At 66.3% G+C, this 57,135-nt stretch carries 56 protein-coding genes; 38 read left to right on the forward strand and 18 right to left on the reverse strand.

The window, feature by feature from the left end:
- Positions 1-372: 372 nt before the first annotated feature.
- The 3 genes from AM590_RS20550 to htpX all read right to left on the reverse strand — a co-directional run bounded on the left by AM590_RS20550 (position 373) and on the right by htpX (position 2,735).
- Positions 373-750 (reverse strand): hypothetical protein, encoded by a 378-nt coding sequence (locus AM590_RS20550; protein ID WP_157575470.1) that lies wholly within the window; start codon positions 748-750, stop codon positions 373-375.
- Positions 751-1,241: 491 nt separating this feature from the next.
- Entirely contained in the window at positions 1,242-1,847 is a 606-nt protein-coding gene (locus AM590_RS13515; RefSeq protein ID WP_058827930.1) for a hypothetical protein, read from the reverse strand.
- 6 nt (positions 1,848-1,853) lie between these two features.
- Positions 1,854-2,735: a zinc metalloprotease HtpX gene (htpX, locus tag AM590_RS13520; RefSeq protein ID WP_058827931.1), complete on the reverse strand. Its 882-nt coding sequence runs from the start codon at positions 2,733-2,735 to the stop codon at positions 1,854-1,856.
- A 124-nt stretch (positions 2,736-2,859) separates the two neighbouring features.
- Between htpX and AM590_RS13525 the strand changes: the two genes are divergently transcribed.
- Entirely contained in the window at positions 2,860-3,498 is a 639-nt protein-coding gene (locus tag AM590_RS13525; protein WP_058827932.1) for a phosphoribosyltransferase, read from the forward strand.
- 98 nt (positions 3,499-3,596) lie between these two features.
- Positions 3,597-4,727 (forward strand): 60S ribosomal export protein NMD3, encoded by a 1,131-nt coding sequence (locus tag AM590_RS13530; protein WP_058827933.1) that lies wholly within the window; start codon positions 3,597-3,599, stop codon positions 4,725-4,727.
- A gap of 132 nt (positions 4,728-4,859) precedes the next feature.
- On the opposite strand, the gene AM590_RS13535 is transcribed toward AM590_RS13530, so the two are convergent.
- The 3 genes from AM590_RS13535 to AM590_RS13545 form a co-directional block, all read right to left on the reverse strand.
- Positions 4,860-5,054: a UPF0175 family protein gene (locus AM590_RS13535; RefSeq protein WP_008091125.1), complete on the reverse strand. Its 195-nt coding sequence runs from the start codon at positions 5,052-5,054 to the stop codon at positions 4,860-4,862.
- Positions 5,055-5,459: 405 nt separating this feature from the next.
- Positions 5,460-7,379: a helicase C-terminal domain-containing protein gene (locus tag AM590_RS13540; RefSeq protein ID WP_058827934.1), complete on the reverse strand. Its 1,920-nt coding sequence runs from the start codon at positions 7,377-7,379 to the stop codon at positions 5,460-5,462.
- Between the two features lie 81 nt (positions 7,380-7,460).
- Positions 7,461-7,664: a hypothetical protein gene (locus AM590_RS13545; RefSeq protein WP_004045177.1), complete on the reverse strand. Its 204-nt coding sequence runs from the start codon at positions 7,662-7,664 to the stop codon at positions 7,461-7,463.
- Positions 7,665-7,781: 117 nt separating this feature from the next.
- On the opposite strand from AM590_RS13545, the gene AM590_RS13550 reads away from it, so the two are divergent.
- The 3 genes from AM590_RS13550 to AM590_RS13560 all read left to right on the forward strand — a co-directional run bounded on the left by AM590_RS13550 (position 7,782) and on the right by AM590_RS13560 (position 10,474).
- Entirely contained in the window at positions 7,782-8,666 is an 885-nt protein-coding gene (locus tag AM590_RS13550) for a YkgJ family cysteine cluster protein (RefSeq protein WP_058827935.1), read from the forward strand.
- 94 nt (positions 8,667-8,760) lie between these two features.
- Positions 8,761-9,693, forward strand: a complete 933-nt coding sequence (locus tag AM590_RS13555; protein WP_058827936.1) for an NAD(P)H-binding protein — start codon at positions 8,761-8,763, stop codon at positions 9,691-9,693.
- An 85-nt stretch (positions 9,694-9,778) separates the two neighbouring features.
- A complete protein-coding gene (locus tag AM590_RS13560) occupies positions 9,779-10,474 on the forward strand; it encodes a hypothetical protein (RefSeq protein WP_058827937.1) in 696 nt (231 codons plus the stop codon).
- Between the two features lie 28 nt (positions 10,475-10,502).
- Here AM590_RS13560 and AM590_RS20905 read toward each other — a convergent pair whose 3' ends face one another.
- Entirely contained in the window at positions 10,503-10,679 is a 177-nt protein-coding gene (locus AM590_RS20905) for a DUF5786 family protein (RefSeq protein WP_172795808.1), read from the reverse strand.
- Positions 10,680-10,835: 156 nt separating this feature from the next.
- On the opposite strand from AM590_RS20905, the gene AM590_RS13565 reads away from it, so the two are divergent.
- A complete protein-coding gene (locus AM590_RS13565) occupies positions 10,836-11,843 on the forward strand; it encodes a DUF5784 family protein (protein WP_058827938.1) in 1,008 nt (335 codons plus the stop codon).
- Positions 11,844-11,986: 143 nt separating this feature from the next.
- On the opposite strand, the gene AM590_RS13570 is transcribed toward AM590_RS13565, so the two are convergent.
- Positions 11,987-12,271 (reverse strand): hypothetical protein, encoded by a 285-nt coding sequence (locus AM590_RS13570; protein WP_058827939.1) that lies wholly within the window; start codon positions 12,269-12,271, stop codon positions 11,987-11,989.
- A gap of 131 nt (positions 12,272-12,402) precedes the next feature.
- Between AM590_RS13570 and AM590_RS13575 the strand changes: the two genes are divergently transcribed.
- Together AM590_RS13575 and AM590_RS20910 are read left to right on the forward strand one after the other, a co-directional pair.
- Positions 12,403-13,197, forward strand: a complete 795-nt coding sequence (locus AM590_RS13575; RefSeq protein WP_058827940.1) for a PHP domain-containing protein — start codon at positions 12,403-12,405, stop codon at positions 13,195-13,197.
- Positions 13,198-13,272: 75 nt separating this feature from the next.
- Positions 13,273-13,437: a DUF6757 family protein gene (locus tag AM590_RS20910; RefSeq protein ID WP_172795809.1), complete on the forward strand. Its 165-nt coding sequence runs from the start codon at positions 13,273-13,275 to the stop codon at positions 13,435-13,437.
- Between the two features lie 77 nt (positions 13,438-13,514).
- Here AM590_RS20910 and AM590_RS13580 read toward each other — a convergent pair whose 3' ends face one another.
- On the reverse strand, positions 13,515-14,027 hold the full coding sequence (locus AM590_RS13580; RefSeq protein ID WP_058827941.1) for a DedA family protein: 513 nt from the start codon (positions 14,025-14,027) through the stop codon (positions 13,515-13,517).
- 105 nt (positions 14,028-14,132) lie between these two features.
- Here AM590_RS13580 and hemB point away from each other — a divergent pair, with 105 nt between their 5' ends.
- The 7 genes from hemB to AM590_RS13615 all read left to right on the forward strand — a co-directional run bounded on the left by hemB (position 14,133) and on the right by AM590_RS13615 (position 21,723).
- Positions 14,133-15,116 carry a porphobilinogen synthase gene (hemB, locus tag AM590_RS13585; protein ID WP_058827942.1) on the forward strand — a complete coding sequence of 328 codons (984 nt, stop codon included), beginning with the start codon at positions 14,133-14,135 and terminating at the stop codon, positions 15,114-15,116.
- A gap of 364 nt (positions 15,117-15,480) precedes the next feature.
- On the forward strand, positions 15,481-16,899 hold the full coding sequence (locus AM590_RS13590; protein WP_058827943.1) for an ammonium transporter: 1,419 nt from the start codon (positions 15,481-15,483) through the stop codon (positions 16,897-16,899).
- The gene (locus AM590_RS13595; protein ID WP_004973958.1) at positions 16,896-17,255 is read left to right on the forward strand and encodes a P-II family nitrogen regulator; all 360 of its coding nucleotides are present in this window, start codon (positions 16,896-16,898) and stop codon (positions 17,253-17,255) included. The genes AM590_RS13590 and AM590_RS13595 overlap by 4 nt, the downstream gene beginning before the upstream one ends.
- A 379-nt stretch (positions 17,256-17,634) precedes the next feature.
- Positions 17,635-19,005, forward strand: coding sequence for an ammonium transporter (locus AM590_RS13600; RefSeq protein ID WP_058827944.1), 1,371 nt, complete (start codon positions 17,635-17,637; stop codon positions 19,003-19,005).
- Between the two features lie 3 nt (positions 19,006-19,008).
- Positions 19,009-19,380, forward strand: coding sequence for a P-II family nitrogen regulator (locus AM590_RS13605; protein WP_082677743.1), 372 nt, complete (start codon positions 19,009-19,011; stop codon positions 19,378-19,380).
- 180 nt (positions 19,381-19,560) lie between these two features.
- The gene (locus AM590_RS13610) at positions 19,561-20,268 is read left to right on the forward strand and encodes a type II CAAX prenyl endopeptidase Rce1 family protein (protein WP_058827945.1); all 708 of its coding nucleotides are present in this window, start codon (positions 19,561-19,563) and stop codon (positions 20,266-20,268) included.
- Positions 20,269-20,385: 117 nt separating this feature from the next.
- Positions 20,386-21,723 carry a glutamate-1-semialdehyde 2,1-aminomutase gene (locus AM590_RS13615; RefSeq protein WP_058827946.1) on the forward strand — a complete coding sequence of 446 codons (1,338 nt, stop codon included), beginning with the start codon at positions 20,386-20,388 and terminating at the stop codon, positions 21,721-21,723.
- Between the two features lie 34 nt (positions 21,724-21,757).
- Here AM590_RS13615 and AM590_RS13620 read toward each other — a convergent pair whose 3' ends face one another.
- On the reverse strand, positions 21,758-21,937 hold the full coding sequence (locus AM590_RS13620; protein ID WP_253245826.1) for a chitin synthase: 180 nt from the start codon (positions 21,935-21,937) through the stop codon (positions 21,758-21,760).
- Between the two features lie 111 nt (positions 21,938-22,048).
- Complete coding sequence (locus AM590_RS13625; protein WP_058827948.1) at positions 22,049-22,438, reverse strand: hypothetical protein; 390 nt, start codon at positions 22,436-22,438, stop codon at positions 22,049-22,051.
- Positions 22,439-22,562: 124 nt separating this feature from the next.
- On the opposite strand from AM590_RS13625, the gene hemC reads away from it, so the two are divergent.
- The 5 genes from hemC to AM590_RS13650 all read left to right on the forward strand — a co-directional run bounded on the left by hemC (position 22,563) and on the right by AM590_RS13650 (position 28,057).
- Positions 22,563-23,636 (forward strand): hydroxymethylbilane synthase, encoded by a 1,074-nt coding sequence (hemC, locus tag AM590_RS13630; protein ID WP_172795810.1) that lies wholly within the window; start codon positions 22,563-22,565, stop codon positions 23,634-23,636.
- A gap of 1 nt (position 23,637) precedes the next feature.
- Positions 23,638-24,528, forward strand: a complete 891-nt coding sequence (cobA, locus tag AM590_RS13635) for a uroporphyrinogen-III C-methyltransferase (protein ID WP_058827950.1) — start codon at positions 23,638-23,640, stop codon at positions 24,526-24,528.
- Entirely contained in the window at positions 24,525-25,268 is a 744-nt protein-coding gene (locus AM590_RS13640) for a uroporphyrinogen-III synthase (protein ID WP_058827951.1), read from the forward strand. The genes cobA and AM590_RS13640 overlap by 4 nt, the downstream gene beginning before the upstream one ends.
- A 1-nt stretch (position 25,269) precedes the next feature.
- Positions 25,270-26,463: an MFS transporter gene (locus tag AM590_RS13645; RefSeq protein WP_058827952.1), complete on the forward strand. Its 1,194-nt coding sequence runs from the start codon at positions 25,270-25,272 to the stop codon at positions 26,461-26,463.
- A gap of 163 nt (positions 26,464-26,626) precedes the next feature.
- Positions 26,627-28,057, forward strand: a complete 1,431-nt coding sequence (locus AM590_RS13650) for a DHH family phosphoesterase (protein ID WP_058827953.1) — start codon at positions 26,627-26,629, stop codon at positions 28,055-28,057.
- On the opposite strand, the gene ppk2 is transcribed toward AM590_RS13650, so the two are convergent.
- Together ppk2 and AM590_RS13660 are read right to left on the reverse strand one after the other, a co-directional pair.
- The gene (gene ppk2 / locus AM590_RS13655; RefSeq protein WP_058827954.1) at positions 28,054-28,884 is read right to left on the reverse strand and encodes a polyphosphate kinase 2; all 831 of its coding nucleotides are present in this window, start codon (positions 28,882-28,884) and stop codon (positions 28,054-28,056) included. The two genes, AM590_RS13650 and ppk2, sit on opposite strands and share 4 nt — an antisense overlap.
- A 57-nt stretch (positions 28,885-28,941) precedes the next feature.
- A complete protein-coding gene (locus AM590_RS13660) occupies positions 28,942-29,700 on the reverse strand; it encodes a TrkA family potassium uptake protein (protein WP_082677744.1) in 759 nt (252 codons plus the stop codon).
- Positions 29,701-30,105: 405 nt separating this feature from the next.
- Between AM590_RS13660 and AM590_RS13665 the strand changes: the two genes are divergently transcribed.
- The 4 genes from AM590_RS13665 (at position 30,106) to AM590_RS13680 (ending at position 32,845) form a co-directional block, all read left to right on the forward strand.
- Positions 30,106-30,327 (forward strand): hypothetical protein, encoded by a 222-nt coding sequence (locus AM590_RS13665; protein WP_004973972.1) that lies wholly within the window; start codon positions 30,106-30,108, stop codon positions 30,325-30,327.
- 158 nt (positions 30,328-30,485) lie between these two features.
- Positions 30,486-30,803, forward strand: coding sequence for a DUF5783 family protein (locus tag AM590_RS13670; protein ID WP_004973973.1), 318 nt, complete (start codon positions 30,486-30,488; stop codon positions 30,801-30,803).
- Positions 30,804-30,847: 44 nt separating this feature from the next.
- Positions 30,848-31,225, forward strand: a complete 378-nt coding sequence (locus AM590_RS13675; RefSeq protein WP_004973974.1) for a NifU family protein — start codon at positions 30,848-30,850, stop codon at positions 31,223-31,225.
- A gap of 78 nt (positions 31,226-31,303) precedes the next feature.
- On the forward strand, positions 31,304-32,845 hold the full coding sequence (locus AM590_RS13680) for a sulfatase (protein ID WP_058827955.1): 1,542 nt from the start codon (positions 31,304-31,306) through the stop codon (positions 32,843-32,845).
- A 20-nt stretch (positions 32,846-32,865) separates the two neighbouring features.
- Here AM590_RS13680 and AM590_RS13685 read toward each other — a convergent pair whose 3' ends face one another.
- The 5 genes from AM590_RS13685 to AM590_RS20915 all read right to left on the reverse strand — a co-directional run bounded on the left by AM590_RS13685 (position 32,866) and on the right by AM590_RS20915 (position 40,461).
- Complete coding sequence (locus tag AM590_RS13685; protein WP_058827956.1) at positions 32,866-33,762, reverse strand: ketopantoate reductase family protein; 897 nt, start codon at positions 33,760-33,762, stop codon at positions 32,866-32,868.
- Positions 33,763-33,831: 69 nt separating this feature from the next.
- A complete protein-coding gene (locus tag AM590_RS13690) occupies positions 33,832-34,119 on the reverse strand; it encodes a rubredoxin-like domain-containing protein (RefSeq protein WP_058827957.1) in 288 nt (95 codons plus the stop codon).
- A 571-nt stretch (positions 34,120-34,690) separates the two neighbouring features.
- Complete coding sequence (locus AM590_RS13695; protein WP_058827958.1) at positions 34,691-39,787, reverse strand: DNA polymerase II large subunit; 5,097 nt, start codon at positions 39,785-39,787, stop codon at positions 34,691-34,693.
- Between the two features lie 2 nt (positions 39,788-39,789).
- Positions 39,790-40,209 (reverse strand): PPC domain-containing DNA-binding protein, encoded by a 420-nt coding sequence (locus tag AM590_RS13700; RefSeq protein WP_058827959.1) that lies wholly within the window; start codon positions 40,207-40,209, stop codon positions 39,790-39,792.
- Positions 40,210-40,293: 84 nt separating this feature from the next.
- A complete protein-coding gene (locus AM590_RS20915) occupies positions 40,294-40,461 on the reverse strand; it encodes a hypothetical protein (RefSeq protein WP_004973981.1) in 168 nt (55 codons plus the stop codon).
- A gap of 236 nt (positions 40,462-40,697) precedes the next feature.
- On the opposite strand from AM590_RS20915, the gene AM590_RS13705 reads away from it, so the two are divergent.
- From AM590_RS13705 to argH, 14 genes are all read left to right on the forward strand, one after another.
- Positions 40,698-42,536 carry an ABC transporter substrate-binding protein gene (locus AM590_RS13705; protein ID WP_058827960.1) on the forward strand — a complete coding sequence of 613 codons (1,839 nt, stop codon included), beginning with the start codon at positions 40,698-40,700 and terminating at the stop codon, positions 42,534-42,536.
- A gap of 212 nt (positions 42,537-42,748) precedes the next feature.
- A complete protein-coding gene (locus AM590_RS13710; protein ID WP_058827961.1) occupies positions 42,749-43,798 on the forward strand; it encodes an ABC transporter permease in 1,050 nt (349 codons plus the stop codon).
- A 6-nt stretch (positions 43,799-43,804) separates the two neighbouring features.
- Positions 43,805-45,244: an ABC transporter permease gene (locus tag AM590_RS13715; protein ID WP_058827962.1), complete on the forward strand. Its 1,440-nt coding sequence runs from the start codon at positions 43,805-43,807 to the stop codon at positions 45,242-45,244.
- On the forward strand, positions 45,241-46,320 hold the full coding sequence (locus AM590_RS13720) for an ABC transporter ATP-binding protein (protein WP_058827963.1): 1,080 nt from the start codon (positions 45,241-45,243) through the stop codon (positions 46,318-46,320). The genes AM590_RS13715 and AM590_RS13720 overlap by 4 nt, the downstream gene beginning before the upstream one ends.
- On the forward strand, positions 46,317-47,651 hold the full coding sequence (locus AM590_RS13725) for an ABC transporter ATP-binding protein (RefSeq protein ID WP_058827964.1): 1,335 nt from the start codon (positions 46,317-46,319) through the stop codon (positions 47,649-47,651). The genes AM590_RS13720 and AM590_RS13725 overlap by 4 nt, the downstream gene beginning before the upstream one ends.
- Positions 47,651-48,094, forward strand: coding sequence for a hypothetical protein (locus AM590_RS13730; RefSeq protein ID WP_058827965.1), 444 nt, complete (start codon positions 47,651-47,653; stop codon positions 48,092-48,094). Before AM590_RS13725 ends, AM590_RS13730 begins: the two co-directional genes overlap by 1 nt.
- Positions 48,095-48,180: 86 nt before the next feature.
- The gene (locus AM590_RS13735) at positions 48,181-48,768 is read left to right on the forward strand and encodes a hypothetical protein (protein ID WP_058827966.1); all 588 of its coding nucleotides are present in this window, start codon (positions 48,181-48,183) and stop codon (positions 48,766-48,768) included.
- A 123-nt stretch (positions 48,769-48,891) separates the two neighbouring features.
- Positions 48,892-49,746 (forward strand): CBS domain-containing protein, encoded by an 855-nt coding sequence (locus AM590_RS13740; RefSeq protein WP_058827967.1) that lies wholly within the window; start codon positions 48,892-48,894, stop codon positions 49,744-49,746.
- Positions 49,739-51,523: a glycine--tRNA ligase gene (gene glyS / locus AM590_RS13745; protein WP_058827968.1), complete on the forward strand. Its 1,785-nt coding sequence runs from the start codon at positions 49,739-49,741 to the stop codon at positions 51,521-51,523. The genes AM590_RS13740 and glyS overlap by 8 nt, the downstream gene beginning before the upstream one ends.
- Positions 51,524-51,529: 6 nt before the next feature.
- Positions 51,530-52,138 (forward strand): hypothetical protein, encoded by a 609-nt coding sequence (locus AM590_RS13750; protein WP_058827969.1) that lies wholly within the window; start codon positions 51,530-51,532, stop codon positions 52,136-52,138.
- 66 nt (positions 52,139-52,204) lie between these two features.
- Positions 52,205-52,690, forward strand: coding sequence for a cation:proton antiporter regulatory subunit (locus tag AM590_RS13755; RefSeq protein ID WP_058827970.1), 486 nt, complete (start codon positions 52,205-52,207; stop codon positions 52,688-52,690).
- Complete coding sequence (locus tag AM590_RS13760; RefSeq protein ID WP_058827971.1) at positions 52,690-53,904, forward strand: cation:proton antiporter; 1,215 nt, start codon at positions 52,690-52,692, stop codon at positions 53,902-53,904. Before AM590_RS13755 ends, AM590_RS13760 begins: the two co-directional genes overlap by 1 nt.
- 484 nt (positions 53,905-54,388) lie before the next feature.
- Entirely contained in the window at positions 54,389-55,606 is a 1,218-nt protein-coding gene (locus AM590_RS13765; RefSeq protein WP_058827972.1) for an argininosuccinate synthase, read from the forward strand.
- A gap of 1 nt (position 55,607) precedes the next feature.
- Positions 55,608-57,074 carry an argininosuccinate lyase gene (gene argH / locus AM590_RS13770; protein ID WP_058827973.1) on the forward strand — a complete coding sequence of 489 codons (1,467 nt, stop codon included), beginning with the start codon at positions 55,608-55,610 and terminating at the stop codon, positions 57,072-57,074.
- Positions 57,075-57,135 lie beyond the last annotated feature (61 nt).

A 57,135-nucleotide genomic window follows, 5' to 3' on the forward strand; every position in this document is an offset into this window, starting at 1 on the left:
AAGGATCATCTTGCAGGGTCGCTGAGCTCATTCCACCTCAGCATTCACCCTGCTCTTTGGTGTGCTAATCGTTCTATGACACCCTCAGAAGGTGTGTCTACCAGTAGAAGTAGCTCATAGCTTGAAGCAGCCACACTACACCTAGAAACCGATAGAGCAAGCGTTGAGTCCCGTCAGTATGGCTCCACGGCCGAGAGAAGGGAAGAGATGACCAACATTTCTTATCGAAATTTACTGCCCAGATTGGAGTCAGTATCATAATCACTCCGAGGAGCAGGAGAACCGAATTGAGGACAAAGGTGAGTTCTATCATTACTATCGAACGGAGGGTCTATTGAGTAACCCTTCAAGCAGATCCTCATCGGAACGCTACTAATTTCGGCAGTTTTCCCGTGCAGCAGGTCGGAAGCCGATGGAGTCTGTATCAACCACAACGGTAACCTCGTAACAATCAAAGCCTTCAGTCCCACCTGCATACTCAAGAAAATCTCCCGTTGAAAATGATTCTTCGCCGACACCCTCTGCAGAAATCTCTATTTTGTACGATGTTTGTTCGCCTAACCAGTCTTCTTCGATAAGAACCTCTCCATATGAATTAGTGGATTTACCATCAAGTGTGTGAGACTTCTCATAGATACTGTCCCCGTCTCGGCTGACAGTCACCAACGTTTCTGTTTCCTGGGTACGTTGGTTCCGTACGTAGATGCTGTCAAGGCCTGGCGGTTTAGATTCAGTATCCTCACTGGTCATACCTAAGCACCCTCCGAAGGCCGAAATCCCGATTATTGCAAGTATCCGTCGTCGTGAACTGGAAATCGGAGCAGATTCAGTCATCTGAATAGATTCAATATTTTGAAACGAATAATAGTACTGGCAGACCTCCTAGTTGTGGTTATTCACTATATGGTGCAGGCTTATCGAGGCGGTCCCGAATTCGTTCACTACGTGCCTCATCCATCTCAGATTCTGCAACCTCAATGACTTCGGATTTCTTAGTTGATAGTGGGCAATTCGTTGCTATGTTATCAAATGTCACTTCCTCACCACTGCTTTGTGTGGAGATCGCCATAAGTCGGCTTCTTTCACACTCAGAGCAGTTAGCATCACACGCTCCGCGGCGCGGAATACAGCTCAGTCTCTTGCGTCCATGTTTGATTCATGCTCCGCTGGGATAGCAGAATTTCCACCGAGTCAGCACGGCCTCAACAAACCACCAGCAACAGAGCCGTCAGGTCAAACCCTCACTCCCACGGGTGGCCGTTCCGCGTCGACGGCCACAGCGGGTACCAGTAGCTCTCGTCGTCCTCTATCGTCAGTTCCCCGTCGAGGACGGATTCGAGTTTGAACTCCAGACTCTGATTCCGCGAGGAGGTGCCCTGCGGAGCGAAGGGGTAGTACGCCCCGCGGCGGAACGAGTAAATCCAGTAGGCGCGGTCGCCGTCGCGCTCGAAGCCGAACAGGGCGGCGAGCAGGCGCGACCCGTAGCCGCGCTCGATAAACTCGTCGGCGGCGAAGTGGACGCTCGTCACGAGGTCCTCGGGGTCGTCGTCGGCGAGGACGACCCAGTTGTAGCCGTGGCCGTCGGTGTGGCGGCGGAACTCGGTTCCGGTCTCCTCGCCTCCGGCGGTGAGGATGTCCTCCACGGCGTCGACGGTGTCCGCGAAGTCGGTGCTATCGACGGAGGAGAAACACAGCGCCGCCTCGTCGGCCGAGTCGAACCGGAGGTCGGCCTCCATCGTGAGGTACGCCGTGCTCATCCCGAAGAGGTCCTCGGGGTCCGCTTTGGTGGTCGCGTCGGACTCGGCGCTGATGCCGAGCATGGCGCGGAATGAATCGAACAGCCCCATCGGTGCTTAGACGGTCTCCATCTCGCGCTCCATGTCGCGGAGGCGCTCGACGCGGTTTTCGGTCGAGGGGTGAGTGCTGAACAGACGGCCGATGAAGTCCGACTTGATGGGGATGATGAAGAACGCGTTCATCTCCGAGGTGTCGCGCATGTCGCGCTTCGGGACGTTGTCCATCCGGCCCGAAATCTTGAGGAGCGCGGACGCCAGCGCCGAGGGACGACCGGTGATGACGGCGGCCCCGCGGTCGGCGGCGTACTCGCGGTAGCGCGAGAGCGCCCGAATCAGCAGGTACGAGATTATCCAGACGAGGAGCGACGCGATGATGGCCACGATGACCGGCGCGTTCTGGCGGTTGTCGTCGCCGCCGAAGAACCAGCCCCAGCGGACGATGAGGAAGGCGATGCTGGAGAGGAACGACGCGATGGTCATGACCATCACGTCGCGGTTCTTCACGTGCGCGAGCTCGTGGGCGATGACGCCCTCCAGTTCCTCGTCGTCGAGGGTGTCCATCAGGCCGGTCGTGACGCAGACGGCCGAACTCTTCTGGGAGCGACCCGTGGCGAAGGCGTTCGGGACGCGCGTGTCGGCGATGGCGACCTTCGGCTTCGGGAGGTCCGCCTGCTGAGAGAGGCGACCGACCATCGCGTGGAGTTTCCGCGCCTGCGGGCCGTCGTCCTCGTCGACGACGGTCGCACCCATGCTGTACAGCGCGATTTTGTCGCTGAAGAAGAACTGCGCGAAGAGGAAGACGCCCATGAACCCGGCCATGACGGCGAGGCTCTGGAAGTAGGCGAACAACACCCCCGCGAAGACGATGTAGAGGGCGAACAGGAGGAACATCGTGAGCGCCATCCGCCCGCGAAGTCCCCAGTCCGGTTTCCAGTTCATACCACGTGATTAGTAATCCGGCTAATAAACGCTGTTGGAGTGCGAAGGCGTCGCACGCTGGCGCCCGAAGCGTGGAGAATGGGGATACACCGTTTTGCCGCGGGAGCACGTAGTTCCGGGTGACATGTTCGCCGATAGGGAAGACGCGGGCCGCCGGCTGGCGGACCTGCTCGACGAGCGAGAAGAGACGGCGGACCTCGTGTTGGCCATCCCGCGAGGCGGACTCCCCGTCGGCAGGGAGGTCGCGGACCGCCTCAGAGCGCCGCTCGACGTGGTGGTCGCGTCCAAGGTCGGCGCACCCGACAACCCCGAACTCGCCGTGGGGGCAGTCGCGGGCGACGGGAGTGCGTGGTGGAACGACGACCTGCTCTCGTATCTCGACGTTGGCGACGACTACCTCGACCGCGAGCGCGAGCGCGAGGCCGAGGCGGCGAGAGAGAAGGTGTCGCTGTACCGCGGCGGCGACCCGCTTCCCGACGTGGCCGGAAAGCGCGTGGTCGTCGTCGACGACGGCGTCGCCACGGGCGCGACCGCCCGAGCGTGCCTGCGGCAAGTCGTCGCCGGCGACGCGGAGCGCGTCGTTCTCGCGGTCCCGGTCGGCCCGCCGCACACTCTCTCGGACCTCGAAGCCGAGTGCGACGCGGTCGTCGCGGTCGAGTCGCCGGAGGCGTTCGGGGCCGTCGGCGCGTTCTACCGCGACTTCGTGCAGGTGTCAGCCGAGGAGGCCGCGTCGTACCTCCGCGACGGGGCGGACGGAGACTGAGACGGCTCACGGCTGCCGAGGCACATATCGACGACAGCCGGCGTTCACCGGCGAGCCGTGACGCCGAACTTAAGCGGTCGAACGGACTAGAGCCGTCAATGAGCGAATCCCGCGACTTCTGCCCTCGGTGCGGCGACCCGGTTCCGGAGCGACCGGAACCGCTCCCCGGGATGCCGCGCGAGCGCGACGCCGTGCTCTGCGACTCGTGTTACTTCGAGGACTTCGACCTCGTGGACGCACCTGACGAGGTGCAGGTCCGCGTCTGCGCGCAGTGCGGCGCGATTCACCGGGGGAACCGGTGGGTCGACGTCGGCGCGCGCGACTACACCGACATCGCCATCGAGGAGGTATCGAACTCCCTCGGCGTCCACCTCAACGCCGAGGAGGTCCGCTGGGGCGTCGAACCCGAGCAGATAGACGAGAACAACATCCGGATGCACTGCCACTTCTCGGGCGTCGTCCGCGGCACGCCGCTGGAGGAGTCCGTCGTCGTCCCGGTGAGCATCGCCCGCGAGACCTGCCAGCGCTGCGGCCGCATCGCAGGCGGCTACTTCGCCAGCCTCGTGCAGGTCCGCGCCGACGACCGGACGCCGACGACGGACGAGGCCGAGACGGCCATCGAGATCGCCGAGTCCTACATCGCGGAACGCGAGGAGAAAGGCGACCGCGACGCGTTCATCTCGAGTATCAAGCGGACACCCAACGGCCCGAACATCAAGATTTCGACCAACAAGATGGGAAGCGGTGTCGCAAAGCAGATTCGCGAACGCTTCGGCGGTACCATCGAGGAACACCCGACGCTCGTCACGGAGGACGGCGACGGCAACGAGGTCTACCGCGTCACGTTCGTCGCCCGCCTGCCGCGGTTTACCGCCGGCGACGTCATCGACCCCGAAGACGGCGACGGGCCGGTCCTCGTGCGGAGCAACCGCGGTCGGCTCAAGGGGACGCGTCTCACCTCGGGCGACTCCTACGAGTCGGAGTTCGAGGAGGGCGAGCGGCCCGAAGCCGAGGACCTTGGCTCCGTCGAGGACGCGGCGGAGACCACCGTCGTCACCGTCGAGGACGAACACGCCGTGCAGGTGCTCGACCCCGAGACGTACGAGGCGAAGACCATCCCGCGGCCGGACTATTTCGACCCCGACGCCACAATGGTGCCGGTCCTCAAGAGCCAGTCGGGACTACACATCCTCCCGGACGAGGTCGTCGAAGACGAGGACGAGGAGTAAGCAGACCGCAGCGAGGAGAGACGGAACGCGGTGGCGACGGCGTTTGCGCTTTTACGAATCGTGAGTCGACCGACAACTGAACAGGAAAAGCGGCCGCTCAGGAACGAGAGATAATCGAACGACGGAGCAGAATCAGTCGGCGCTGGCCGGCCGGTCCGTCGAGAGGGACGCGGCCGGAGCGTCGTCTTCGTGCACGGGCACACCGTGGCGCTGGAGGGCGAGGAGCAGGTCGTCCTCGGAGTAGCCGGAGCGAGCGGCCGCCTGCGAGAGTGTGAGTGTCCCACTACGATACAGTGTCATCGCCGTGGCGAGTGCGTTGGTGTGCATGGCCGATACTCCACCATTCAGGGGCATTGGTGTTAACTATTTCGTGAGAAAGCGTGTCAAAGACGAAGTTAGGAGAGATATAGCTTTACAAACGATATCCTATTTTCGCATCTAGTTTGCCAAACAGACAAGCGCATTAACAATCATTGAGGAAATGTGTCGGAGGCGGCGACTCTCTTGGACACTATGGCGATTTTTGCCGCTCGAACGGGACGAGATGGCATGACACCGTGATGGCGGGCGCATCCGCCGAGCGTCGGTTATCACTCGTGCGAACCGGTGCAGAAGCGTTAATTACCGGCCGTCCAACGCACGGCCATGGACCGACAGCAGGTTATCGCGCTGACGCTCGTCGCGCTCATGATTGGGTCGGCGCTGCTCTCTGGGGCCAGCCTCTTCCTGTAATCACTCGCCCCACACGTCGGAAAGCGGGTGGTTGCTCCGGCCGCTGTCGTCGGAGCCGCCGGACGAGCCGCCGCTACCGCGACCGCCGGAACTACCGGCTGACGTGCCACCGGAGCCACCAGAACCACCGGCACGGGTCCCCGAAGAACCCGAACCGCGAGTCGAATCGCGCCGCGAGCCAGAACCCGCACCCGACGCTCCGGACGACCGGGTCGTCGAGCCGCCAAGGTTCGCGGTCCCGCCGGTCGGGTTGCCCGCGTTGCCCCCGCGGCCGCCCGCCGCGACGGGGTCGAACTCGGGGAGGTCGGGTTTCGTCATCCGGTCGACCTGTGCCGCGAACCAGTCGGGCATGTCGGTCCGCGTCTTGTCGAACAGTTGGAGCAGACTGCTGTCGGCGACGTAGGTGTCGCCGTAGTCGTCGGGCGCGCGCACGACACGACCACACGCCTGAATCACGGTTCGGAGGGCGGCACGGCGGTACCACGCCCACTGGCCGTCTTCGAGGCGGCGGGCGACTCTGGAGTCGTTCGTGTTGAGATACGGCGCTTTACAGAGCACCTGCCAGCGACAGAGGTCGCCTTTCAGGTCCAGCGCCTCCTCCATCTTCACGGAGAGGAACACCTCCGGGCGGTCGGTCGCCTTCCACGTCTCCAGTTCCACGTTTCGGTCGTCGCGGTCGTGGCCGCGGACGCGGTTGCCGAGGCCCATCTCGGCGAGTCGGCGGCGAAGCTCCGCCTGAATCGCGTAGGAGTGGCAGTGAATCAGCCCCTTCTCGTCGGGGTGTTTCGCCATCAGGCGAACGACGAGGCGGGCGATTTTGGGGAGTGTCTCGTCGCGGTGTTCGTAGGTCATCTTCCCCTGCGTCACGTCGTACAGCGGCCGGTTCTCGACGGGGAACGTATGTTCCACGTCCACGAGCGCGACCTTCGAGGGGTCGAGGCCGACCGACCGGCAGAACGCCGCCTTGTTGAGGATTGTCGCCGACAGGAGCGCGAACTTGTTCCCGCGGTCCCAGACGGTGTGTTTGAGGTACTTCGCGGGGTCGAGCGGCTTGATAGCGATGGGCGACCCCTCGCCGTCGTGCTGGTCGACGACCCACGTCGTCGGGCTCTGGGGGTCGCGGTAGTCCTCGACGAACCACTGCAGCTCGCCGATGAGTTCCTGCAGGCGGTCGCGGCGGGCGGCCTCCTCGGGCGTCAGGTCGGACTTCGTGAGCAACTCGTCTTTCTCGCGCTTGCAGACGCCGGCGAGCGTCTCCGCGAAGCGCGAGGCGCGCTCGACGGGGTCGCCCGCGGCCGTCACGTCGGGGACGCCGATGTCATCCCACACCGGCACGGTCCGGGGCTTCAGGTCGATAGTCGCGTACATCTCGGCCCACTCGGCCAGCCCGTGGGCCTCGTCGACGACGACCACGTCGCGCTTTCGGAACACGTCGGAGCCGGCGGTCTGCATGAAGTACGCGAGCGTCATCGCCGCGATTTGACGGTTCGAGGCGATGGCGCGGTCGGAGAAGTACGGACAGCGGTGCCGGACCGAGCAGTCGAAGCCGCGCTTCCGGGCGCAGGGTGCGCGGTCGACCGGGGTGTCCTCCTCGCCGCGGATGATGCAGTTGTAGTTGGACTTACCGCGGATTATCTTGAGGTCCGAAAGCAGGTCGTCCTCAGCCACGTCGTCGAGTTGCGAGACCTGTGGGGTCGTGTAATAGGCGTCGGTCGCCTGCGCGGGCGAGGTTTCGTCCACGGTCGCCGCTGACCCCGCGATGGCGCGGGCGAGAAGCGACTTACCGCTCCCGGTCGGCGCGCGGACCAAGACCACGTCGTTGCCGTCGGCGAAGGCGTCGCGGATATCGCGCAGGGCCTGCTCCTGCGCGCCGCGGAAACTGGGGGCCGGAAACGAGTCGATGATGCGCGACGGGTCCACGGTCGATGGAGTCCTCGGACGGGCCTAAATCCACCGCTCCGGGGTGCGGTCGCGGCATCATCGAACGCGAGAAAACCGAGTCTAAAGCGCCGCCACGTCCTCAGCGGTCGGTTCGCGGTCGCCCGGCAGTCGCTCCATGCAGTCGAAACAAAGGAAGTGCTCGGAACCGTCGACGAGTTCCAACGTCATCCCGCCGGACGAGGAGGTGGGGAAGTTCCAGAGGTCGCCGATGCCGCCGGCGATGCGGACGCCCTTCCCGCAGGCGTCGCACGGTTCGGAGGTCATATGAGAACTGAGGACCTGAGGCGACAAAAGCGCCCCGCCGCGTTGTCGGAGCCGTAATCGGCCGGCGTCGCCGACCCGCCGGGAGACTCTTGTCGGCTGGCGTATAACTTTCGTGGCATGCGCGTCGATTGCGAAGGCTGTGCGGGCTGCTGTATCGACTGGCGACCGGTCGCGCCGGTCCCGCTCGACCACGAGCGCCGCGGGCCGCGCGCGCCGCTCGACGACACCTACAACCTCGTCCCGCTGACCCGCGACGAGATTCGGGACTTCGTTGAGGCCGGCCTCGGCGACGTCCTCACCCCGCGACTGTGGGAAGCGTCGCCGGGCGAGGGCGTCGAAATCGACGGCGTCGAACTCGCGGCCATCGCCGGGAAGCCGGCGTTCTTCGTCGGCATGCGCAAGCCGCCGAAGCCCGTCGCGCCGTTCGGCCTGGAGCGGACGTGGCTCCGCGCCTGCGCGTTTCTCGACCCCGAGACCCTCCAGTGTCGCATTCACGACACCGAGTTCTATCCCGACGAGTGTGCCGAGTATCCGGGCCACAACCTCGTCCTCGGAAAAGAGACCGAGTGCGAGCGCGTCGAGCGACACCACGGCGGCGAGCGCCTGCTCGACAACACGCCCCCGGACGACCTCCACGGCCTGCTCCTCGGTCCTCATGCCCTCGGCGCGAAGGTGTTCGTCCACCCCGAGCCCGAGCGATTGGCGGGGACCATCGAACACCTCAAAACACGCGATCTGACACCGGAGGACCGCGCGGAGTTCGTCGGTGTCGCGGTCGGGTCGCACCCCGGGTCGACGGAGGTCGACGACGACCGCGCCTCGCGAGCGCGTGCGAAGACGCTCGAAAGCGAGTCGTGGGCGGGCGGTGCAGTCGCCGCGTGGGAGGCCGTCGCCGGTCGCCTCGGGAGCGCGGCCGACGGAGCACCTGACCCCGACGAGGTCGAAGTCGCTCGCGGCGCGCCGGAAACCCCCGGCTGGGACGCGGTTCGCGGCGACGACTGACCCGCGGCCGGACGGCGGGCCGGCGAGTGGGCAACGGACAGTTCCCGGTCGGGCGGGCGATACGTTAACATCGTGCGCGGCGTTATCGAACAGCATGAAAGTGCTCGTGACCGGTGCGACCGGATTCGTCGGCCGGCACCTCGTGCCCCTCCTCCTCGACGCCGGCCACGACGTGGTCGTCTTCGTCCGCGACGCGGCGCGCTACGACGGTCCGCCGGACGTGGACGTAGTCGAAGGCGACATCTTCGAACCGGCGACGCTCGCCCCCGCGATGGCGGGCGTCGACGCGGCGTACTACCTCATCCACTCGATGCACTCCGGCGGCGACTTCGAGGCGCGCGACCGACTCGCCGCCCGCAACTTCGTCGACGCCGCCGAGTCCGCCGGAGTCGGACGAATCGTCTACCTCGGCGGTCTCGGCGAGGACCGCGACCAGCTCTCGCCGCACCTGCGGTCGCGCCGCGAGGTCGAACACATCCTCGCGTCGGGCGCACCCGAACTCACGACGCTCCGGGCGGCCATCATCGTCGGCGCGGGGAGCGCGAGTTTCGAGATGGTCCGGCAACTCGCCAAGCGCCTCCCGGTCATGGTGACGCCGCAGTGGGTCGAGACGCGGTGCCAACCCATCGCCATCGCGGACGTGGTCGCCTACCTCGCCGGCGTCCTCGACCACCCCGAGACGGCGGGCGAGACCTACGAAATCGGCGGCCCGGACGTGCTCACCTATCGGGAGATGCTCCAGCGCGTCGGCGCGCAGTTGGGCCACGCGCCCCGAATCGTCGCCGTGCCCGTGTTGACGCCGCGGCTCTCGTCGTACTGGATCGGGCTCGTCACCGACGTGGACACGGGGGTCGCCCGACCGCTCATCGAGGGGCTGAAAAACCCCGTTATCGTCGGCGACGACCGCATCCGCGACATCGTCGAGGTGGACGAGATGCCGTTCGACGCCGCGGTCGAGCGGGCGCTCCGCGAGGAGCGCGAACTGCGGGAACGAGCCGTCGAGCCGGCGTCGACGACCCCGACGTGAGCGGGACGCGAACCGCCCGCCAGCGTGCCCCGAGCGCCCCGAGTGCGGCGGCGATTGATATACCGCGGGGCCGTAGGAGCGGGATATGAACGACGCCCCGGAGTACGGCGAAACGTGGGTGTACGAGAGCATCGTCGGCGCGCTCCCGGGCGTGAGAATCGGCGAGGCGGGAGCCATCGCCCTCCAAATCGCCGTCTTCGAGGTCGCGGTGCTCTTCTTCGCGTGGGTGTACGACCTGTGGGCCGCGGCGGTCGCGGGCACCGCGGCCATCGTGGTCGCGGCCGCGGGGAGCGTCGTGATGCTCCGCATGGGCGAGTGGACCCGCGCCGCGAGGGTGCCCGCGCCCTATCGACGCCTGCTGTTCGGGTCGAGCATCGAGGTCGTGCTGGGCGTACTCGCGTTCGTCGCGCTCGTGACGCACCTGTTTGTCTTCGACCCGCAGCAACCGGGGACGCCGCTCATGACGACGCTGTTCGGCCCCGAACCGCCGGTCGTGGTCGTCTACCTGACGCTACTCGTCCTCTGGGACCTCTGTTACCGAATCGGCACGTCGTGGTGGGCGGCCGTCGTCGGCCTCTGGGGGGCGGTCCGCTACCGGTTCGACGGCCCGACCGCCGGGACGGTCAGGCGGGTGAACCTGCTGAACGTCGGCTTCGCGGTCGCGCAGTTGCTGTTGCTCCCGTTCATCGCTGACCAGCCGGTACTCCTCTTCGCGGTCGGCGGGCACGTCGTCGCCGTGACCGTCGTGTCGGTGACGGCGGCGGCGCTAACGAGGACGTGAGGTACGCAGGAACAGGAGAGGGACCGGGTCAGTCGTCTGACTTCATCTGCTTGAACTGTTCGAGCAGCGCGTCGGTCGAGTCGCCGGAGTCGTACTCGACGCTCCCACGGTAGGTCTTCCGGTCGTCGTCGGTCCCGGGTTCGACCTGGCTCGTCATCCGCTCGCGGCGTTCGTGTTCGGCTTCGTCGTATGCCCCCATTGACATGGTTCGACTTACCATGTGGGTGTGTGCCACATATAGCTATCGGAGAGATTCACAATCGTGATACTCAGCCGGGCGGGAGTCAGAAGGGGTAGGGGACCGGTGAAAACGGGCCCCGCGGCAGGAAAGGGTAAAAACAATCGCCGAACTACACCGTGTGTGGCACGCCCGCTTCGCTTTCGTTACGCCCCCGGACGCTGGGACGACTCGCGCATCACCCGCGACATCTTCCAGCCGCTCGACGCCAACCTCGGCGCCGAGATGGGTGCACCGTGGTACGCACCGCCCGAGGGGTACGAGGCCCGTCGGTTCGACATGGACAACGGCGACACCGCCCTCTTCGCGTGGACCGACGACCACGCCTACTGGATAGGCAACACCGAGACGCCGAGTTCGCTGTGGCGGACCGACAAGGAGGGCTTCGACGAGGCTCCCTTCGAGGTCTCCCGGTGGGCCCAGCGCGAACTCATCGCCGAGCTGTTCGACCAGTCGCCGTGGCTGAAGCCCTATCCGCACCTCTCGTGGTTCTTCCTCCCGGTGTTCCTCTCGAAGGACGGCCGCGAGACGACCCGCGAGTTCTTCCACGACCACGCGGCGGGCTTCCCGGACGCGACCCGCGAGGAGGCCCTGGAGTTCTACGAGTCGTTCTTCGCCACGGGCGTCCTCGACGAGTACCGCGAGGTCATGGCCGGAAAGCTCGGCACCTCGGAGTACTTCGACCCGATACGGATGGCCGCGGCGATGGGCGAGTTCGACGTGGCGTATCTCCTCGACGAGGCGGGGTACGACATCACGCCCGAAATCGCCGTGACGACCGGCCACTCCATCGACTTCCGCGCGGAGAACACCCCCGCGGGCGGCGCGCTCATCGAGGTGACGCGGCCGCTCCCGCCGAACCGACGCTCCGTGAGCAACCCCATCGCCGCGATTCGGGACACGGCACAGACCAAGACCAACGGCGAGGGCCAGCTCGCCGAACACGGCGGCGGCGTGACCCTGTTCGTCGACTGCTCGTCGTTCCCCGACGACGACTGGTCCGCCATCATGGGCGAGAAGCCCGACGTGCGGCACCGACCCGCGGTGGTCTTCCGGCTCCGCCCGTCGGGGCACGTCGAAGGCTACTCGAAGGGGTCGGTCCCGGTGGACCTGCCGTGGCTCTCTAACTGACGCGTCGTTCTGGTCGGCTGTCGGCCGTCACAACCCCTGAGCGACTGGAATGTGAGAATTAACGGACCAGCGAGCGAGACGCCGAGCCGACGGCTCACGGGTCGCGGTCAGAAAGAAAAATCGAGACGGGACGAGAGCCGGCCTCAGAACGAGACCATCTCGGGCCCGTTCTCACCGAGCGGGGACGGGTCGCGGTCGCTGTAGTATCGACGACCAATCGCCTCGTGGCCGACGCCGGTGAAGAGGGCGTCCCGCACGTCCTGCGGGCACGTGTACGTCTCGTCGCCGAGACGGGCCAGGATCTGTGCGACAGTCTCCTGACCGTTCTGGAGCTCGATTACTTCGTCGCCGTAGCGTTGGGCGAAGTCGGTCGAGCTAATCGGGTATTCGTGGCGATCGATGGCGTCGCCGAGTCCGTTCAGGCGCATTACACCCACAACTGTGCCGGCATCATTCTTAATGATTTTCCATGTATTTGATTAGTGCCCTTGCAGTCTTTAATCGTCCTTAATGATGGATCGGGCGCAACGTTTGTCTGCCCCTCGCCCCGACCAGTTGCATGGACGACAGCCCGCCGGTCGCGGACCTCCATCTCCACACGACCGCCTCGGACGGCCGGCTCACCGTGGATGCGCTCCCGACCGCCGCCCGCGCAGGCGGGGTGGACGTGGTGGCCGTGACGGACCACGACCGCTACCACCCGGACCTCGACGCACCGGTTGTCGAACGCGACGGCGTGACTATCGTCCGGGGCATCGAACTGCGCGTCGACGCGGGCGACCGCCGGGTCGACCTCCTCGGCTACGGCCTCAGAGAGCGGCCCGCCCTCGTCGAGACGGTCGAGCGCCTCCAACGGAACCGCGTGGAGCGCGCCAGCGAAATCGTCGCGGCGGTCGAGGAAGAAACCGGAGTCAGCCTCGACATCGAGATCCACGACGGCGTCGGTCGGCCGCACGTCGCCCGCGCTATCGACGCCAGCGACGCTCCCTACGACTACCAAGGGGCGTTCGACGAGCTCATCGGCGCGGACGGCCCCTGCTACGTCGCGCGCGAACTCCCGACGTTCGACGACGGCGTGGCGGCCCTCCGGGACGCCTGCGACGTGGTCGGCCTCGCGCATCCGTTCCGCTACCGCGACCCCGCCGGCGCGCTCGACCTCTGTGCCGACCTCGACGCCGTCGAACGCTACTACCCCTACGGCTTCGCGGTCGACTGCGGTCTCGTGGACGAGGCCATCGAGCGCTACGACCTGCTCGCCACGGGCGGAAGCGACGCCCACGACGAGACGCTCGGGCGCGCCGGACCGCCGGCGGCCGACTTCACCCGATTCGCCGCCGCGGTAGACGGTCTCTAACCGTGTTAGTCCGTGAATAATGCTGAACGTGCCGTGGGGCGTAGAGTTAAATCCTATCGGAACTGAAGGGGGGATATGCAGTGTCACTACTGCGACCGTGAGGCCGCATACGCCGCGGAGAAGGACCACATTAAGGTCGGTCTCTGCGAGCGACACTTCCGCAAGCGGGTCGAGGAACTCGCCGAATCCGAGGAACTCGCCGCCCTGAAGGAAAAACTCGACATTAATCGAACAACGTAGCGGCCGGTTAGCAGGTGTCCCTCCACTAACGCCTTCCTACCCGCGACGCCGAACGCTCCCCGCGACGGAGCGGTCGGTCACGCGAGAACCTGACCGCCGAACACGTACAGCGCCGCGAGCGCGCTCTCGAACGCGACGGTTCCGACTGCCGAGAGGGCGACGAACCGCTTCGCCGACATACCCGAGAGGCCGGCCGGAACGGTGAGCATCCCGCGCGTGAACAGCATCGCGTTGCTCAGCGGGACGACGACCGGGCCCCAGCGGTCGAACCAGCCGTCGAACCGGTCGAGGGAGTCCTCGCTGACGCGGAACCACGACCGCGACAGGAGGTACTCGCGGCCGCCCCGCTTGGCGACGAAGAACAGCGCGACCTGACCGACCGTCGCGCCGAGTACGGCGACGCCGAGAATCGGGAGTAACAGTCGTTCGCCGACCAGCGCCAGCGCCCCGGGCACGAGGAGTTCGCTCGGCGCGACGTAGAGGAGCATCGCGCCCTCAAGCACGAACACGAAAAAGAGGGCGACGAGAGCGAGGTCGGAAGCGAGGAGCTCCCGAATGACGTCGGGGAGTTGGGCGGTGAAGGCGCTCATGTCGTGTGCGCGGTTCGAACGACACCGTGTTCATTATGGGTTTGCTAACCCGGCGCGAAGCGACGGGAGCGACGGCATTTTGCCGCCGCCAACCGAACCCCGCGTATGGAGTTCACCGACCGTCCCCGCAGGCTTCGAACCGACGGGGTTCGCCCGCTCGTCTCGGAGACGACCCTTGACGCGACCGACCTCGTCGCGCCCGTCTTCGTGGACGCGACGACCGACGAGCGCGTCCCCATCGAGTCCATGCCGGGCCACGAGCGCGTGCCGGTCGACGAGGCCGCCGACCGCGTCGCCGAGGTGCGCGAGGCGGGCGTCGAGGCCGTCATCGTCTTCGGCATCCCCGAGTCGAAAGACCCCGAGGGGACTCGCGCGTACGCGCGAGACGGTGTCGTGCAGGAGGCCGTCCGAGCCATCACCGCCGAGACGGACGCCTACGTCATCACGGACGTGTGTCTGTGCGAGTACACCGACCATGGCCACTGCGGAGTGCTGGAGGACCACGCCGAGGACGACCCGACGCTGACGGTGGAAAACGGGCCGACCCTCGACCTGCTCGCGAAGACGGCCGTTTCCCACGCCGAGGCGGGCGCGGACATGGTCGCCCCCTCGGCCTCGATGGACGGGATGGTCGGCGCGATTCGCGCCGCCCTCGACGACGCCGGCCGCGACGAGGTGCCCATCATGTCCTACGCCGCGAAGTACGAGAGCGCCTTCTACGGCCCCTTCCGCGACGCGGCCGACGGCGCGCCGGCCTTCGGCGACCGACGACACTACCAGATGGATCCCGCGAACGCCCGCGAGGCGCTGCGCGAGGTCGCGCTCGACGTGGAACAGGGCGCGGACGTACTGATGGTCAAACCGGGCCTGCCGTACCTCGACATCGTCCGCGCCATCCGCGAGGGCTACGACCACCCGGTCGCCGCCTACAACGTCTCCGGCGAGTACGCGATGCTCCACGCCGCCGCCGAGAAGGGCTGGCTCGACCTCGACGAGGTCGCCCGCGAGTCGCTCCTGTCGATGAAACGGGCGGGCGCGGACCTCATCATCACGTACTTCGCGGAGCGCGTGGCGCGGCAGCTCGACTGAGGCGCTGAGCGGGCGAGTCAGCCGACTCTCGGACGGTCGCTCGACATGGAACGACGCGGTTCGAACACCGAACCACGAGACACGATACCGCGGTGCGCACGGCCAAAACACACTTGTTAGGCAACATTTTCCTGAACGTTCGTCCACAGAATCTCCGAGAATCTCAAAATCCTTGGACGATATACAACCTTATATGCGTAATATTCTAGCCTATTTTGTGCAGTTGTGGTATTACGCCCCACTAAATTTGACAAAATCAACCCCACACTTTATGTACTAACTCACCATGAAGCCGAACCGTGATGAAGCACCAGAATCCACACGGATACGGAGCAAAAGTAGCTGAACGGTCACTCGTGGCCGCATGGGGTGGGCAGTCGTGATTCCACTGCAGGTCGACCCGAGCGTTATCGCGCAGGGGGTCAACTACGTCTGGATCCTCGTCGTCTCGTTCCTCATCTTCTTCATGCAGCCGGGCTTCGCGCTCTTAGAGGCAGGGCAGGTACGCGCGAAGAACGTGGGCAACGTACTGATGAAGAACATGACGGACTGGGCGCTCGGCGTGCTCGTCTACTTCCTCGTCGGCGCGGGGGTCGCGACAATCGTCGGCGGCCTCACGTCGCCCGGCGGCTTCGACGTCGCCGCCGCGTTCTCGTACATCGGCGACTCCGGCGCGTGGATTGACTGGCTCTTCGGGGCCGTCTTCGCCATGACCGCCGCCACCATCGTCTCCGGCGCGGTCGCAGAACGCATGGACTTCCGCGCGTACATCGTCTTCGCGGCCACCATCACCGGATTCATCTACCCCGTCGTGCAGGGCATGACGTGGTCCGGCGGCCTCCTCTCGGGGAGCGGTTACATCGGTGCCGCCCTCGGTGTCGGCTACCTCGACTTCGCCGGCGCGACCGTCGTCCACATGTGCGGCGGCATCGCCGGCCTCGTCGGCGCGAAGATGGTCGGCCCGCGTAAGGGCCGCTTCGACGCCAACGGCGACAGCCAACCCATCCCGGGCCACTCGATGCTGCTCGCCGTCCTCGGCACGCTCATCCTCGCGTTCGGCTGGTACGGCTTCAACGTCGGCACGCAGGCGACGGTCCTCGCGACCACCGAAAGCGGCGGTCTGGAGTTCATGGGTGCCGCGCTCGGTCGCGTCGCCCTCGTGACGACCCTCGGCATGGGCGCCGGCGCGGTCGCCGCGATGATCGTCTCGACGAGCTACCAGGGCAAGCCCGACCCCCTCTGGATGGCCAACGGCCTGCTCGCCGGTCTCGTCGCAGTCACCGGCGCCGTCCCCCACGTCACGTGGTGGGGCGGCCTCATCCTCGGCGCGCTCGGCGGCGCAATCGTCCTGCCGGCGTACCGCTGGACCGTCGACTCGCTCAAAATCGACGACGTGTGTGGCGTCTTCGCCGTCCACGGCGTCGCGGGCGCGGTCGGCACGGCACTCATTCCCGTCTTCGCAGTTAGCGGCTTCTCCGGCACGCAACTCGTGATGCAGGTCATCGGCGTGGTCGTCATCGCCGCGTGGACCATCCTCGCCTCGGCGGTCGTCTTCGCCATCACGGACGCCGTCTTCGGCCTCCGCGTCTCGGAAGAAGAGGAAGTCGAAGGCCTCGACGTCGGCGAACACGGCGTCTCGGTCTACCCCGAATTCGTCGGCGACGCGGGTCCCGACGGCGCGCTCGGCTCGCCCACGGCGACCGACGGCGGCAGCAACGTGCGCACCGACGGCGGCGTCGCGGAAGACGAAGCTGTCGAAGCCAACGGAGGTGACAGCCAATGAGCGACGAAGAACAGGGCATCAAGATGGTCATGGCCATCATCCGCCCCGACAAGCTTTCCGACGTGAAAACCGCGCTCGCTGAGGCGGGCGCACCGTCGCTCACCGTCACCAACGTCTCCGGCCGCGGCTCCCAACCCGCGAAGAAAGGTCAGTGGCGCGGCGAGGAGTACACCGTCGACCTCCACCAGAAAGTCAAAGTCGAGTGCGTCGTCGCCGACATCCCCGTCGACGACGTAGTCGAAGCCATCGCCGAGTCCGCCCATACGGGTGAGAAAGGTGACGGAAAGGTGTTCGTTCTCCCCGTCGAGAGCGCCGTCCAAGTCCGAACCGGTAAGGAGGGCAACCCGGCAGTCTGAGCGCGCACCGACGACCGAAACCGACTCGAAGTCTCTGTTTGCCACTCCCGCCGCGGCCCGCGTGAGTGCGCACCCGACTGGGGTTCGACGAACGCCCCGAACTATTCCTATTACTAATCCTACACTACATTCGTAGGATTTCGTGGCAACATTTGTTTACTGAGTGCTAGCCTTACGTCCTTATACAACACATACATCATCCTATATCGGACATACGTCTCTCAGAACGCCCTTTTGTAGACGTTTGTCAACGCGAACCGTTATATGAACGTCTGTAGATAGCATCTCTCATGGTTCGCGAGACATTCGGTCGCGAATCGAGCACCAATATGAACGACTGTCCAACTTCAGAACTCGAGTCGCTCGCCGGAGGCATCGTATGTTGACACCCTTGCAAGCCGACCTCGCTTCGGTGGTCGAGGCCGTGAACCTCGTGTGGGTCCTCACGGTCACGTTCCTCATCTTCTTCATGCACGCCGGCTTCGCCATGCTCGAAGCCGGGCAGGTCCGCGCGAAGAACGTCGCCAACCAACTGACCAAGAACCTGCTGACGTGGAGTATCGGCGTCATCGTGTTCTTCCTGCTCGGCGCGGCGGTGTCGTCCATCGTCGCCGCCTTCACCAGCGGCTCCGCGCTGGACATCACCGGGGCGTTCATGAGCCTCTACGCGCCCGACGCCTCGGCGACGACGGCGTGGGTCGACTGGCTGTTCGGCGCCGTTTTCGCCATGACCGCCGCCACCATCGTCTCCGGTGCCGTGGCGGGCCGCGCCCGACTCCGCGCGTACCTCACGTACACCATCCTCATCGCGGGCGTCATCTACCCCGTCGTCGTCGGCTTCACCTGGGGCGGCGGCTTCCTCGACGCCCTCGGCTTCCACGACTTCGCCGGCGGCATGATCGTCCACGGCATGGGCGGCATCGCCGGCCTCACCGCGGCGTGGATTATCGGCCCGCGCATGAACCGCTTCAAGCCCGACGGCACGGCGAACGTCATCCCCGGTCACTCCATCACGTTCGCCGTCCTCGGCACGCTCATCCTCGCGTTCGGCTGGTACGGCTTCAACGTCGGCACCGCCGCCGCACCCCTCGCGTACGCCGACGGCGCGGTCACGCTCGGCTCGTTCGCCTTCGTGGGGCGCGTCGCCCTCGTGACGACCCTCGGCATGGCCGCCGGCGCAATCGGCGCTGGCGGGGTCGCCATGTACAAGACCGGTAAGGTCGACACGCTCTACGTCGCAAACGGCCTCCTCGCCGGCCTCGTCGGCGTCACCGCCATCGCGGACGACATCGTCTGGCCGGGCGCGCTTGTCGTCGGCCTCCTCGCCGGCGCGCAGCTCCCGGTCGTCTTCGAGTTCGTCGAAAAGCGCCTCCACATCGACGACGTGTGCGCGGTCTTCCCCGTTCACGGTTCCGCGGGCATCCTCGGCGCGCTCCTCTACCCGGTGTTCGCCGTCCCGCTGTGGCACGACGGCGCGTCCTTCGTCTCGCTCGCCGTCCCGCAGGTCATCGGCGTCGGCGTCATCGCCATCTGGACGTTCGCCGCGACCGCGGTCGTCTTCGGCGGCTTCCGGGCCATCGGTCAGGTCCGCGTCTCCTCGGACCACGAGCGCGAGGGCCTCGACACCGCCGAACACGGCGTCGACACCTACCCCGAGTTCGGGTCGCCCGACGCCGACACCGGCATCCGCACGGACGGCTCCGGCGTCCCGAGCGGGGATGGATTCATGACGACGGGCCGGGAGGACTAACTCATGAGTGATTCCGACCTTCCGAACGACGGCGAAATCAAGCTTGTGATGGCCGTCATCCGCCCCGACAAGCTCTCCGATGTGAAGACCGCGCTCGCCGAAATCGGCGCGCCGTCGCTCACCGTCACCAACGTCTCCGGCCGCGGCTCTCAGCCCGCGAAGAAGAGCCAGTGGCGCGGCGAGGAGTACACCGTCGACCTCCACCAGAAGGTCAAAGTCGAGTGCGTCGTCGCCGACATCCCGGCCGGCGACGTGGTCGACGCCATCGTCGACGCCGCCCACACGGGCGAGAAAGGCGACGGAAAGGTGTTCACGTTCCCCGTCGAGAGCGCCGTCCAAGTCCGCACCGGCAAGAACGGACGCGACGCGGTCTGAGCCGCTCATTCTCTGTCGGCGGTTTTCGTACCGTCTCCGCGTCCGTCGCTCTGGCCGGCGACGAGGTTATATCGGTTCGGTCGAACGTACCGGTGGCCCCTCGCGGGGCGAGAACCGAACCCACGCGAAACCGTTTTTCCGCTCCGCACCGAGCGTCGTGACGATGAGCGGTGGCTCCACGTGGTGACTGTCGCGGTCCTCGGCGGACTCGCCGTCGCGCTGTTCGGAATGGCAGTCGCCGGACTCCTCGCTGACCGGTACCTCTCCGAACCCGACGACCTCCGCGCCGACCTCCTCGTCAGCGACGCGAACAAGTGGGCCGTCTTCGCCCTGCTGTGTGGCTACGTCCTCGTCGTCGAGGGGCGACCGCTGTCTTCGATGACCGGTCGCTCGCTGGACCCCCTCGCGTTCGTCGCGGTGGTCGGCGGCGGCGTCTTCGTCCTGTTCGCCGCGAACGCGGTGACGACCCCTGTCTTCGACCGACTCGGCGTGGGGGGCCTCGACGAGGGGATGACCGGACTGGCCTCGCTGTCGGTCAGACACCGGCTCTTCGTGGCCGGGACCGCCGGCGTCACTGAGCAGGTGCTGTTCCACGGCTACGCCGTCGAGCGACTCCTCGAACTCACCGGCAGTCCGCTTCTCGCGGGCGGCGTCTCGTTCGCCGCGTTCACCGCGAGCCACGCCGTCGGCTGGGAGCGCGGCGCGGTCGCCAGAATCGCCGTCCCCGCGCTCCTGACGACGGTCATGTACCTTCTCGTGCGCGACGTGGTCGCGCTCGCCTGCATCCACGCGCTCAACGACGCGGTCGGGCTGCTCGTGGCCGGGTCGGTCGAGGAGGCTGGCGATGCCGACGGCGCTGACGCCGCCGCGGACGGGACGGCGCGGTAGGTCCGCCGCAGCCCCGACGCCCGACAGTTCATGCCGACCGTGTCGTCTACTGGTTCGCTGGTGGCAGGTGCGGCCGACCCAGTAAGGTCTTTCCCGCGAGCGGTCGAACCGGCGCGCATGAACCACGACGAGTCAAGGGCGCTGTACGACCGCGCGCTGTCCGTGCTCGCGGGCGGCGTGAACTCCTCGGTCCGGGCGACGCAACCGTACCCGTTCTTCGTCGAGCGCGGCGACGGCGCGCACGTCATCGACGCCGACGGGAACCGCTACGTCGACTACGTGCTGGGCTACGGGCCGCTGCTCTACGGCCACGACGCCCCCGAACCCGTCCAGTCGGCGGTCCAGAAGCACGCCGCGGCCGGGCCGATGTACGGCGCGCCGACCGAAATCGAGGTCGAACACGCCGAGTTCGTCGCGCGACACGTTCCCTCCGTCGAGATGCTTCGGTTCGTCAACTCCGGCACGGAGGCGACCGTCTCGGCGGTCCGCCTCGCCCGCGGCGTCACTGGCCGCGACAAAATCGTCGTCATGCAGGGCGGCTACCACGGCGCACAGGAGTCCACGCTCGTCGAAGGCGGTCCCGGCGGCGCAAAGCCCTCGACGCCCGGCATCCCCTCGTCGTTCGCCGACCACACTATTCCCGTCCCGTTCAACGACGAGGAGACCGTCCGCGAGGTGTTCGAGGAACACGGCGAGGACATCGCGGCGGTGCTGACCGAGCCGATTCTGGCGAACACGGGCATCGTCCACCCGGTCGACGGCTATCTCGAAGCCCTCCGCGACGTGACCGAGGAACACGGCGCGCTCCTCATCTTCGACGAGGTCATCACCGGCTTCCGCGTCGGCGGCCTCCAGTGCGCCCAGGGCAAGTTCGGCGTCACGCCCGACCTCACGACGTTCGGGAAGATTATCGGCGGCGGCTTCCCCGTCGGCGCGGTCGGCGGCAAGGCCGAACTCGTCGAGCAGTTCACTCCCGGCGGCGACGTGTTCCAGTCGGGGACCTTCTCGGGCCACCCGGTCACGATGGCCGCGGGCCACGAGTACCTGAAGTACGCCGCCGAAAACGACGTGTACGGACACGTCGACCGCCTCGGCGAAAAGCTTCGGTCGGGCATCACGGACATCCTCGAAGACCAGGCACCCGAGTACACCGTCGTCGGCACGGACTCGATGTTCAAGACGGTGTTCACGCGCCACGGGACGGCCGAGCGCGCCGACGCCTGCGCCGACGGCTGCGCGCAGGTTGAGTCGTGTCCCAACTACGACGCCTGCCCGAAGACCGGCGCGGACGTATCGAAGGCGGAGACTGACCGCTGGGAGCGCGTCTTCTGGCAGGAGATGAAAGACCAGGGCGTGTTCCTCACGGCGAACCAGTTCGAATCGCAGTTCGTCTCCTACGCCCACACCGACGAGGACATCGAGGAGACGCTGGAAGCGTACAAGCAAGCGCTGTAGGCGCGTCCCGGCCTGCGACCCGTGAAGAAGCTTTTTACGACGCTATCGCCCGGGAGAGCCCAAGGTACGCCGGGAGTCCGAGAACGGCGGCCAGTCCGACGGTGAGGAAAAGCGGGACGGCCCCCGTCGGGTCCGGCGCGAAGATGAATCCGAGCGGGAGCGCGACGACGAACGCGACGCCGAAGGTGAGCGCGAGACGGAGGGACCTGTTCACGTCGGAGGCGTCGCCGCGAAGGCGGATAACTGTTCGGCACTTCGACACGAACGCGGTTCGGCCGTGCGAGCGACGGTCGCTCGCGCGACTGCGACCCGGCGCGAACGCGACTCACTCGGCCCGCAGTCGCGCTTCGGCCGCCCGCCACAGCGGCGGGTAGGTCAGGGCGACGCCGGCACCGAGACAGACCGCCCACGAGACGAGGATACCGACTGGATTTCCTTGGAGTTCGAGGAGGACTAACAGCGGAATCCAGACGGCGGTCACGACGAGGCCGATACCCCAGACGCGGGCGACGAGACGGAGGCGAAGGGGGCGCGCGAGGAGGAGCGCGAGCGCGATGAACGCGGCCGCGACGAGGCCGGCGAACCACGGCGGTTCGACGCCGACCGAGGAGAGAAACAGGTCGAGAGGCGCGACGACCGAGGTCAGGCCGAACAGGAGGAGCGCGACGACGACGAAGTCGCCGACCTGCCGGACGGCCGAATCGAGGGCGGGCATCGTCCGGGTCGTCGCGCGGGGACTGTATCGGTCTTCCGTTCGGGTTCGACCCGACGCGCGGGAGCGAACTGGAGGGCTTTTCAACGCGGGGACCGGACTGACGCGTATGACTACAACACTTCGCTTGGCGACGCGAGGGTCGGCGCTCGCTCGCGCACAGGCCGCGAGCGTGCAGGGGGCGCTCGCGGGCCGCCGACTCGACGTCGAACTCGTCGAAGTCGAGACCACGGGCGACCGGATTCAGGACGAACTCATCCACCGACTGGGCAAGACCGGCGCGTTCGTCCGCGCGCTCGACGAGCGCGTCCTCGACGGCGACGTCGACGCCGCGGTCCACTCGATGAAGGACATGCCGACCGAGAAGCCCGCCGACCTCGTCGTCGCAGGCGTTCCCGAGCGCGCGCCCGCCGGCGACGTGCTCGTGACGGCCGAGGGCCACGACATCGACGACCTCCCGGAGGGAGCCGTCGTCGGCACGTCGTCGCTCCGCCGGCAGGCCCAACTGCTGAACTACCGCGAGGACCTCGAAGTCGAGCCCCTCCGGGGCAACGTCGACACCCGCATCGAGAAACTGCTGGCGACGCACCTCCAGCGCGAACACGAGGCCCGCGTCGAAAACGACAAAGAGCGGCAAGAAAAGAAGGGCAAGACCGACCACGAAGAGGCGTTCGACGAGACCGCAGACGAGTGGTTCGAAGGCCTCACGGAACTCGAACGGCAGGCGCTCGGCCGGAAGGTCGAAACCGAGTACGACGCCATCGTCCTCGCCGAGGCTGGACTCAAGCGCAGCGGGCTCTCGGAGAAGGTGAACTACGAGCGCCTGCCGCGGACGACGTTCGTCCCCGCACCCGGACAGGGAGCCATCGCCGTGACCGCCGCGGACTCGGAGGTCATCGACCTCATCCACGACAAGCTCGACCACCCGCGGACCCGCGTCGAGACGACCGTCGAGCGGACCATCCTCGCCGAACTCGGCGGCGGCTGTATCGCCCCGGTCGGCGTCCACGCCCTCCTGCAGGGCGAACACGTCCACGTCGACGTGCAGGTGCTGGCGACCGACGGCTCGGAAGCCATCAAGACCTCTCGTGACCTCCCGGTCGGCAACCACGCCCACGCCGCCCGCGAGTTCGCGGCGGCCCTGCGCGACCGCGGTGCGGGTCAGTTAGTCGAGGCCGCCCGCGAGGAGGCCGAGGAGTGAGATGACGGCCGACGACGCGGAATTCGGAACGGCGGACGAGCGGTCGACCGGCGCGCAGTCGACCGGCGACGCGACCGACGGTGACGGCGTCGGCACGGTCCACCTCGTCGGCAGCGGCCCGGGCGACCCGGAACTGCTGACGATGAAGGCCGCCCGCCTCATCGACGAGTCCGACGTGGTGCTCCACGACAAGCTCCCCGGCCCGGAGATTCTCGGGATGATTCCGGCCGAGAAGCGCGAGGACGTGGGCAAGCGCGCCGGCGGCGAGTGGACGCCGCAGGAGTACACGAACAACCGACTCGTCGAACTCGCCCGCGAGGGCAACGACGTGGTTCGCCTGAAGGGCGGCGACCCGTTCGTCTTCGGCCGCGGCGGCGAGGAGATGGAGCATCTCGCCGACAACGGGATTCCCTTCGAGGTCGTGCCGGGCATCACCTCGGCGGTCGCCGGGGCCGGCGCGGCGGGCATCCCCGTCACCCACCGCGACCATGTCTCGTCGGTGTCGTTCGTCACCGGCCACGAGGACCCGACGAAAGACGAGTCCGCGGTCGACTGGGACGCGCTCGCCGCGACCGGCGGGACGCTCGTCGTCCTCATGGGCGTCGGCAAACTCCCGCTGTACACCGCCGAACTCCGCGAGGCGGGGATGGACGGCGAGACGCCCGTCGCCCTCATCGAGCGGGCGACGTGGCCCGACATGCGCGTCGCCACCGGTACCCTCGACACCATCGTCGACGTGCGCGACGAGGCCGACATCGAGCCGCCCGCAATCACCGTCATCGGCGAGGTCGCGGCGACCCGCGACCGCGTGAAGCAGTTCCTGCAGGGCGGCGGCGCGGACGCCATCGCTGAAGCCGACCCGACCGCGGGAGATGCCGGAGGAGACGAATGAGCCAGCAGGTCCGCGCGGCCGTCTTCCGCCCCGACGACGACCGCATCGAGCGCGCCGTCGAACTCCTCGACTCGCTCGGCGCGACCCCGGTCCCCGACCCGATGCTCGAAATCGAACCGACCGGCGCGACGCCCGAACCCGGCGCGTTCGTCGTCCTGACGAGCAAGACCGGCGTCGAACTCCTCGACGAGGCCGGCTGGAACCCCGGCGACGCGGTGCTGTGCTGTATCGGCCCCGCGACCGCCGACGCCGCCCGCGAAGTGGGTTGGACAGTCGACCGCGTCCCCGACGAGTACACCTCGGCCGGACTGGCCGAACACCTCGCGCCCGACGTGGACGGCGCGACGGTCGAAGTCGCCCGGAGCGACCACGGCAGCCCAGTCCTCACGGATGGCCTGCGCGACGCGGGCGCGGACGTTCACGAGACGGTGCTCTACCGACTCGTCCGCCCCGAGGGAGCCGGGAAGTCGGCCGAGCTGGCCGCGGCCGGTGACCTCGAAGCCGCCCTGTTCACCTCGTCGCTCACGGTCGAACACTTCCTCGACGCCGCCGCGGAGCGCGGTGTCCGCGAGGAGGCAATCGCCGGCCTGAACGACGCCGTCGTCGGCGCAATCGGGCCGCCGACCCGCGACACCGCCGAGTCCCGCGGCATCGACGTGACGGTCGTCCCCGACGAGGCGACGTTCGAAGCGCTCGCGGTCGCCGCGGTCGAGACCGCCGCACCGACGTATCACGAGTGACGTGACGGGAGCCGAGGCGGAAGCCGAGACGAGAGACGGCTCGTGGCGCGCCGTCGGCTCGGTCGCCGGCTGGCAGACCGCCGCGAGCCTCTGTTACTACGCCATCTTCGCGGCGACCGGCTTCGTCCGCGACGCGTTTTCGGTCTCCGAGTCGTTGGTCGGACTGTTCCTGACCGCCGGACTGCTCGGCTACACGGTGTTTCTCTTTCCGAGCGGCGCGGCCGTCGACGGCTACGGCGAAAAGCCCGTCATGGTCGTCGGCCTGCTGGCGCTCTCGGTCGCGCTCGTCGGCGTCACGTTCGCACCGCCGTCGTACCTCCTGTTGTTGGTGACGGTGGCGCTCCTCGGGGCGGCCTACTCGACCGCGATGCCGGCGTCGAACCGCGGCATCGTCGCGGCCGCGCCCGCCGGGAGCAAGAACCTCGCCATGGGGCTGAAGCAGGTCGGCGTCACCGTCGGCAGCGGGGCATCGTCGCTCGTCGTCACCGGCGTCGCCGTCGTCGCCGCGTGGCAGGTCGGCTTCTGGGTCATCGGCGTTTTCGCCGCCGGCTACGCGCTCGTCTTCGCGACGCGCTACCGCGGGAATCCGGGGACCGGCCAGCTCGAACGCCCCCGACTCGCCGGACTCGGCGACAACCGCGCCTACGTCGCGCTCGTCGCCGCCGGGCTGTTCATCGGCGCGTCCATCTTCTCGATGCTCGGCTACACCGTCCTCTACGTACAGGACGTGGTCGGGACTGGCCCCGCCCTCGCTGGCGGCGTCCTCGCGGCGACGCAGGTGACAGGAAGCGTCGGCCGCATCGGCGCGGGGAGCCTCGCTGACCGACTCGGCGGGGCCCGCGGCGCGGCCACCGTCGCGCTGGTCCAACTGGCCGGGGCGGTCGCGCTCTTTTCGCTCCTCGTCGGGACCGGCGGCTCGTTCGCGCTCACCATCGCCGTCTTCGTCGCGCTCGGCCTCACCATCCACGGCTCGACCGGCGTCTTCTACTCCTGTCTGAGCGGCGTCGTCGACGACGGCGACATCGGCGCGGCGACCGCCGGCGGCCAGACCGCGCTCAACGTCGGCGGCCTCGTCGCCCCGCCGCTTTTCGGCTTCGTCGTGGAGTCGACGGGCTACGGGGCCGGCTGGGCGCTCGTCGCCGGTTCGACGGTGCTCGCAACCGTCCTCCTGTTCGTCGTCAGACGGCGAATCTGACGGGCGGTCGCCGTCGACCAGTTCCTCGTCCCACGGGCGAGCCTTCTTATACCGAACCGCGGCAAGAGCGACACATGTCCGCCGTCGAACTGGAGTGGAAACGAAGGGGTTCCGTGCCCGAACTGCCAGCGTTTATGCCGGAGAGGGCGTGAGTATCACACCAATGGACGGACCCGTCCCCGAACTCACAGAGCACGCGGCGGCCTGCGCGGCCCGCCTCCGCGACGCCGACCGGGTGCTCCTCGCCTCACACATCGACGCCGACGGGTTGACGAGCGCCGGCATCGCCTCGACCGCGCTCGAACGCGCCGAAATCCCCTTCGAGACGGTGTTCTGCCGCCAACTCGACGAGGCCGCCGTGGCCGACATCGCGGCGACCGACTACGACACCGTGCTGTTCACGGACTTCGGGAGCGGCCAACTCGACATCATCGCCGAGTACGAGGCGGCGGGCGACTTCCACCCCGTCATCGCCGACCACCACCAACCCACCGAGGGCGTCGAGACCGACCACCACCTCAACCCGCTTCGGTTCGGCCTCAACGGCGCGAGCGAACTCTCCGGCGCGGGCGCGAGTTACGTCCTCGCGCGGGCGCTCGAACCCGAGCGCGTCGACAACCGCGACCTCGCGGCCCTCGCCGTCGTCGGCGCGGTCGGCGACATGCAGGACACGAACGGCGAACTCCGCGGGGCCAACGCGGGTATCGTCGACGAGGGCGTCGCGGCCGGCGTCGTCGAGGAGGGAACCGACCTCCGCATCTACGGCCGCCAGACCCGCGCGCTCCCGAAACTGCTCCAGTACGCGACCGACGTGCGCATCCCCGGCATCTCGAACAACGAGGCCGGTGCCATCGAGTTCCTGACCGAACTCGACGTTCCCTGCCGCGACGACGACGGCGAGTGGAAGCGGTGGGTCGACCTCACCGGCGACGAGCGCCAGACGCTCGCCAGCGCCCTGATTCGCCGCGCCATCGCCAGCGGCGTGCCCGCCTCCCGCATCGACGACCTCGTGGGGACGACCTACGTGCTCTCTCGGGAGCGGGAGGGGACCGAACTCCGCGACGTGAGTGAGTTCTCGACGCTCCTGAACGCGACCGCGCGCTACGACCGCGCCGACGTGGGCCTCGCGGTCTGTCTCGGCGAGCGCGACGCGGCGCTCGACCGGGCGCGCAGGCTCCTGCGGAACCACCGCAAGAACCTCTCGAACGGGCTCCAGTGGGTGAAAGAACACGGCGTCCGCGTCGAGGACAACCTCCAGTGGTTCGACGCGGGCGACGAGATACGCGAGACCATCGTCGGCATCGTCGCCGGGATGGCCGTCGGCACCAACGCGACCCGAAGCGGGATTCCCGTCCTCGCGTTCGCCGACACGGAGGAGGGCGAGGTGAAGGTTTCCTCGCGCGGGTCGTACGTGATGGTCCGAGACGGCTTGGACCTCTCGGCGGTCATGCGCGAGGCGTCGCGGTCGGTCGGCGGCGACGGCGGCGGCCACGACGTGGCCGCGGGCGCGACGATTCCGAAGGGCGAAGTCGAGGCGTTCATCGCCGAGGCGGACCGCATCGTCGGCGAGCAGTTGGCAGAGAGCTCGGATTAGTCGTCGACCGGGTTTGACCCGAACCGCGCGGGCACCCAGTTCTGGCTGTCGATTGGTGGCCGCTCGTACCCGTTGTCGTCCTGTCTGGCCGGGAGTTCGATAGGGTCGGGCGTGAGGTCCTCGTAGTCGATTTGGTCCAGCAGGTGCGAGATGCAGTTGAGCCGCGCGTGGCGCTTCACGTCCGCGTTGACGACGTGCCACGGCGCTTCGTCGGTATCGGTGTGTTCGAACATCCGGTCTTTGGCCTCGGGGTAGTCGGCCCACCGAGAGCGCGCTTCGAGGTCCATCGGGCTGAGCTTCCAGCGGCGCTTCGGGTCTTCGTTTCGCTTCTGGAACCGCCGTTCCTGCTCCTCGTCGCTGATGGAGAACCAGTATTTGACGAGGATGATGCCCGACCGCACGAGCATCCGCTCGAACTCGGGGCAGGTCCGCAGGAACTCCTCGTACTCCTCGTCGGTACAGAAGCCCATCACCCGCTCGACGCCCGCGCGGTTGTACCAACTCCGATCGAAAAGCACCATCTCGCCCTCCGTCGGAAGCTGTTCGACGTACCGCTGGAAGTACCACTGTCCCTGTTCGCGCTCCGTGGGTTTGCCGAGTGCGACGACCCGCGCCACCCGCGGGTTGAGCCGGCGGGTGATGCGCTTGATGACGCCGCCTTTCCCCGCGGCGTCCCGCCCCTCGAAAACGACGCAGACCCGGAGGTCGTGTTCCTTTATCCAGTACTGGAGTTTCACCAGTTCCTCTTGGAGGCGGTTCAACTCGCGTTTGTAGTGTTTCTTCTTCAGGACGCCCTCGTCGTTGTAGCGGGGCTCGTCGGTCGACATACGAGAACTGCGTGCCCCGTGAACAAATAGCAGGCAGGGGAACGAGGTCGGGGCGGTTCAGAGGTCCGAACAGACCTGCTCGCCACTCACGATTTCCGGGACGACGACTTCATCGGCACCGGCGCGACGCGCGAGCGCCTCGTCCATCTGGTCGCCCGCGCGGACGACGAGTTTGGCGTCGGGGGACAGCCGACTCGCCGCGATGGCAATTTGGATGTTCACCTTGGAGTCGTCAATCGCGCCGACGACCGTCGTCGCGCGTTCGACGCCCGCGTCTTCGAGTCTGTCCTCGCGACGGGCGTCACCTTCGACCGCGAGCAGGTCCGCGTCGAGCGCACGCTGGTACTGCGCCTCCTTGCTCTCGACGACGACCACGTCGCGGCCCATCTCGCGGAGCCGCGCCGCCACTGTCTTCCCGAAGGTTCCGTAGCCGCAGACGATTATGTGCGATTCGAGTTCCGCTATCTCTCGTTGGAGTTTCATCTGGTCGAGTTCCTCGCGTATCTGCCCGCCGAAGGCCGCGGAGACGAACGTCTCGCCGGCCCACAGCCCGGTTCCGATGAGGCCGGTGAGAATCACGATGGCGTACGCCTTGACGAGCGTCGCCGGCCCCTCGTGTGTCTGGTAGTGGAGTTCGATGCTGGTCGGGTCGAGCAGCCAGAACGCCGCGTCGACGAGGGACGCGCCGGCGAGGGCGCTGAACCCGCCGACGCCGGCGACGACGAACGCCGCGACTGCGACGAGCGGCCGGACCATCCGCCGGAGCAACGGTCTGTGCGCCAGCGCGTCGATGAGAATGCGGCGGTCGTACGTCACGGAGGCGCGGACACCTCGTGGGAGCGCGACCGGTCTGGCTCGTGCGGCCCGCAATCGCGGCGAATCGGGCGGTCCGACGATGAAATAGTACTAGTCTGTCCACATTCAGAAATATTCGACTCGCGTTTGAATCTATATTCGATCATGTAGCCAGTGTTCGACAACCTTTCGAGTATAAAATTGTTTGTCCTTAAACAACCCAATATTCTGGCTATGACTCCCTGATTCGGATTCAGGCACAATTAGATATAGCGGAATATAATTTATCATGGCCGGAGATGGGAGAGGGAACGACCGGGTGTAGACTGCGCTCGCGTTCGGTTCAGGCTCGAAATCCGCGAAATCCTCATATCGGATGGTTGTGTATGTCATGGCACCGGCACGCATGCCGGAGTGGGGTGAACGATGGCGACTGCCAACTCAAACGAGGCCGAATACGACTACCCGGTCGGCTACGAACCGGAGGTACAAACAGAGACGGTCGAACTGGACCGTCGAACCGTCGAGCGACTCGACGCGCTGCGCGAGGACGACGAGTCGTACGACGAACTGATAACCGAGCTCGTGTCCATCTTCGCGGCGAGCGAACTCTCCGCCGCGCGGGTGGACAGCCCGCTCATCGAGTGACGCCCCGCGTCGCTCGATTTTCCGCATTTGAGACGCCCTGAGAGCGGAATCACCGTGTGGGAGGCAAGTAGTCGATAAATGGGACTTTGCTATACAGAATCCGAAATCCCGACGAACCAACCGTCCGATTTTTTGCCGGGAGCGCGAAAGCTCCGAGTATGACCGATTTCGACCCCGAGAAGTTCGAGGACAAGTACGCCAACTACTTCCCCGAACTCCAGCGCGCGTACAAGAACGCCTTCGAGACGATGAACGACGAGTTCGACTCGTCGCTCATCCACGGGGTCGACCAGCAGATTCTCAACGAGTCCGAGCCGTTCTACGAGGACGGCGACTTCTCCGTGCGGCTCCCCGAGAACCCCGCCGAGCGACTGACGGCGGTCGAAATCGACGATGACGAGCTTGACGCCGTCCTCGACCGCTACGTCGACGAGATAGAAGGCGAGCTTCGGCGGGTCTTCGGCGTCGAGGCGTAACCCCGAACCAAAGGCCTAAGCACGTTCACCTCGAAGCCGCGTGCATGAGCACGGAGACGCAGGACGGCGAGGACGACCTCAAAGAGCGTGTCGTGAACTTCCTCCGTCGGAACTTCCCGCAGATCCAGATGCACGGCGGCAGCGCGGCCATCCGCGACCTCGACCGCGAGACCGGCGAGGTCACCGTTCTCCTCGGCGGCGCTTGCTCCGGGTGCGGTATCTCCCCGATGACCATCCAGGCCATCAAGACCCGCATGGTCAAGGAGATTCCCGAGATCAACGAAGTCCACGCCGACACCGGCATGGGCGACGACGGCGGCATGGGCGGCGACAGCCGCGGTGGCAGTCCGTCGTTCCCCGGCGACACCAGCGATGACACGACCGACATCGAAGACGACCAGGGCCCGCAGGCCCCGTTCTAAGTCGGCGTTCCGGACGGTTTCGTCTCGTCGTCGGCCGAGAACAGGAGTTTTATCGGCGACTACTCCCCACCCTCGGGTATGACTGCCGAGTCGCCCGAGAACGTCCTCTTCGTCGTCATGGACACGGTCCGCAAGGACCACCTCACGCCGTACGGCTACGACCGCCCGACGACGCCGGGGCTCGACCGATTCGCCGACGAGGCGACTGTCTTCGAGCAGGCCGTCGCGCCCGCGCCGTGGACGCTCCCGGTCCACGCCTCGCTTTTCACCGGGATGTACCCCAGCCAGCACGGGGCCGACCAGGAGAACCCCTACCTCGAAGGCGCGACGACCCTCGCCGAGACGCTCTCGGCGGCCGGCTACGACACCGCCTGTTACTCCTCGAACGCGTGGATAACGCCGTACACGCATCTGACCGACGGCTTCGCCGAGCAGGACAACTTCTTCGAGGTCATGCCCGGCGAGTTCCTGTCTGGCCCGCTGGCGAAGGCGTGGAAGACGATGAACGACAGCGACGCGCTCCGGACGCTCGCGGACAAACTCGTCAGCCTCGGCAACACCGCCCACGAGTACCTCGCCGGCGGCGAGGGTGCGGACTCGAAGACGCCCGCCGTCATCGACCAGACCATCGACTTCATCGACGACTCCGAGGAGTTCTTCGCGTTCATCAACCTCATGGACGCGCACCTGCCGTACCACCCGCCCGAGGAGTACAAAGAGCGCTTCGCGCCCGGCGTCGATTCGACCGAGGTCTGCCAGAACTCCAAGGAGTACAACGCCGGTGCCTACGAGATTGGCGACGACGAGTGGGATGACATCCGCGGGCTCTACGACGCCGAAATCGCCCACATCGACGACCAACTCACCCGGCTTTTCGACCACCTGAAAGAGACCGGGCGCTGGGACGACACCATGGTCGTCGTCTGTGCGGACCACGGCGAACTCCACGGCGAACACGGCCTCTACGGCCACGAGTTCTGCCTGTACGACCCGCTCATCAACGTCCCGCTCATGGTCAAACACCCCGACCTCGATGCGGACCGACGCGACGACCAGGTCGAACTGGTCGACCTCTATCACACGGTCCTCGACTCGCTCGGCGTCGAGGGCGGCGAACCCGCGAGCCCCGGCGACGACGCGGTCGGCCTCGACCGCACGCGCTCGCTCCTGTCGGCCGACTACCGGGAGTTCGCGCGCGCGTCGAGCGACGACCCCGGCCAGCGCCGAGACGGCGAGTACGCGTTCGTCGAGTACTCCCGTCCCGTGGTCGAACTCAAGCAGTTAGAGGAGAAGGCCGCGAGCGCCGGCATCGAACTCCCCGAAGACTCGCGGTTCTACTCGCGGATGCGGGCGGCGCGGCGGGCCGACGCCAAGTACGTCCGAATCGACCGCGTCCCCGACGAGGCCTACCGAATCGACGTCGACCCCGAAGAGACCGAGAACGTCGTCGATTCGGACGACGAGGCGGTCGCCGAGACGGAGGCCGCCCTCGCGGCGTTCGAAGACGCCATCGGCGGCGCGTGGACCGACGCGCTCGACACCGACGTGTCGGACGACTCCGTGGACCAGATGGACGACGAGGCACAAGACCGCCTGCGCGACCTCGGCTACCTCGAATAGACCGACGCCGAGTCTACCGCTTAGCGTATCCCTTCTCCCCGCTCCCATGCCCGAAGGAGCGCCGCGAGCGTCCGGTTCGTCGGCACTTCGAAGCCGTGTTCGGCGGCGGTATCGACTACTGCGCCGTTGATGGCGTCGACCTCGGTCCGCTTTCCGGCCGCGACGTCCTGCAGCATCGACGAGCGGTTCGCGGCGGTCTTTTCGACCACCCGGTCGACCGCCTCGCGGGCGACGCGGTTCGGGAGCGACACGCGCTCTAATCGGGCGACTCGGGCCGTCTCGCGGGTGGCCCGGTGTGCGAGTTCGCCGGCGTCGTCGCCCGCGAGCGCGCCGTTTTCGACCCGTGAGAGCGCGGTGACGGCGTTGATGCCGGCGTTGACCGCGAGTTTCTCCCAGCGCCGCCTCGGCATGTCGGTGGCGACGAGCGTGTTGAGTCCCGCGTCGCGGAACGCCTTGCCGACGCGCTCGGCGAGCGGGTCGGGACCGCCGTCGAGCGCGCCCAAGACGATCCGGCCAACCCCGGTACACTCGACGCGACCCGGTTCGACGAGCCGAGCACCGTAGGTCGCCGTTCCCGCGAGGACGGGCGCGTCGAGACGAGAGGCGAGCATCTCCTCGGTGAGCCCGTTTTGGAGCGATAGCACCGCACCCACGTCGCAGTCGGCGAGCGCGTCGGCCGCCGCCGCGGTGTCGAACGATTTGACGGTGACGAGCGCGAGGTCCGCGCTGTGGCCCGTCTCGGTCGTCGTCGCGGCCGGTGAGACGTGCGCCGACTCGGCACCGACGATGTCGAGACCGGCCGTCGACACCCGCGCTGCGTGCGGGTCGCGGGCGACGAGCGTCACGTCGTGGACCGGCGCGAGGAGGCCGCCGACGAGCGTGCCCAGACTGCCCGCCCCGAAGACGAGAATACGCATGGCTACCCGTACTCGGCGGACGACAAAAATGGCGAGTTTCGCGGCGCGGCGGTCGAACCGGTCGACCCCTCAGTCCTCGGTCCAGTAGTAGAGTTTCTCGCGCTCGGCACCGCAGTTCGGGCAGATGTCGGGCAGTCCGTCGAGGTCGCCCATCTCGCCGCAGTCGCTACACCGCCACATCAGCTCGGCCTCGCCGAACTCGTGACCGGCGCGCTCGTGTTCGACGGACATCCCCGCGAGCCCCTCGCGGGTCGTCACGAAGAAGCCGTCGTCGTCGAAACCGCGGATGCTCCCGAGTTTGGTTCCGTCCTCCGCGTACACCGTCATTCCCACCGTCGGCTGTGTCTCGTCAGCCATACGCGACTAGTCGTTGCGCAAGCGGATAAAAAGGAACGGCCGAATCGGTGACGAACGCCTGCAGAAGTTCGGCCCGCGAGGGAGGAGTATATAAATAATAAACTGGATAACGCGATATAGAATTTCCAGATGTGTCTCGATGTGGCTTGGTGTCCCTGACAGCGTGGCTGAGTCGCAACGAGGGAGAGTTTCGGTCGCGCGCGCACGAGAAGCACTAGAGTGGACATTAGTGAGCAGAGTCAGCTAATGACGTACGATACTGGAGAAGGGCGGCCGAGATGCTACGAGAGATGCCAACTATGCTGGTCGAAGGTCAGTATCACAAGCGGCACGGCCGCTCGACTCGCAAAACCTGGAGGAAAAACCGACCGCTAGACTACATGAAGTCCGCGATGCCAGACTGCTCGTTCTCCACTTTTTCCGAGTCTCGCTCCGCTCGACTCGCAAAACCTGGAGGAAAAACCGCCGCTAGACTACATGAAGTCCGCGATGCCAGACTGCTCGTTCTCCACTTTTTCCGAGTCTCGCTCCGCTCGACTCGCAAAACCTGGAGGAAAAACCGACCGCTAGACTACATGAAGTCCGCGATGCCAGACTGCTTGTTCTTGTCGTTCTCGAAGACCGATTCGAGGCTCTTTTCGAGCACTTCGAGGCGCTGTTTCGTGTAGTCGCGGCAGTCGAACTCTTCGGCCACCTGAATCGCGGTGTCCATGTACTTGTTCACGGAGCCCTGGTGGACCGTGAGGTTCACCCGACCGCCGCATTCGCGGCAGTCGCCCGAAAGCGGCATCCGCCGGTACTTCTCGCCGCAGTCGAGACACCGCGTCTCCTGTCGCGAGAAGGCGCGGAGGTTCCCGATGAGGTCCGGCAGGAAGTGGTACTCGATGACGCGCTCGGCCACGTCCGTCTCGTCGACCGCCCGGAGCTTCCGTGCGAGGAACAACTGGGCGTCCATCTTGTCCATCATCGACCCGAGGGTCTTGTACGCAGAGAGGTCGGGCCCGGCGGCGATGTCCGTGGTGTCGTGGGTGTGGTCGAACCCGGTGTACTCGCGGTCGGTTCCGAGGTACTCCTCGGCGATGGTGACCTCGTCCTCCCAGTCGTCGGGGTCTTCCATCCGCAGGGTCGCCTCGTAGAACTCGCGAGGGTACTGCCGCACGATGTCCATGTTGTGCGCCTCGTCGTCGATTTCCGAGGGATCGATGCGGGAGGACATGACGAGCGGCGCGTCCATCTGCCCGCCGCGCTTGTCGGGGAGATATTCTTTCGAGAAGTTGAGAAGACCGTCCATAAGAAGCATGACACAGTCTTCGTCCCCGTCGCACTGCGCGACGTGGAGGTCGTTGGCGACCAGCGAGTTGGTGTCTTCGACGGTCAACGAGTAAGTGTGGTCGATATCACTTTCGAGGTATTCGACCGAGACGACTTCGTCGAGCCACGTGTCCCCGCCGTCCGAGAAGAGACGCTGGCTTCGGATGTCCGTGTCGTCGAGAGCGCTCGCCAGCGCCTCGCTCTTTCGAGGGAGGTGGAAACCGACTTCCTCGGCAAATCGAACCGCGTTCTCCGACGTGACTTTGAGGACCCACGAGTCGAACGTCGGGACCGCGTCTCCGTCGTAGAACTCCGCCACCGCACCTGTTTGTGGTGTTCGGCGCTCAGAGTAGGTCTTCGAGGCGATGCCGAAGCGTTTGAGCGCGGCAACGAGGTCGCGTTTGAGGTCGTCGCTCACGGTGTGTGCGCGAACTTCCACACGGTCCGAAGACGCGCTTCCGTCGCCGGAGAAGTACGCCGACAGGAAGGACCGAAGAACTGGCTTGGGACCGGTGAGTATCGAGTCCGGGACGCCCTTTTCCTCGGCACGCGACCCACATCCGATGACGTCCGCAAACAGCGACTGAACAAGTCGGCTCGAAATCGTGACCTTCCACTCGTTCTCCTCGAATGCATCGACACCGAGTGCTTCGCTAACGGTATTGAGGATGCGTTCGCGGGCGAGTTCGTCCGGAATACAGATCGTCGTCTGGTAGAAGTTTCCAGGCGACGCTCTCGTGAATCCTTCTGCGGCGTAGTATCCCAGTACAGTTCCGAACGCCTCGTCGATATCGAGCACTCTCGAAACAGTCGCGGTATCGCGACGAACGCCGAGAGATATCTCACGCGGAAGCGCGTCGACGACCGTTTCGACGTCTCCGAGAACTTCCACGAACACCGAGGCTGGAACGCTGTCGCGAGAGACCCAGTTGTAAACCGTCGAGTCGCTCCGGCCGAGTCGCTCGGCGACCGGTTTCAGATAGCCGCTCGCTTCGGTATGTTCGTCGAAGAGCGACCGAATTCGGTCCGCACCGAGACCCCGAATCATCAGGTCATCAGCCGGGATCGACCCGCCACTCAGGAACTCATCGAGCAAGTCGAACTGGACCGGGTCCGCGTCGATGTCGACGCACTTGGGCGACGGAAGTGAGTCGCCTTCGTCGAGTTCGTGCGCAGGGCCCCGGGTGAAACCGCCGTCGTCGGCTCGAATCACCGTGTGATCCGGGGTAACCGTTAGTTCTCTCCCGCCACGGGTCTCGATGCGAACGAGGTGATCCTGTGCGACATGCTTAGAGACTGCTTCGACCGGTTTGACCGTCTCTCGGCCGTCTCTAGTTAGAGACGGAACGTACACGTCTCCGTCCAGCTCCTGAACGAGCGTCCCGAAGTCGTCGGTCTCTGGGTCATCGAGCCGCTTCTCGACGAGCGTTCGAACCTCGTCGTATCGCCACCGGTCGGTCTCGTCTCGGTACCAGACCTTCGTCTCCGGATGGAAGCAGTTCCGACGTTTTGCCGCGTGGAAGTACGGATGCGCGTATCCGACCGCGGCTGTCGTGAATCCGACAACTCTACCGACGACCGCGGCAGAGGTGTGGGGGGCCATCCCGAAGACGAGTTCGCCGATGAGGTCGTCGCGCTCTTCGATTTCGTAGAACCGGTCGAGGCCGTAGAACTGTTCGAGGAGGTCGTCCACGAAGTCGGCGGTCTGCATCATGTGCTGTGCCGCGCCGTTCGAGAGGACGATGTCCTGGACTTTGAGTTCGACCAGTTGGTCGTCGAACCGGAGGGGTTCGCCGTCGATATCAGTCTCGTAGCCGAGTTCGCGGAAGTGGTCGGCCGTCACGTCGAGTTCCTCGGGGCGGACCGCGGTGACGGGCAGGTCGGTCATGTCGTAGCGGACGGTGCCGTCTTTGAACGACGACACGTCGTGTTTCGCCCGCAGGACGCCCTTCTCGATGGGTTCGGGCGTCTTGTTCGCGGAGGTGAGCCCCTTCACGCCCTTGAGAATCTGGAACGACGACTCGCGTTCGCCGACGCGTTCGAGGGCGTCGCGGTACTCGGTGTTCAGGTCGATGTCTTGCCATTCGGCGCTCTCGACGTCCCACTCGCAGCGCTCGCAGTAGACGCGACCGGACTCGTCGGGTTCGATGACGGACCCGCAGTCGTTGCACTCGTAGTGGGGTTCGGTGTGGCCGCCGCAGTCGGGGCACTTCGACTTGAATCCGAACGCGCCGCAGTCGGGGCACTTGCGCTGGCCGAGGCGGACCGAAATCTGGCCGCGCCTACCGGACTCGCCGCGGTGTCTGGCGGCGTCGCCCACGTCGCGTTGGCTCCCCCCGGCCTCGCCGATGGGGAACAGCGTGTGGACCGCCGGCGAGAGGTCGCGGCGCTCGGACTTCTCCGGGCGACCCATGCGGTTGCCGATTCGGGTGGGCGCACGCTCACGGACGGTGAAGGGCGCGACCTCGTTGACGGCCTCGACGGCGTTGTCGCCGTCGTCCCACGTGCGGGCGTGCTCCGAGAGGTCATCGAGTTCCCACGTCCGCTCGCGGTCGTCGGTGAGACCGAGACTCCGGGCGAGCGGTCGCCACACGGGAACCCGAAGCGTCTCGTCGGTCTGACGGTGGGCGACAAGTAAGTGTTCGAGCGCCTCCCGAATCTCCGGCGTGTTGTCGAGGACGAGCGTGCCCTCCAGTCCGCGCTCGGGTTCGTTGGCGTGTTCGAGCGCGCCGGCCGTGCCGCCGTCGGCTTCGGCGGCGACGACCTCGCCGGCCGCGACGGCGTCGGCGAGCGCGTCGAATCGCTCGACTGAGATGTCGTGCCAGAGATAGGTGTACGTCGGGTGCAGCGGGGCGTCGAACTCAGTCGCCCACGAGAGCGCCTGTTCGACCGACGGCTCTTCGAGGTCGACGGCGGGGTCGTCGCGGAGCGCCTGCACGTTGGCCTCGGTCGCCTCGAAGTCCTGAATCCACCACTCGAAGACGTACGAGGCGGGCGCGAGCGAGTGGTTGTTCTCGACGAACTCGCCGAAGTTGACGAGGTACTCGCCGAGGTCGAGAATCTTCTCGACGCCGTTCTGGAGTTCCTCCGCCTCTTCGGGATCGTCGATGCGACGCACGTCGCCGTTGGCGAGTCTGACCGTCGGCCCCTCGATGGAGTCGACTGGGACGACGCCGCCGGCCTTGCCGGGGCGTTCGGTCTTGATTTGGGTGCCGGTGGCGATGAAGTCGTCCACGATGTGCATCGTCGCGGGGTGGACGCCCGCGGTCGCGAAGCCGTGGTTGCGGGCGCGGCCATAGCGCAGGCGGAAGCCGCCGGGTGCGGAGGGGTGGCCGAACACCGGGCGGCCCGCGATGAGGTCGCGGAGGAACTTGGTCGCGGGTTCGACGCGGGTCGGCCCGTCGGGGGCGTCGCTCTCGGCATCGTCGGCGTCGGTGTCTGAGTCGGCGTCCGCCTCGTCGGCCTCGTCGCCGCCCTCTCCGGCGTCGTCGGCTTTCGCGGCCTTCCTGTCGTCCTTGCCGATGGTACCGTCGATGAGGTCTTGGAGCCACGGCCAGTCGACCTCGTCGAGCTGTCGGGTGTAGCGCTGAATCTTCGGGGCCTTGAGGGCGATACCCTCGGCCATGACGAGACACATGCCGCCGCGGGCGGAGTTGGTGTCGACGCGTTCGAGGTCGCGGTAGCCCGAAACCTCCTCGTCGCCGGTTGCCTCGCCGTCGAGCATGATGGGCATGTTCTCGGCGATGAAGCGCGACTCCTTGTCCTTCGGCGAGTACTGGAGCCCCGTTTCCTTGTCGTAGAGGTTAACCTCCTCGACGTAGCGCTCGACCTCGTCGGTTCGGGCCTTGTACTCGTCGATGTCGAGCAGCGACCGGGCGTAGTCGGCGACGAGCACAGACAGCGCCTGCGCGGTGCCACCCGCCGAGCGAATCGGGCCGGCGTAGTAGACGTTGACGAACTCCGTGCCGTCGTCGTTCTCGAGGATTTCGACGCGGTCGATGCCCTCGATAGGTGCGGCGACGACCCCCTCGGTGAGGAGGGCGACGGCGGTGCGGACCGCGCCCTCGACTTTGCCCTCGCGGGAGTCGTAGTCGCCGACGTTGCCGTCGACGAAGTCGGTCACGAGTTCGAGCGCGGCTTCCTCGCGGGACATCTCGCCTTCGAGTTCGCGGACGCGCTCTGCGACGCCGTCGATGCCGAGGATGTTCTCCACGCGGTCGGCCATGTCCTTGGCGACCGGAATCTCGACTTCGGTCTTCGGGTCGTACCCCGTCGCCTTCGCGGCCTCCGCGAGGTCGAACGCCTCGTCGAGGCGGGCTTCGATGCGACGGAAGTACCGGGAGTCCTCCTCGCGCACGGTTACAACCAGAGGTCGAGGTCGGTCACCGCGTCGTGGTCGCGTTCGAGCGGTTCCTCGAAGGCGCGGAGGTTCACTTCGCCGGCGAAGACGGTCGCCGAGTCGAGGTGACCCGCGAGCGCCTGCCCGCTGCGCCGAGAGAGAATCGCGTGCGTGTGTGCGAAAGGTTCGCCGTCGAGGAGCGCGACGTTACCCACGCAGGCGGCGACTTCGAGCGGCTCGTCGAACGTCACGGACTGGTACTCCTGGTCCGTCTGGTCGTAGAACCAGAGTTCGGCGTCCTGGACGGCACCCATGGCGTTGAACCACGCGGACTCGATGTCCTTGCGCGCGCAGAACTCCTCGATCTCCTCGCGCCAGTCCGCACCGTGTTCGAGGCGGGCGAGGTACTCCTCGCTCACCGTCACCGCTCGAGCGTTCATGCAGCGTACCACGAGCGAGTCGGACTAAAATGTGAATGGTCTGGCCGCCGGGCGTCCGGCGGCGGGCTTACGGGGCCGGAGCGATTATCGCCACTCGTCGAGCGCGAGCGCGTCGGCTACGTCAGCGGCGAGCCACGCGTCATCGCGGGAGATGTCCGCGATAATAAGACGCTGGCCCGTCTGAGAGCGATCCACCGAGGCCATAACCTCGGCGCCCGAGTCGTCGACGGAAGCCGTCGCATCCGGCGTCATGTATGATACATAGTGACACCCCTATATAAGTGGACCGAAACGGCGGGCCGAGAGGAACCCCCGTTACCCGATTCTGTCGTCCCGAAAAGTGGTTTAAAATGTAAAACGAGTTCTATGGGGATTCTCGTGGCATTTTTCGCCGCTTATGTATGGTACTACAACCCTTCCACGCTACACTATATCAAACAAATCGAATACGGTAAGTTTATCCACGCGGCACGGGAAGATTGGTTCGAATGCCAGACACTAACAAACTCTCGCGTCGCCGTTTCCTGAAGGCAACGGGTGGGGCCGCCACGGCCGCCGCCCTCGCCGGTTGTACCGGCGGTGACGGTGAAGAGACGACGACGACCGAATCCGGTGGCGAGGAGACCACCACCGCGACGACGACCGAAGAGGACACGGGCACGGAACTCTCCGGCTCGGTGTTTAACCGCATCCTCTCGGGCACCATCACGACGATGGACCCCGTCGCCGCGACCGACACGTCGTCGGGCATCATCATCCAGCAGGTCTTCGACTGCTTGATGTCGTACCCGAACGCCCTGCCGACGGTCGAAAACGAGCTCGCCGCGGACTACACGGTCTCCGACGACTTCACGACCTACACGTTCCAGCTCGCCGACGCGACCTACCACAACGGCGAGACGGTCACCGCGTCCGACTTCACCTACGCGTGGGAGCGCCTCGCGGCCTCCGAGAACAGCCGCCGCGCCTACTTCATCCTCGACTCCGTCGGCGTGGAACACGAGACGGACGACGAAGGCAACTACGTCCCCGGTTCGCTCGGCGTCGAAACCGGCGAGACGGAGACCGAACTCGTCGTCAACCTCTCGGAGCCGTTCCACGACACCCTCGAGATGTTCGCCTACACCTCGTTCGCCGCCCTCCCCGAGGGCGTCCTCGGCGACGTCGAGGGCTACGACGGCGAGATGGAGTACACCGAGTTCGCCTCGAACAACCCCATCGGCGCGGGTCCGTTCGAGTTCGCCTTCTGGGAGCAGGGTACCGCCGCGGCCGTCTCCAAGTACGACGACTACTACGGACAGGTCGCACAGGTCGACAACGTCCGCTGGCAGGTCATCGAGGACGACACGGCCCGCTACAACTACGCGATGAACGAGAACGCGGACTACTTCGGACTGCCCACCGCGCAGTACGACCCCGGTCTCGTTCAGGTGGAGTCGACCGACGAGTACGGTCGTGAAATCGGTAAGTACGGTCCTGTCCGCAACGGGAAGACGCTCAACTACGTCGGCGTCCCGACGCTGTCGATCTTCTACGTCGGCTTCAACATGGAGAAGGTCCCGAAGCCGGTCCGTCAGGCGTTCGCCTACGTCCTGAACCAGGGCCAGATGGTCTCGGAGGTCTTCAAGGGCCGCGGTTCCCCCGCACAGCTCTTCACGCCGCCGACTATCTTCCCCGGTGGCGCGCAGGCCGCAAACGAACTCATCGACTCCGAATACCCGTACAACGCGGACGAGACGGACATCCAGGCCGCCCGCGAGGTCATGGAGGAAGCCGGCTACGGTGAGGACAACAAGTTCGAGGTCCAGTGGACCCAGTACAACTCCAACACGTGGGAGGAAATGGCGAGCATCCTCCGCGACCAGCTCGCGTCCGCCCACATCAACATGCAGATTCAGAAGGCCGACTTCTCGACGCTCCTCGAGCGCGGCCGCAACGGTCAGCTCGAAGCGTACACCCTCGGCTGGATCGCCGACTGGCCGGCCCCGGACAACTTCCTGCAGCTCCTGAACCCGCCGCAGACGGACACGTCCAAGCAGGGCCCCATCTCGTACGTCAACTGGACGGCCGAAAACGGCGACGCCTACCAGCAGGCGACCGACGCCTACCAGCAGGTCGTCAACAACCCGGCCCCGACCGACGAGGCCCAGCAGATCCGCGACGAAGCCTACGTCGACATCGAGACGGCCAACTGGGAAGACGTCGCGATGCTGCCCATCTACAACCGCAAGGACGAGACGTTCTGGTACGACACCGTGAACATCGAGCCGTTCGGTGGCATGGGTCCGAGCCGCCAGAAGCTCAACAACGTCACCCTCAACCGGTAAGACCGGGTAGTACGGGCGCTCCCTCGCGTCCCGTCTCAATCGAAACTCCCGGTTATTTTTGACAAGCGTGCAGTTAGTCTCTACTATATACTATAATATGGTAGTAGAGTTGCTGAAACTGCGACATTAGGACTTCGAAACGCAAGACATATCCATACCACTCATTAAACCAATACAATAATGTCCGCTCGAACGGTCTGCGAGGTGATGCCATGAGTCGATGGCAGTACTTCCTCCGCAGGGTACTGATGTCGATTCCTGTCGTCATCTTCGGGACGACAATTACGTTTGCCCTCATCCGCCTGGGGCCACTCGACCCCGTTTCGGCGATTCTGGGGACGCAATACAACCCACAGGCGGCAGAACAGATTCGGACGAACCTCGGGTTGAATCAGCCGCTCTGGAGTCAGTACCTCGACTTCATGTACGAGTTGTTCACCTTCCAACTCGGCCAGTCGTGGGTCATCGCGCCAGGGACGACCGCGTACGAACTCATCGAGATCTACGCGCCCCGGACGATTTGGCTCGGCTTCTGGTCGGTCGTCATCGCGCTGTTCGTCGGGATTCCGCTCGGCTTCTACGCCGGGCTGAACCCGAACACGCCCTCCGACTACGCCGCCTCCTTCGGCGGAATCGTCTGGCGCGCGATGCCAAACTTCTGGCTGGCAATCATGCTCGTCACGGCCCTCTCGCAACTCGGGACGTGGACGAACGGCCTGTTCACGTGGCAGACGTGGATCGTCAGGACGAACGTCGTGACGCCGCCGGCGCTCGGCTTCTTCCAGTCACCGGTCGAGCAGTTCCTCGCCGACCCCGGGGGGTGGACTGAGTCGTTCATCCGGGCGACGAAGCAGATCGCCCCGGCCGCGCTCGTCCTCGGGTCTGCGTCGATGGGGAACGAGATGCGCATCGGCCGCACCGCCGTCCTCGAAACCATCAACTCGAACTACGTCGAGACCGCCCGCGCGAAGGGCGTCTCCGGGCGCTCGCTCGTCTGGAAGCACATCTTCCGGAACGCGCTCATCCCGCTCGTGCCAATCATCACGGGCGAGGCGTTCCTGCTTCTCGGCGGGTCGGTGTTCGTCGAGACGGTCTTCGCCATCAACGGCCTCGGCTGGCTGTTCTTCAACGCAGCCATCAACGGGGACCTGCCGCTCATCGGGACGCTGATGTTCATCTTCATACTCATCCTGGTCGGCACGAACATCCTACAGGACTTCCTGTACACGATTATCGACCCGCGCGTCGGGTACGACGGGTGAATCACAGTGAGCACGACAACCGAAACCGAAATTCCGCTCCGACAACGAGTCGCTGAGAACCCCCAGCCCGCGCTGATTTGGGCCGCCGTCGGTGCAGTCCTCATCGGCGTCGAACTGGGCGCTATCCTCCAAGTCGTCGGCGCCGTCGCCGGCGTGGTCGTCAACCTCATCCCCGGTGACCCCGGCGCGTCCGCCGTCCAGTCGCTGCAGGCGGCGTTCGACGCGATTCCGACGCTCGTCTCCCGCGACGTGATTCCGAACCAGGGCTACTGGGACGGCACGGGCTACGAGAACACGTTCCTCGGGCTCTCGCCCGCAGTCGCGTGGGCCATCCGCGTCGTGTTCGTCTACGCGTACGCCTTCGCGGTGCTGGCGTGGGCGTGGAACGGCTACAAGCGGTTCCGCCGCCACTACCGCCGCGTCGACTGGACGCCGCGGGACGACGTGGTCAACCGCTTCCGGGGTCATTCCTGGGGCAAGTTCGGGCTCATTATCGTCATCACGTTTGTGGTCATGGCGGTATTCGCGCCCGCGCTCGGTCCGACCACGATGGAGCAGAACATCCTCCAGCCGTACGACTACGAGGTCAGCTACTGGAGCGAAGACACCCAGAGCGTCGAAACCGTCCTCGTCGGCGAGGCCAACCTCGGCTCCGGGTCGCAGGGTGCAGGTGACGAGAACGTCGCGCCGATGACGTACGACGACTTCGGCAGGTTCCATCCGTTCGGCACGGCGACAAACGGGAAGGACTTATTCACACAGGTGGTGTTCGGGGCCAGGATATCACTAACCATCGCCGTCGTCGCCATGGGAATCGCCGGCCTCATCGGCCTCGGCTTGGCCATGATAACGGCGTACTACAAGGGACTGGCTGACTTGGCGACGGTGTTAGTCTCAGACTCGATACAGGCGTTGCCGGTCATCATGGTCCTCATCTTGATGCTCGTCATCTTCCAGAACACCTGGGTGAGGGAGTTGTACGACGGCGCGGTGCTCATCATCCTCATCTTCAGTATCGTCTACTGGCCGTTCATCTGGCGGTCGATACGTGGGCCAGCGCTCCAGGTGTCCGAGCAGGACTGGATCGACGCCGCGAAGTCGTTCGGTCAGACGCCGACGCAGGTCATGCGCAAGCACATGGCCCCCTACGTGTTCAGCTACATGCTCATCTACGCCTCGCTCAGTCTCGGTGGTATCATCATCAGCGTCGCCGGGCTCTCCTACCTCGGGCTCGGCATCACCGCGCCGACCCCCGAGTGGGGCCGGCTCATCGCGAACGGACAGCAGTACGTCGCGAGTCCCTCGTGGCACATTTCGCTCGTCCCCGGCCTCCTCATCACGCTCGTCGTGACCGGCCTGAACGCCTTCGGCGACGGCATCCGCGACGCCATCGACCCGCAGGCCGACACCGGTGACGAGGCCGCGGCCACTGGAGGTGGCGCATGAGCACCGAACAGGCGAGTTCGACCCGGACCGAGGGCGAACCCCTGCTCTCCGTCGAGAACCTCCGAACGTCGTTCTACACGGACAAAGAGGTTATCCGCGCGGTCGACGGCATCTCGTTCGACATCTTCCGCGGCGAGACCGTGGGTATCGTCGGCGAGTCCGGCTCCGGCAAGTCCGTCACGGCCCGCTCTATCATGCGGCTGGTGGAAAAGCCCGGCCGCATCGAGAACGGCCGCATCATGTACGACGGCGAGGACCTCCTCGACAAGTCGCCGAAGCAGATGCGCTCTATCCGCGGCGGCAGCATCGCCATGGTGTTCCAGGACCCGCTGACGAGCCTGAACCCCGTCTACACGGTTGGCAACCAAATCAAGGAGGCGCTTCGCCTCCACCGCGGACTGAGCGGGTCGAAGGCGACGAAAGAGGCCATCGAACTGCTCGAAGCGGTCGGGATTCCGGACGCGCACCGTCGCGTCCGCGAGTATCCTCACCAGTTCTCCGGCGGGATGCGCCAGCGCGCCGTCATCGCGATGGCGCTCGCGTGCGATCCCGAACTGCTCATCTGCGACGAGCCGACGACGGCGCTCGACGTGACCATCCAGGCGCAGATTCTGGAACTCCTCGAAGAGCTTCAGGAGGAACGCGACCTCGGCATCATGTTCATCACCCACGACATGGGCGTCATCGCCGAAATCGCGGACCGCGTCAACGTGATGTACGCAGGCGAAATCGTCGAGAGCGCGCCCGTCGTCGAACTGTTCGAGTCGCCGAAACACCCCTACACGCAGGGGCTTCTCAACTCCATCCCCGGACAGGGGCTCGACGAAGACGAGCGCCTCGCGACCATCGAGGGCGACGTGCCGACACCGAACGAGGACCCGACGTACTGTCGGTTCGCCCCCCGGTGCCCGAAGGCGTTCGCCGAGTGCGACACGGTACACCCCAAGCCCGTCGAAGTCGGTGACGGCACGGACGACCACCGAGCGTCGTGTCTGCTGTACCCCGAAGACCTCCCCACGGAGGAGGCGGTCGCCGTCCACCGCGAGGGCGGACAGCGCGGAGGTGACACGCGATGAGTACGACATCCACCGAAGAAGAGCGGAGCACCGAGGCGCGCGGAGACACCATCCTCGAGGTCAACGACCTCAAGACCTACTACGAGGACGGCGGCTTCCTCGGCAGCAACCCCGTGAAAGCGGTCGACGGCGTCTCGTTCGACATCCAACGCGGCGAGACGCTCGGACTCGTCGGTGAGTCCGGCTGCGGGAAGTCCACCCTCGGTCGCACGCTGATGCGCCTCGAAGAGGCCACCGCGGGCGAGGTCAAACTCAACGGCACGGACATCACCACACTGTCCGGCTCGGACCTCAAGCAGTTCCGCAAAGACGTACAGATGGTGTTCCAAGACCCCGATTCGAGCCTCAACGAGCGGATGACCGTGGGCGAAATCGTCCGCGAGCCGCTCGACGTGCACGACTGGAAGACCCCGTCGGAGCGCCGCGAGCGCGTCCGCGAACTGCTCGAAACCGTCGGCCTGCAGGAACAACACTACTACCGCTACCCGCACCAGTTCTCCGGCGGCCAGCGCCAGCGCATCGGCATCGCCCGCGCGCTCGCGCTCGAACCGGAGTTCATCATCCTCGACGAGCCGGTGTCGGCGCTCGACGTGTCCGTGCAGGCGAAGATTCTCAACCTGCTCGAAGACCTGCAAAACGAGTTCGGGCTAACGTACCTGTTTATCGCCCACGACCTCGCGGTCGTCCGCCACATCTGCGACCGCGTCGCGGTGATGTACCTCGGCAACATGATGGAAATCGGGCCGGCCGACGAGATGTTCGACCAGCCGGCGAACCCGTACACGCACGCGCTGTTGTCGTCGATTCCGGAGCCAGACCCGACTATCGAACGCGACCGCATCACCCTCCGCGGGACGCCGCCGAGCCCGCGCGACCCGCCGGCGGGCTGTCCGTTCTCGACGCGCTGTCCGGTGAAGATTCGCCCGTCGGCGTACAGAGACATGGACACCGACCTCTGGGAGCGCATCGAGGTCTTCCGCGAGGTTCTCCGTGAGCGCTCGCGGGCCGACCCCTCGTTGAGCGACCGCGTCCGGAAACTGCTCGGCCGCGAGAGCCACCGCGCCGGGATGGACGAAATTATCCCCGAACTGTTCGGCGAACTGGACGTGCCTTCGGACGTGATGTCGCACATCCGCGAGGCCGCCGACTACGCCGAAAACGACGACGAGGACGCCGCGCGGGCCTACCTCCGCGAGGAGTTCGGCAGCGTCTGTGACCACGAGCGACCCGACCAGCTTTCGGTCGGCAACCGGGGTCGCTTGAGCCTCTGTCACCGCCACGAGCCCGAGTACGAAGAGCCGGCGGCCGTCTTCGAGACGCTCGTCCAATAATGGAGTTCGACCCACGCCGCTTCGGCGTCAAGACCATCGACGCCGTGGTCTACGCCGTCTCACTCACCGGCGTGGTGTTCGTCGTGACCGCCCTCGTGAGCACGCTCGCCGGCAACGGACTGCCCGGCGCGAAGTGGCTCATGTTCTTTCTCGGGTTCGCCATGTTCGGCTACGCGTCGCTGAAAGTCCGCCCGAAGGCGGCGTGGAAGAGCGGAAACGGGAACGGAAACGGCGGCAGCGACGGCGGCCTGTTCTCGGGGAGCGACGAACCGGTCGGCGTCGAGAAACTCGTCGGCGACGCGCTCGACGCGGTACTCCCGCCGCGACTACGACCCACGAACAGTGACGAGCGGCCGTCGAGCGGCGTGAAACTCCTCCTCGCGTCGGTCTGTATCCTCGCGACTTCGTACGCGATGGAAGTCGTCTTCGGCATCAACTACTGACCGGCCCGGACTCCCTTCGGCATCGACTGCGCTGACACCCCCGTGGCCTTCGATGCCTTTTACCATATACGTCGTCCAGAACTGGTATGGCCGAACTCGGAGACGACGAGACGCCCGATGTCGAACGAATCGCCGGCGAGGCGGACCGCCGCCGCGAGGCGTGGGGCGCGACACTCGACGACATGACAGCGATGGCCGACGAGTTCGAAGCCGACGGGTGGGAGACGGTCCGCATCCCGGCGGGCGACAGCGGTCCGTTCGGTCCCTCCAGCGGCAAGGGCGACGAGGGGGCGTTCGGCCTCGCGTACGTCATTCCCGGCGACAAAGCCGAGACGGTCGCCGACCTGTTCGAAGCGACGTCGTTCCCCGAGTACGAGGTGTACCGCGCGGAGAACGACGGCCGCGTCTACATGGTGACGGCGCTGTTCTCGCCGGACGCCGAGACCGCTATCTTCCTCGCGGGCGCGTGGGACCTTCGCGAGGCGCTTGAGTGCGCGACCGTCGCCGTCGAGGAAGGTCGGATGTACACCTACCTCCAGAAACTCGACGGTACCGTCGTCGGCGTCGTCGAACACGACGACCCCGAGAAGTTCTTCCCCAACCTCGACGCGATTCGGCGGTACGCGCCGAACAGCGACGACGACGCCGAAGGCGACGCGAGCGACGACAACTGAATCGGATTCGTTCTGCATTCGTTTTCGGAGGACTCACGACGCTCCCGCGAGCGGCGTCGGACGCCTGTCAGCGAGGCGAAAGCGTTCGCAGAGTACATTAGGCGGGGGAAAGAAAGCGGGTGTATGAAAGTAGCCGACGCGATGACCCGCGGTGAGGAGGTCGTGACGGTGTCCCTGCCGGGCACGCGCGACGACGTTCTGGAATACCTCCAAGAGCGTGGGTTCTCTTCTGTTCCTGTGGTGAAAGAGACCGACGAGGGGACGAAGTACCGAGGCCTCATCTCTCGGGAGGACCTCATCGAACACCCCGACGAGGACCAACTGGCGGTGCTTGTCCGCGAGGTGCCGACCGCGAGCGCCGACGACGACCTCGAAGCGGTGGCCGCGACGATGGTCTCGGAGGGCGCGCGCCGAATCCCCGTCATCGACGGCGACGCCATCGAGGGCATCCTCACCGTCACCGACGTGATCCGAGCCATCGCCCGCGGCGACATCGACGGCGAGACCGAGGTCGGCGACCTCGCCGCCCGCGACGTGAACACGACGTACGTCGACGTGCCCCTGCACATCGTCGAGCGCGAGATATTCTACGCGAACGTACCCTACGCGGTCGTCCTCGACGACGAGGCCTCGCTGGCCGGCATCGTGACCGAAGTCGACATCATCGAGGTCGCCCGCGTCGTCGAAGGCGAGGCCGGCACCGGCGACTCGGTCGCAAACCAGGACGACGAGTGGATGTGGGAGGGCATCAAGGCGGTCGGCAACCGCTACATCCCGACCCGGAACGTCGAGATTCCGGCCGAACCGGTCTCGAAGTTCATGACCGACGACCTCGTGAGCGTCCCGACGCGCGCCACCGCCAAGGACGCCGCCCAGACGATGATTCGCGAGGACATCGAGCAGATTCCGCTCGTCTCCGGCGACGAACTCATCGGCATCGTCCGCGACATCAACCTGCTGGAGGCGCTGTATGAGTGAGGGCGACGAGTCCGCCGCCCTCACCGAGCTCGCGAAGCGCCGAGGCTTCTTCTTCGGCTCCTCAGAGGCCTACGGCGGCGTCGGCGGGTTCTACACCTACGGCCCGCAGGGCGCGGCCCTGAAGTCCAACGTCGAGGAGGCGTGGCGCGAGCGCTTCGCCGTCCAGGAGGGCAACCTCGAAATCGAAGCGCCGACCATCATGCCCGAACCCGTCTTCGAGGCGTCGGGCCACCTCGACGGCTTCGACGACATGCTCGTCGAGTGCGCCGAATGCGGCGAGTCCCACCGCGCGGACCACCTCATCGAGGACAACTCCGAGCTGGAGGACGCGGAGACGCTGTCGCCCGAGGAGGCGGCGGAGAAAATCGCCGACCTCGGCCTCGTCTGTCCGACCTGCGGCGCGGACCTCGCGGGCCAGTCCGTCGAGGACTTCAACCTCATGTTCGAGACGAACATCGGTCCCGGTTCCTCGACGCCCGGCTACCTCCGCCCCGAGACGGCGCAGGGCATCTTCGTGGAGTTCCCGCGCATCAAAGAGTACGCGCGCAACAGCCTCCCGTTCGGCGTGACACAGGTCGGCCGCGCCTACCGCAACGAGATTTCGCCGCGGAAGAGCATCGTCCGCACCCGCGAGTTCACGCAGGCCGAACTGGAGCACTTCATCGACCCCGAACGCGACGAGGCCGACCTCTCCGCGGTCGAGGACGTGGAGGTGCTTCTGTACCCCGCGACCGAGCAGGAGGCCGACGACGGGGACTACGTCGAGACGACCATCGGCGAGGCCGTCGAAGACGGCGTCATCGGCAACGCGTGGCTCGGCTACTTCCTCGGCATCGCCCAGGAGTGGTACGAGACGGTCGGCGTCGACATGGATCGCTTCCGCTTCCGCCAGCACCTCGCGGGCGAGCGCGCCCACTACTCCTCGGACTGCTGGGACGCCGAGAGCGAGGTTGACGGCGACTGGATCGAAATCGCGGGCTTCTCCTACCGGAGTGACTACGACCTCTCGAAACACGGCGAGTACGGCGACGACGACTTCACCGTGTTCCAGCAGTACGACGAGCCGAAGACGGTCGAGCGCGCCGTCGTCGACCCCGACATGGCGACGCTCGGCCCCGAGTTCGGCGCGCAGGCCGCCGACGTGGCCGACGCGCTGGAGACCCTCGCCGAGCGCGACCCCGACGCCTTCGACGCCGACGAGGTCACCCTCGACATCGACGGCGAGGAGATCACCGTCGACACCGACGTGGCCAACTTCTCGGTCGAGACGCAGACCGAGGCGGGCGAACACATCACGCCCCACGTGGTCGAGCCCTCGTTCGGTATCGACCGCACGGTGTACACGCTCCTCGCGCACGCCTACGAGACCGACGAGGTCGACGGCGAGGCGCGGAGCTACCTCTCGCTTTCGCCGTCTGTCGCGCCGACGAACGTCGGCGTCTTCCCGCTCGTGAGCAACGTGGACGAACTGGTCGACCTCGCCGACGACGTGGCCGCCGAACTCCGCGCGGCCGGTTTCGCGGTCGTCTACGACGACTCCGGCAGCATCGGTCGGCGCTACCGCCGACAGGACGAGGTGGGCACGCCGTTCTGCATCACCATCGACCGCGACGGCCTCGAAGGCGACGGCGCGAACACCGTCACCATCCGCGAGCGCGACAGCGGCAAGCAGGTCCGACTGCCCGTCGACGACCTCGTCGGAACGCTGGTCGGCCTGCGCGCCGGCACCGCCTCGTTCGACGACGTGCTCGACGAGAACGAGGTCGTCGAGGCGTAACCCGCCGTGGGGCGACCGAGCACCGCCGAGGTGAAACGGCGACTGGTCCACGCGAGCGGCTCGGGGATGCCGCTTTTGTATCTCCTCGGGCTGGTCGAGTGGCGTACCCTCGGGTATCTGTTCGTCTTCCTCGCGGCGGTCGTCAGCGTCCTCGAACTGCTCCGACTGTTCGGCGGTCTCGAGTGGGCCGTCTACGACGAACTCACCCGCGAGTACGAACAGGACAACGTCGCCGGCTACGCGCTGTACGTCTACAGCCAGACCGCCGTCGCGCTGGTGTTCGACCCGCACGTCGCGGTCCCGGGGATGTTCATGCTCACCATCGGCGACCCGATAAGCGGCCTCATGGGCTCCGCACCGGTCGGCGAACTGAAGTCGGTGCGGACGCTCGCGGCGATGTTCGCGGTCTGTTTCGTCCTCGCCGCGCCGTTCGTGATTCCCGTCTCGGGAGTCGTCGCGGGCGGCCTCGCCGCGGCCGCCGGAGCAGCCGGGGCGACGCTGGCCGACGGGGTGAAGCCGGTCGTCGCCGGCTACGTCATCGATGACAACCTCTCGATTCCGCCGGTCGCCTGCGTCGCTATCGCGGGGACGCTCTGGCTGGTCGGCGTCGCGTAAGCGGTCGGCGTTCGGGCGTCGGTCCGTGATGCGATTTTATTTCAGTTGACCACGAATCGGACAGTCATGACTGTCTACGAGAGCGACCTTCCGGGCGTCGGGAAGAAACACGAGGTGGAACTCGGCGACGGCTCCCGGCTCGTCATCGTGACGCACAACAGCGGCAAGCGGGAGGTGTTCCGGCGCGCGAGCGCCGACAGCGACTCCGAGAAGTTGTTCGAACTCACCGACAAACTGGCCCGACAGGTGGGGACGCTTCTCGAAGGCGCGTACTTCCAGCCGGTCCAGACAGAGAGCATCGAGACGCTTCTCGGCGGGGACACGCTCATCGAGTGGGTCGAAGTCGGTGCAGACTCCGAGATTGCGGGCAAGACCCTCGGTGAGTCCGACCTCCGGCAGGCGACCGGCGCGTCCGTCATCGCCATCGAGCGCGGCGACGAGGTCGTCACGTCGCCCGGCGGCGACGCGATGGTCGAAGCCGGTGACACGCTGGTCGTCATCGGTCCGAAGGCGGCCTGCCGCGACTTCACAGCGCTCGTCAAAGGGACCTAATGGCAGCGGCGCTGCTCGAATTCGGCTATCTGTTCGTCGTCTTGGCGGTCGTCGGAGCGGTCGCGCTCCGCCTCGGTCTGTCGGTGATTCCCCTCTACGTCGTCGGCGGCGTCGTCGCCGGACCGTACGTCGCCGGGCGGTTCGGCCTCCCGTACGTCCCGAACGGCGAAATCGTGACGATTCTCGCGGAACTCGGTATCGTCCTCCTCCTGTTTTTCCTCGGCCTGGAGTTCAGCCTCGACCGCCTCCGGTCGTCGGGGGCGAAAATCGGCCGCGCGGGCGTCATCGACCTCGCGGTGAACCTCCCCATCGGCGTCGCCATCGGTCTCGTCCTCGGGTGGTCGCCGGTGGAGGCGCTGTTGCTCGGCGGCATCGTCTACATCTCGTCGTCGGCCATCGTGACGAAGACGCTCATCGATCTCGGGTGGATTGCGGACCCCGAGTCGGAGCCGATTCTGGGCACGCTCGTCTTCGAAGACCTCGCCATCGCGGTCTACCTCGCGGTCGTCACCTCGCTCGTGCTCGGCGGCGACGGCGGCGTCGCGGCCATCGGCCGGTCGCTCGCCATCGCCTTCGGCTTCCTCGGCCTCCTGTTCGTGGCCGTCCAGTACGGGACGCCGCTTTTCGCCCGCGTCCTCGACGTAGAGAACCAGGAGGCGTTCGTCCTGCGGGCGCTCGCGGTCGTCGTTCCCATCTCGGGTGCGGCGCTCGCGCTCGGGGTGAGCGAGGCTGTCGCGGCGTTCTTCGTCGGCATGGGCTTTTCGACGAGCGGCCACCGGGAGCGACTCGAACACCAGCTCGTCTCCGTGCGCGACGTGTTCGCCGCGGTGTTCTTCTTCTGGATCGGCCTTGGCACCGACCCGACGCTGCTGGCGGCGGCGGCCGTCCCGCTCGCCATCGCGGTCGTCGTGTCCACGCCGTCGAAGATTCTCTCGGGCTATCTCGGCGGTCGGGCGTACGACCTCTCGGCGCACCGGTCGCTCCGGGTCGGCGTCGGGATGGTCCCCCGCGGCGAGTTCTCGCTCGTCATCGCGGCACTGGCCGCCGCGGGCACGACACCGGTGATGCGCGAAATCATCCCGGCGTTCGCGGTCGGCTACGTCTTCGTCATGAGCGCGCTCGGGACGGTGCTGATGCAGCGGTCGGACCTCGTGGAGCGACTGGTCTTCCGCGGCGGCGCGGCGGACGGAGAGACCTCGACCGAGAGCGCCTGATTCGTCCCGGCGCGACGTTTTCGAGCCGTCGACGCCGACCGACCCGAACGGCCACAGAACACTTACCGGAGGAGCCGTCACGTTGCGGGTGCTATGACCCTTATCGAGTGGCTCGTCATCGCAGTCGTCGTGGTCGCGATTATCGCGCTCGTGGTCGCGCTCGTCGACAACGAACTGCTGGTCGAACTCGCCGGGGAGTTGCTCGACTGAGGAAACGTTTGCGTCGCCGGAAGCGTTTAATAGGAATGACTTCGTAGCGTTTCACAACCATGGCGACTCGCAGCACCTTCGCCACTTTTGCCCCGCTGCGAGCCGCGGCTGTCCGACCCCGACGACGGGCCCTTTAGGGCCACAATCATCATCTCCTTCGGGACACGTCGAAAACGCTAATCTTCCATTTTCGTGCCTATAGGCATCTCTACCACTTAATTTCACAAATTGAATGCAAAGAATTTATCTGTATGTCCCCGCCACAGACGAGTACATGAAGAAAGTCGCACTCGCGTTCTCGGGCGGACTCGACACAACAGTCTGCGTCCCGATTCTCGAAGAGGAGTACGGATACGACGAAGTCATCGGCGTCACGGTCGACGTCGGCCAGCCCGAAGAGGAGTTCGAGGAGGCCTACGAGACGGCCGAGGCCCTCGGACTGGAGCACCACGTCGTCGACGCGAAACAGGAGTTCGCACAGCTCTGTCTCGACTCCGTGTGCGCCAACGCGGACTATCAGGGCTATCCGCTCGGCACCGCGCTCGCGCGCCCGGTCATCGCCAAGGCCATCCTCGAACTCGCCGAGGAACACGACTGCGAGGGCATCGCCCACGGCTGTACGGGCAAGGGTAACGACCAACTCCGCTTCGAGGCCGTCTGGCGCGCCTCCGACCTCGAAGTCATCGCGCCCGTCCGCGAGATGGGCATGACCCGCGAGTGGGAAATCGAGTACGCCGCCGAGAAGGACCTCCCGGTGCAGGGCGGCAACGAGGGCGTCTGGTCCATCGACACGAACCTCTGGAGCCGTTCCATCGAGGGCGGCAACCTCGAAGACCCCGGCTACGTCCCGCCGGAGGACATCTACGAGTGGACCGACCAGCCGTCCGGCGAGACGGAACTCATCGAAATCACGTTCCAAGACGGCTACCCGGTCGCCGTCGACGACGAGGAGATGGAGCCCCTCGAACTCATCTCGCTTCTCAACGAGAAGGCCGGCAAGCACGGCGTCGGCCGCACGGACATGATGGAAGACCGCATGCTCGGCCTCAAGGTGCGCGAGAACTACGAGCACCCGGCCGCGACGACGCTCCTGAACGCCCACGAGGCGCTCGAAGGGCTCGTCCTCACGAAGGAGGAACGCGACTTCAAGGCCACCGTGGACAACGAGTGGTCCCAGAAGGCCTACGAGGGCCTCATCGACGCCCCGCTCGTGGGCGCGCTGAACGCCTTCCTCGAAAAGACCCAAGAGCGCGTCACGGGCACCGTGACCATCAAGTTCGAGGGCGGACAGGCCCGCCCGGTCGGCCGCGAGTCCGAGTACGCCGCGTACTCCGAGTCCGCCGCCTCCTTCAACACGGAGACGGTCGACGGCATCGAGCAGGCCGACGCGACGGGCGTCGCCAAGTACCACGGCTTCCAGGCGCGTCTCGCCAACCAGAGCGCGAAGAAGCAGAAGCCCGAACTCGCCGCAGACGGCGGTAGCGACGAGTAAGATGGCAGGCGAGGACGGCGACTCCGAGGGCGTCATCCGCCGGGACCGCTTCAGCGGCGGCCCCGCCCGCGGGTTCATGTCGAGCCTCGCGGCCGACGAACGCATCTTCGAGGCCGACCTCGCCGTCGACCGGGCGCACGTCGTGATGCTCGCGGCCCAAGACATCATCGAGTCCGAGGTCGCGAGCGAGATTCTCGCCGCGCTGGACGAGGTCGAGGCCGCGGGCCACGGCTCGCTTGCCGGCGGCGAAGACGTCCACGAGGCCATCGAGGCCGCCGTCATCGACATCGTCGGCCCCGACGGCGGGAAGATGCACACCGCCCGCTCGCGCAACGACGAGGTGGCGACCTGCATCCGCTACCGCCTGCGCGAGGACGTGCTTTCGGCCCTCGACGCGGCGCTCGCCCTGCGCGAGTCGTTAGTCGAGACGGCCGCCGAACACACCGAGACGGTGATGCCCGGCTACACGCACCTCCAGCCCGCGCAACCGACGACGGTCGCGCACTTCTTGCTCTCGTACGAACGGGCGGTCGCCCGCGACTGCGCCCGCCTCATGTGCGCGTACGAGCGCATCAACCAGTCGCCGCTCGGGTCGGCGGCGTTCGCGGGCACGCCCTTCGACGTGAACCGCGAACTCGTGGCCGACCTGCTCGGCTTCGACCGCGTGATGGAGAACTCGATGGACGCCTCCGCGACCCGCGACTTCCTCGCGGAGACGCTGTCGGCGCTCACGACCCACGCGGTCACGCTCTCCGGCCTCGCCGAGGACCTCGTGATATTCTCGAACAAGGGCCTCGTCGAGCTGTCGGACGACTACTCGTCGACCTCCTCTATCATGCCGCAGAAGAAGAACCCCGACACGATGGAACTCGTTCGCGCCGTCGCGGGCGACGCCGTCGGGGAACTCACCGGCCTCCTGACGACGCTCAAGGGGCTGCCGCGCGCGTACAACCGCGACCTCCAGCGCGCCCACAAACACGCGTTCCGCACTGTCGACGACGTGGCCGAGGCGGCCGCGGTCGCCGCCGGCGCGGTCGGGTCCGCGACGTGGCCCGAGGACGAACTCGCCGCGGCCGCGGGCGACGGCTTTTCGACCGCGACCGGCGTGGCTGATCTGCTGGCGATGGCCGGCCTGCCGTTCCGCACGGCCCACGAGGTCGTCGCGGAGGCGGCCGCCCGCTCGGAGGGAACGCCCGACGTGGCAACACTTGACGCCGTCGCTACGGACGTATTAGGTGAGTCACTCTTTACACACGTGACAGCCGAGGCCGTCGAAGCCGCGCTCGACCCGACCGAGAGCGTGGCGAGTCGCGATTCGGTCGGCGGGCCCGCGCCCGCCGCCGTGGAGGCGACGCTCTCGACGGCCCGCGACGAACTCTCGGACGACACCGCCGCCGTCGCGGACGCCCGCGACTCGCTCGCGGCGGCCGCCGAGGGCCTCGACGAGGAGGTTTCGAGCTATGTCTGAGTCCACAGACGCGACGCCCGCGGGTCTGCTCCGACGACCGCGAGCGACTGCGCCGCGACGA

It is taken from the genome of Haloferax sp. Q22, assembly GCF_001482285.1.
Lineage (GTDB): Archaea > Halobacteriota > Halobacteria > Halobacteriales > Haloferacaceae > Haloferax.

Coding starts and splice junctions, on each gene's coding strand:
- AM590_RS20550 (WP_157575470.1), bottom strand. CDS start 750: ATGACCAGTGAGGATACTGAATCTAAACCGCCAGGCCTTGACAGCATC.
- AM590_RS13515 (WP_058827930.1), bottom strand. CDS start 1,847: ATGGGGCTGTTCGATTCATTCCGCGCCATGCTCGGCATCAGCGCCGAG.
- htpX (WP_058827931.1), bottom strand. CDS start 2,735: ATGAACTGGAAACCGGACTGGGGACTTCGCGGGCGGATGGCGCTCACG.
- AM590_RS13525 (WP_058827932.1), top strand. CDS start 2,860: ATGTTCGCCGATAGGGAAGACGCGGGCCGCCGGCTGGCGGACCTGCTC.
- AM590_RS13530 (WP_058827933.1), top strand. CDS start 3,597: ATGAGCGAATCCCGCGACTTCTGCCCTCGGTGCGGCGACCCGGTTCCG.
- AM590_RS13535 (WP_008091125.1), bottom strand. CDS start 5,054: ATGCACACCAACGCACTCGCCACGGCGATGACACTGTATCGTAGTGGG.
- AM590_RS13545 (WP_004045177.1), bottom strand. CDS start 7,664: ATGACCTCCGAACCGTGCGACGCCTGCGGGAAGGGCGTCCGCATCGCC.
- AM590_RS13550 (WP_058827935.1), top strand. CDS start 7,782: ATGCGCGTCGATTGCGAAGGCTGTGCGGGCTGCTGTATCGACTGGCGA.
- AM590_RS13555 (WP_058827936.1), top strand. CDS start 8,761: ATGAAAGTGCTCGTGACCGGTGCGACCGGATTCGTCGGCCGGCACCTC.
- AM590_RS13560 (WP_058827937.1), top strand. CDS start 9,779: ATGAACGACGCCCCGGAGTACGGCGAAACGTGGGTGTACGAGAGCATC.
- AM590_RS20905 (WP_172795808.1), bottom strand. CDS start 10,679: ATGTCAATGGGGGCATACGACGAAGCCGAACACGAACGCCGCGAGCGG.
- AM590_RS13570 (WP_058827939.1), bottom strand. CDS start 12,271: ATGCGCCTGAACGGACTCGGCGACGCCATCGATCGCCACGAATACCCG.
- AM590_RS13575 (WP_058827940.1), top strand. CDS start 12,403: ATGGACGACAGCCCGCCGGTCGCGGACCTCCATCTCCACACGACCGCC.
- AM590_RS20910 (WP_172795809.1), top strand. CDS start 13,273: ATGCAGTGTCACTACTGCGACCGTGAGGCCGCATACGCCGCGGAGAAG.
- AM590_RS13580 (WP_058827941.1), bottom strand. CDS start 14,027: ATGAGCGCCTTCACCGCCCAACTCCCCGACGTCATTCGGGAGCTCCTC.
- hemB (WP_058827942.1), top strand. CDS start 14,133: ATGGAGTTCACCGACCGTCCCCGCAGGCTTCGAACCGACGGGGTTCGC.
- AM590_RS13590 (WP_058827943.1), top strand. CDS start 15,481: ATGGGGTGGGCAGTCGTGATTCCACTGCAGGTCGACCCGAGCGTTATC.
- AM590_RS13595 (WP_004973958.1), top strand. CDS start 16,896: ATGAGCGACGAAGAACAGGGCATCAAGATGGTCATGGCCATCATCCGC.
- AM590_RS13600 (WP_058827944.1), top strand. CDS start 17,635: ATGTTGACACCCTTGCAAGCCGACCTCGCTTCGGTGGTCGAGGCCGTG.
- AM590_RS13605 (WP_082677743.1), top strand. CDS start 19,009: ATGAGTGATTCCGACCTTCCGAACGACGGCGAAATCAAGCTTGTGATG.
- AM590_RS13615 (WP_058827946.1), top strand. CDS start 20,386: ATGAACCACGACGAGTCAAGGGCGCTGTACGACCGCGCGCTGTCCGTG.
- AM590_RS13625 (WP_058827948.1), bottom strand. CDS start 22,438: ATGCCCGCCCTCGATTCGGCCGTCCGGCAGGTCGGCGACTTCGTCGTC.
- cobA (WP_058827950.1), top strand. CDS start 23,638: ATGACGGCCGACGACGCGGAATTCGGAACGGCGGACGAGCGGTCGACC.
- AM590_RS13640 (WP_058827951.1), top strand. CDS start 24,525: ATGAGCCAGCAGGTCCGCGCGGCCGTCTTCCGCCCCGACGACGACCGC.
- AM590_RS13650 (WP_058827953.1), top strand. CDS start 26,627: ATGGACGGACCCGTCCCCGAACTCACAGAGCACGCGGCGGCCTGCGCG.
- ppk2 (WP_058827954.1), bottom strand. CDS start 28,884: ATGTCGACCGACGAGCCCCGCTACAACGACGAGGGCGTCCTGAAGAAG.
- AM590_RS13665 (WP_004973972.1), top strand. CDS start 30,106: ATGGCGACTGCCAACTCAAACGAGGCCGAATACGACTACCCGGTCGGC.
- AM590_RS13670 (WP_004973973.1), top strand. CDS start 30,486: ATGACCGATTTCGACCCCGAGAAGTTCGAGGACAAGTACGCCAACTAC.
- AM590_RS13675 (WP_004973974.1), top strand. CDS start 30,848: ATGAGCACGGAGACGCAGGACGGCGAGGACGACCTCAAAGAGCGTGTC.
- AM590_RS13680 (WP_058827955.1), top strand. CDS start 31,304: ATGACTGCCGAGTCGCCCGAGAACGTCCTCTTCGTCGTCATGGACACG.
- AM590_RS13685 (WP_058827956.1), bottom strand. CDS start 33,762: ATGCGTATTCTCGTCTTCGGGGCGGGCAGTCTGGGCACGCTCGTCGGC.
- AM590_RS13690 (WP_058827957.1), bottom strand. CDS start 34,119: ATGGCTGACGAGACACAGCCGACGGTGGGAATGACGGTGTACGCGGAG.
- AM590_RS13700 (WP_058827959.1), bottom strand. CDS start 40,209: ATGAACGCTCGAGCGGTGACGGTGAGCGAGGAGTACCTCGCCCGCCTC.
- AM590_RS20915 (WP_004973981.1), bottom strand. CDS start 40,461: ATGACGCCGGATGCGACGGCTTCCGTCGACGACTCGGGCGCCGAGGTT.
- AM590_RS13705 (WP_058827960.1), top strand. CDS start 40,698: ATGCCAGACACTAACAAACTCTCGCGTCGCCGTTTCCTGAAGGCAACG.
- AM590_RS13710 (WP_058827961.1), top strand. CDS start 42,749: ATGAGTCGATGGCAGTACTTCCTCCGCAGGGTACTGATGTCGATTCCT.
- AM590_RS13720 (WP_058827963.1), top strand. CDS start 45,241: ATGAGCACCGAACAGGCGAGTTCGACCCGGACCGAGGGCGAACCCCTG.
- AM590_RS13725 (WP_058827964.1), top strand. CDS start 46,317: ATGAGTACGACATCCACCGAAGAAGAGCGGAGCACCGAGGCGCGCGGA.
- AM590_RS13730 (WP_058827965.1), top strand. CDS start 47,651: ATGGAGTTCGACCCACGCCGCTTCGGCGTCAAGACCATCGACGCCGTG.
- AM590_RS13735 (WP_058827966.1), top strand. CDS start 48,181: ATGGCCGAACTCGGAGACGACGAGACGCCCGATGTCGAACGAATCGCC.
- AM590_RS13740 (WP_058827967.1), top strand. CDS start 48,892: ATGAAAGTAGCCGACGCGATGACCCGCGGTGAGGAGGTCGTGACGGTG.
- glyS (WP_058827968.1), top strand. CDS start 49,739: ATGAGTGAGGGCGACGAGTCCGCCGCCCTCACCGAGCTCGCGAAGCGC.
- AM590_RS13755 (WP_058827970.1), top strand. CDS start 52,205: ATGACTGTCTACGAGAGCGACCTTCCGGGCGTCGGGAAGAAACACGAG.
- AM590_RS13760 (WP_058827971.1), top strand. CDS start 52,690: ATGGCAGCGGCGCTGCTCGAATTCGGCTATCTGTTCGTCGTCTTGGCG.
- AM590_RS13765 (WP_058827972.1), top strand. CDS start 54,389: ATGAAGAAAGTCGCACTCGCGTTCTCGGGCGGACTCGACACAACAGTC.
- argH (WP_058827973.1), top strand. CDS start 55,608: ATGGCAGGCGAGGACGGCGACTCCGAGGGCGTCATCCGCCGGGACCGC.